Raw genomic sequence first — 55,727 nt, 5'->3', positions numbered from 1 at the left:
CGTAGCCCTTGGTGGCGGCCACCTTCGCGGCCGGCGCGTCGTGCGGCATCACGATGGTCGCGGGAATGCCGAGCAGCTTCGCCGACAGCGCGATGGCCTGCGCATGGTTGCCCGACGAAAAGGCGACGACGCCGGCGCGCTTCTGCTCGGGCGTGAACTGCGACAGCGCGTTGAAGGCGCCGCGGAACTTGAACGCGCCCATGCGCTGCAGGTTCTCGCACTTGAAGAACAGCTGCGCGCCGAGCTGATCGTCGGCGGTGCGCGAGGTCATCACCGGCGTGCGATGCGCGTGGCCTTCGATGCGGCGCGCGGCGGCGGCGACATCGTCGTAGGTGGGCAGGGACAGGTCGGTCATGGCGATGACGGCGGGCGCGGATCGTTGGTCGGGCTTCATTGTCCGGCAAGCCCCCGGCCACTTTCCGGGCTCGCGGATGCAGGTGGGCGGTCGAAGCGCGCGGTGCCGGAGCTCCCTCCCATCCTCCTGGCCCCGCGGCGTCATCGACCGCCCGGAACGGCACTGTGCCGGCGGCCGCCGCCCATCGCCATCGCCCTGAAGAGGGCCCACGCGAGGGGGACGTCCGCCGGCACTGCGTCACACCCCGGACGCTCGCATTCGGGCAGCGCTTCGTGCAGTCGGTCACGGCCGGTCACGGTCCGGCCACCCGTTTTCTGCACGCCGGGTGCGTCCGTCCGGGATGGTCGGTCCGTAGGTGCCGGCGCAACAACCGAACAGGAAGGACTTCCATGACCGCCCGCACCACCGCCACCCTCCCCGCCGCCGTGACCACGAGCGCGCTGTCCGCCGTCGGCGCCCGTTTCTCCAAGGGCCTGCTCGACGTCACCGGCGATGCGCTGGACAACAACCTGGCGGTCTCGCGCAACGCGGCCGGCCAGCTGCTGGTCAACAAGGGCGCCATCGCGATCAGCGGCGGCACGCCCACCGTCGCCAACACCGTGCTCGTGATGCTGACCGGCGATGCCGGCAACGATGTGCTGGCGATCGACGAGTCGCTGGGCGCGCTGCCCGCGGCCGGCATGATCGGCGGTGCAGGCAACGACAGCCTGACCGGCGGCAGCGGCAACGACCGGCTCTCGGGCAACGAGGGCAACGACGTGGTGAACGGCAAGGGCGGCGCCGACCTGCTGTCCGGCGGCGACGGCAACGACACCATCATCGGCGGCGACGCCGACGACACGATGCTCGGTGAAGGCGGCGACGACCGCCTGATCTGGAACCCGGGCGACGACAGCGACCTCGTCGAAGGCGGCGATGGCATCGACACGGCCGAGGTCAATGGCGGCAACGGTGCCGAGCGCTTCACGATCACGACCACCGGCCTGCGCGTGCACATCGACCGGGTCGATCCGGCGCCGTTCAAGGTCGACGCCGGCACGATCGAACGCATCGCGCTGAATGCCAACGGCGGCGACGACGTGATCGATGCCAGCGGCCTGCAGGCCGCCAGCGCGGTGCAGCTGACGGTCGACGGCGGCGCCGGCAACGACAGCATCACCGGCAGCCAGGCCGCCGACGTGATGATCGGTGGCGACGGCAACGACATCCTCGACGGCAAGCGCGGCAACGACACCGCGCTGATGGGCGCCGGCGACGACCGCTTCACCTGGAACCCCGGCGACGGCAGCGACGTGCTCGAAGGCCAGGCCGGCCTCGACACGATGGTCTTCAACGGCGCCGCCGGCAACGAGCAGATGAGCTTCGAGGCCAACGGCGGCCGCGTGCGCTTCTTCCGCGACATCGGCAACATCGTGATGGACAACGACGACGTCGAGGTCGGCGTGGTCGCGGCGCTGGGCGGCACCGACACCATCACCGTCGGCGACATGACCGGCACCGACCAGACGCTGGTGCGCGTGGACCTGGCCGGCACGCTGGGCGGCACGGCCGGCGACGGCGCGGCCGACACGGTGAACGTGCGCGGCACGCAGGGCAAGGACACCGTGAGCATCGCGCCGCAGGCCGGCGGCGGCGTGCAGGTCAGCGGCCTCGCGGCGACGACGGTGGTCACGAACGCCGACGCCGGCGACGTGATCCGCGTGCTGGGCGAAGGCGGCGACGACACGCTCACTTCGAATGAAAGCAGCGGCGCGCTGCCCGCGCTGGCGCTCGACGGCGGCGCCGGCAACGACGCGGTCACCGGCGGCAGCGGTGCCGACCAGATCGACGGCGGCCTCGGCAACGACACGCTGCTGGGCAAGGGCGGCGCCGACGTGATGCGCGGCGGCGACGGCAACGACATCCTGACCGGCGGCGATGCCGACGACCAGATGTTCGGCGAAGGCGGCAACGACCGGCTGATCTGGAACCCGGGCGACGACACCGACCTCGTCGAAGGCGGCGACGGCACCGACACCGCCGAGGTCAACGGCGGCAACGGCGCCGAGCGCTTCACGATCACCACCGTCGGCGCGCGCGTGCACATCGACCGGATCGACCCGGCGCCGTTCAAGGTCGACGCCGGCACGATCGAGAGCATCGCGCTGAACACCAACGGCGGCGACGACGTGATCGATGCCAGCGGGCTGCAGGCCGCGAGCGCCGTGCAGCTGGTGGTCGACGGCGGCGCCGGCAACGACAGCATCACCGGCAGCCAAGCCGCCGACCTCTTCATCGGCGGCGACGGCAACGACAGCATCGACGGCAAGCGCGGCAACGACACCGCGCTGATGGGCGCCGGCGACGACCGCTTCACCTGGAACCCGGGCGACGGCAGCGACGTGCTCGAAGGCCAGGCCGGCCTCGACACGATGGTCTTCAACGGCGCCGCCGCCAGCGAGCAGATGAGCTTCCAGGCCAACGGCGGCCGGGTGATCTTCACCCGCGACATCGGCAACATCCTGATGGACAACGACGACGTCGAGGTCGGCGAGATCGCCGCGCTCGGCGGCTCGGACATCATCACGGTGAACGACCTGTCCGGCACCGACCAGACGCTGGTGCGCATCGACCTCGCGGCCACGCTCGGCGGCACGGTGGGCGACGGCCAGTTCGACCGGGTCAACGTGGTCGGCACCGCCGGCGACGACGTCGCGACCGTCAGCAACGATGCGAGCGGGCTGCATGTCGACGGCCTGGCCGCCTCGGTGGTGGTGACGCGCTTCGAGGACGGCACCGATCGCCTGACCGTCAGCATGCTGGCCGGCGACGACGTGATCGACGCATCGGCCGCGACCGTGGACCTGGTGCTCGAGGGCGGCGCCGGCAACGACATCCTGATCGGCGGCGCCGGCGACGACGTGCTCGATGGCGGCGACGGCGACGACGTGCTGCTGGGCGGCGGCGGCAACGACACCTTCATCGGCGGCGAGGTCACGATCCAGGGCTTCACCGCCGGCGCGGCGAGCAGCGACAAGATCGACCTGCGCGCGTTCGCGAAGACCTTCGATGCCTTCGACGACGTGCTGGCGCACGCGCGGCAGCGCGGCGGCATGGTCGAGCTGGACCTCGGCAACGGCGAACAGATGAACCTCCTCGGCGTGCGCATGGCCGACTTGGTCGCCGACGACTTCGTGTTCGGCCAGGTCACGCTGGTCGGCACCGCGGCGATCGATGCGCACGACGCGGCCTTCGCCGACGGCCTGTTTTGACCTGGGACACACACCCGGCATGCGGATTGCCCGCACCATCGGTTTCCCCCCGACAGCGCAAGGAGAACCGTGATGGACAAGCGACTGCAATGGCTGGACTCGTTCGAGGCCCGCGGCTCCGACGGCCGGACCTACCAGGTGCGCGCCTACGAGCACCTGGTGCGCGACGAATCGCTGCCGACCGGTGTGGACCACTGGGAGCCGACCGGCCTGGCCGAGTACCGGCTGGCCGACGGTGCGCGCGTCGAAGCGCGCCCCGACGGCAAGCTGACGCTGGCCAATGGCGTCGAGCTGGCGCCGCCGGCCTGATCGCCGGGCCGCGCTGCCGCGTTCTTTGCGCGGCAGCACGCGGTGCTTCAAGCAGGCCGCTCAGGCCTGCGAGTTCATGTAGCGCAGCAGCTGCGACATGCCGAAGTCGGTGGTGAAGCCTGCTGCGCTGCCGATGTTCTGCTTGTAGACCATGCTGCCGCGGATCAGGTCGGTGTGGTTGCCCTTGGACTTCGACCACACGATGAAGTCCTTGCCGACGTGCACGTGCGGGTACTTGTTCTCCGACGGCACGAAGATGTCCTTGCCCTGCGCGACGTACGTGGCCACGTCGAAGTAGCTGCTGTACAGGTCGTTGGACGTGACCCACTCGCGCACCATCTTGATCGTCAACGGCATCTCTCGGCTCCCCGGGGGATTGGTGATTGGATGCGCCGCAGCTTAGGGCGCGCGGCCGGTCGTCGTCGATTGACGAAATGCACATCGCCGTCGGCGCGCGGCGCACGACCGACGGCGGCGCGGCACCCTGGACGTCTAGGGATGGGCAGCACGCGGATGCGCGGTTTCAATGCGCGCCGGCCGCGACTGGCGGCCGACCCACCATCCGATCCGGAGACCCCTGCATGAACCGACTGTCCACGGCCCTGTGCCGCTCCCTCCTCGGGCTGGCCGCCGCCACCGCCACGTGCGGCGCCGCGCTCGCCGCCGAGGGTGCCGCCGTCGCCACGTCCACCGCCACCAGCGTCGCGACCCCATCGGTCACCGGCCCCGTGCGCCGCGTGCTGACGGCGCGCCTGCGCGTCACCGAGACCGTGCTCTTCACCGGCCTGCCGCCGTGCTTCGCGTACAGCACCGTGCAAGGCACCGGCACTTCGAACGTGCTGGGCAACCTGCGTGTTAACGCGACGGACTGCGTCAACCCGGAGGGCGGCTTCACGCCGGGCGGGCTCAACCACCTGAGCTTCGCCAGCCTGCCCGGCACGCTGGTCTTCACCACGGCCAACGGCGAGCGCATCCACGCCAGCTACAGCGGCACGGTGGACCCGTGGGGGCGCCTGCGCGGTCACTTCGTGGTCACCGGCGGCACCGGCACCTACTTCGGGGCCACCGGCGGCGGCACCCTCAGCGGCCAGATGGACCTGTCGCAGATCGTCACCGCGCAGGGCCTGATCGATGCCGCCGGCGAGATCACCTATTGATCCGCAGGCAGCGCCCGCCGCAGGGCGTTCTGCACTGCGCGAGGGCCAACAAATGAAACCTCCGTGCACGGTGCGATCGCCCTAGACTGCGGTCCGCCGGTCGCACTCCTTTCCTCCCTCCCAATCCCGCGACCGGATTTCGCGCCACGCAGTTTCCTGCGTGGCGATTTCTTTTCCAGGCCCCCCTCTTCGCGAACCGGCGGGGAAGCGCCGGCCCCGGGATCGACCCGGGTTGCGGGCCCCGGCACGCTCGCTCTATCATCGACCGAACGGTCGGTCGAACATCGGCCGCCCCCTTTTGACCAAGCCTCCCCGCCAGGAGACCGCATGGCCGAGCGCAATCCGCAGCAGACCGCCGAATTCGTGCGCGACCGCATGTATGCCAACGACCGCGTGTCCCAGGGCCTGGGCATGCGCGTGACGCAGATCGGCCCCGGCAACTCGACCGTGACGATGACCGTGCGCGAGGACATGCTCAACGGCCATGCGCTGTGCCATGGCGGCCTGATCGCCACGCTGGCCGACACCGCGTTCGCCTTCGCCTGCAACGCCTACAACGAGCGCACGGTGGCGTCGGGCTTCTCGCTCGACCTCCATGCGCCCGCGCACCTGGGCGACGTGCTGACCGCCCGCTGCTTCGAGCAGGCGAAGACCGGCCGCACCGGCGTCTACGACACCGAGGTGCACAACCAGCGCGGCGAACGCATCGCCCTCTTCCGCGGCCGCTCCTACACCCAGCGCGGCCGCCCCGCGGTGGAAGGCTGAACCGCGCACACCGCCGCTTCGAAAGGCGCCCGATGTACACACAAGCCCTGGATGCCCCCGATCCCGACGCGCTGCGCGCGCCCCCGGCCGATGCCTCCCAGCTCCAGCAGCGCTTCGACGCCCGCATCGACGCCGGCGACTTCATCGAAGCCAAGGACTGGATGCCCGAGCACTACCGCAAGACGCTGGTGCGGCAGATCAGCCAGCATGCGCACTCGGAGATCGTCGGCATGCTGCCCGAGGGCAACTGGATCAGCCGCGCGCCGACGCTCAAGCGCAAGGCCATCCTGCTGGCCAAGGTGCAGGACGAAGGCGGCCACGGGCTCTACCTGTACGCCGCAGCGGAGACGCTGGGCACCTCGCGCGACCAGATGATCGACGCGCTGCATTCGGGCAAGGCCAAGTACAGCTCGATCTTCAACTACCCGACCTTGACCTGGGCCGACGTCGGCACCATCGGCTGGCTGGTCGACGGCGCGGCGATCATGAACCAGGTGCCGCTGTGCCGCTGCTCGTATGCGCCGTATGCGCGCGCGATGATCCGCATCTGCCGCGAAGAGAGCTTCCACCAACGCCAGGGCTTCGAGAGCCTCCTGACGATGATGCAGCACGGCACCGACGCGCAGCGCGCGATGGTGCAGGACGCGGTGGACCGCTGGTGGTGGCCGTCGATCATGATGTTCGGGCCGCCGGACGACCAGTCGCCCAACTCCGCGCAGTCGATGCGCTGGGGCATCAAGCGCATCAGCAACGACGAGCTGCGCCAGAAGTTCATCGACGCCACCGTCGATCAGGCCAAGGTGCTCGGCGTCACGCTGCCCGACCCCGACCTGAAGTGGAACGAGGAACGCGGCCACCACGACCACGGCACGATCGACTGGGACGAGTTCAAGCGCGTGCTGGCCGGCGACGGCCCGTGCAACCGCGAGCGCCTGGCCGCGCGCGTGAAGGCCTGGGACGAGGGGGCATGGGTGCGCGAGGCCGCGCTGGCGCATGCCGCCAAGCACGCCGCAGGAGCGGACGCATGAGCAACGATCAGGGCACCCCGACCACCACCGAATGGCCGCTGTGGGAAGTGTTCGTGCGCAGCAAGGCCGGCCTCGACCACAAGCATTGCGGCAGCCTGCACGCCGCTGATCCGAAGATGGCGCTGCAGATGGCGCGCGAGGTCTATACGCGGCGCCAGGAAGGCGTGAGCCTGTGGGTGGTGCGCTCGGACCAGATCGTCGCCAGCGACCCCGGCGACAAGGAGATGCTGTTCGACCCGATGGAGGACAAGGTCTACCGTCATCCCACCTTCTACAAGCTGCCGCAGGCGGTCGACCACCTCTGACCGACCCATCCGATGCAAGCCTCGATCACCCTCGCCCCGGACGCGACGCAGCAGTACCTGCTGCGCATCGCCGACACCTGCCTGATCCTCGCGCAGCGCACCAGCGAGTGGTGCGGCCACGGGCCGGTGCTGGAAGAAGACATCGCGCTGGCCAACATGGCGCTCGACCTGCTGGGCCAGTCCCGCGCGCTGCTGGCGCATGCCGGCACGCTCGGCGCCACCCGCTACGACGAGGACCAGCTCGCCTTCCTGCGCGACGAGCGGGACTACCGCAACGTCACGCTGGTCGAGCTGCCGCGCGGCGACTTCGCGGTCACCGTGCTGCGCAACCTCTTCGTCGCCGGCTTCCTGAAGGCGCTGTGGGCACGCCTGGCCGAACAATCGAAGGACGCCGAGCTGGCCGCCATCGCCGCGAAGGCGCTGAAGGAAGCGCGCTACCACCAGCAGCATGCGGCGGACTGGCTGCTGCGCCTGGCGGACGGCACGGCCGAATCCCGACGACGCGTCGAATCGGCGTTGGCACTGTTGTGGCCCTACACCGCCGAGCTGTTCGAGGACGACGCGATCGATGCCGCGGCCGATGGTGCCCGGCTCGGCCCGCGCTGGTCCGCGCTGCACGAGCCCTGGCTCGCGGAGCTGGTGCCGCTGTTCGATGCCGCGAACCTGGCCCTGCCCTCGACCGGCGCCTTCCGCTCGACCGGCAAGCAGGGGCGCCACAGCGAGCACATGGGCTTCCTGCTCGCCGAGATGCAGCACCTGCAGCGCGCCTACCCGGGAGGCGCCTGGTGAACGCGGTCGCGGCGCGCATCTCCGCGGCCTGGCGCGTGCTCGACGGCGTGCCCGACCCCGAGGTGCCGGCGCTGTCGGTGCGCGACCTCGGCATCGTGCGCGACGTGGTCGAGCATGCCGACGGCCTCGAGGTGGTGCTGACGCCGACCTACTCCGGCTGCCCGGCCACCGAGGCCATCGCCAGCGACGTCGTGCGCGCGCTCGACGAGGCCGGCCTCGGCCCGGCCCGCACCACGCTGCGCCGCGCGCCGGCCTGGACCACCGACTGGATCAGCGACGCCGGCCGCAGCAAGCTGCAGGCCGCCGGCATCGCGCCGCCGCAGCGCACCGACCCGGCGCCTGCGGCCACCGCGCAACCGATCGTCTTCAGCCCGCGCCGCCCGACGCCCGCGTGCCCCCGCTGCGCGAGCCCGCGCACCGAGCGCCTGTCGGCCTTCGGTTCCACCGCCTGCAAGGCGCTCTACCGCTGCCTCGACTGCCGCGAACCCTTCGAACATTTCAAACCGATTTGAATCCGCGATGAGCGCCCTCTTCCACCCGCTGCGCGTGCGCTCGATCCGCCCCGACACCGCCGAGGCGGTGGTGGTCGCCTTCGACGTGCCGCCCGATCTGCGCGAGGTCTTCGGCTTCACGCAGGGCCAGTACCTGACCCTGCGCACGAAGATCGACGGCCACGAGGTTCGGCGCTCGTACTCGATCTGCGCCGGCGTCGACGACGGCGAGCTGCGCGTCGGCGTGCGCCAGGTCGCCGGCGGCGTCTTCTCGAACTGGATCAACCGCCAGCTGCGCGAGGGCGACGTCATCGACGTGATGGCGCCGCAGGGCCGCTTCTTCGTGCCGCTGGACCCGGCGTCGCATCGCCACCATGTCGGCTTCGCCGGCGGCAGCGGCATCACGCCCATCCTGTCGATCGCCAAGACGGTGCTGGCCCGGGAGCCGCACAGCCGCTTCACGCTGGTCTACGGCAACCGGCGGCTCGCGTCGACGATGTTCAAGGAAGAGCTCGAGGACCTGAAGAACAAGTACATCGCGCGGCTCGCGATCCACCATGTCTTCTCCGACGAGCCGGGCGACGGCTCGCCGCTGCTGAACGGCGTGCTCGAGCGCCACAAGATCGGTGCGCTGCTGGACACGCTGATCCCGCCCGCGACGATCGCCGAGGCCTACGTCTGCGGCCCGTTCGCGATGAACGACGAGGCCGAAGCCGCGCTGCTGGCCGCCGGCGTGCCCGAGCAGCGCATCCACATCGAACGCTTCGGCATCGCGCCGCAGTCGGGCGCCGCCGGTGAGGCCGGCGCCGGCGGCAGCGTCGACGCCATCGTGCATGCCGCCGCGCCGGGCGATGCCGACGAAGCGCGGGTGACGATCATCCGCGACGGCCTGCGCCGCGAGGTGGTCTTCCGCCGCGACCAGCCGAGCATCCTCGACTGCGCGACCGCCGCCGGCCTGGAGATGCCCTACTCCTGCACCTCCGGCGTCTGCGGCACCTGCCGCGCGAAGCTCATCGACGGCCAGGTGCGCATGGAGCGCAACTTCGCGCTCGACAAGCAGGAAGTCGCCGCCGGCTTCGTGCTGACCTGCCAGGCCCATCCGCTGACCGAGCGGGTCACGCTGTCGTTCGACGATCGCTAGCGCGGTAAGCGAGCGTCCGCCCGCTCGACTGCCTCAGTCGATGGCCGCCGCCGCGCGCTCGCAGTCGGCGGCGCGGCGCTCGTCGGATTCCTCCCTCGCCAGCGCCGCCAGCGTGCGCCAGGCGCGCCGGCGTGCGCGCGGCTCCAGCGCCGGGTCCTTCGCCGCCTGTTCCAGCGGCTTGCGCGCCTTGCCCCACAGCTGGCGCTGGAACAGCACCGCGCCGACGGCGCCCTGCACGGCCGATTCGGTGGGATGGTCGCGCTGCGCCGCCTCGACGCGCGGCAGCCAGTCGGCACCGACGCCGGCCACGGCGTCCACCAGCGCCAGCGCCACCTGCGCGCGGCCGTCGACACCCAGCGCGTCGAAGCGGTCCCACAACGGCCGCAGCCAGCCGCAGCCGTCCTCGGGATGGTGCAGCGCCGCGGCGCGACGCGCGGCGCGCGCAGCGACGAAGGGGTCGCGCTGGTCGGCGGCATCGAACTGGTGCCAGGCGCGCCGCAACTGCTCGATGTCGTGGGCCTCGTCGAGCACCTCGAAGGCCAGCGAGCGCAGCAGGCCCTGTGCCGCGGCGCTGGAGAAGGCCTGGTGATTGGCCAGCAGGCGGGCGGTGTGCAGCGCCTCGAGCGGCCGGCGGGCCAGCCGCGATGCCTGCAGCTTCAGCCGCAGCGCCTGCGTCCGGCGCGCGACCCCCGGCGGCAGTTCGGCCAGCCAGGTTTCCGCCGTCGCCGCATCGCGATCGTCCAGCGCCCACTCCGCCGCCAGCAGCCGGGCGCCTTCGTCGATCAGCGCGCCGCCGCGCTGCCCCGGGCGCAGCACCCGCTTGAGCATCTCGTCGCGGCGGCCGCGGTCCTGCAGCTTGTGCAGGCTGCCCGCGGCCAGCAGGTGCGCGAGCACGCGGAACTCGCGCCCGCCGCCGCCCGCGCCGACCGCGCCGTCATCACCCGCGGCCAGCGCACGCTGCGCGGCCTTGTAGGCCCGGGTGTAGCGGCCGCCGTAGTACTCGGCCATCGCCTCGCGCAGCGCCGCCTGCGCGGCGCGCTCGACGCGCAGCGCGCGCCACTCGCGCGCGCGCTCGGGCAGCCCGATCAGCGAGTTGATCGCCTGCACCGCCGAGAAGATCACGAAACCGGCGCCGAGCGCGGCCAGCATGAAGAAGTTCAGCGACATGTCCAGCCGCCACGCGCCCCAGTAGAAGGACGCGACGCCGTCGTTGTCGCCCAGCGTCAGCGCCGCGACCACGGCGACGACGAACAGCAGGACCAGCCAGATGACGCTGCGCATCGCGAGGCGGGCGGGGCTAGCGGCCGGCCTGAGCGGCCGCGATCGCCGCCAGCGTCTCGTCGGGCCGCGGCAGGCTCATCTGGCGCGCCTGGCTGGCCACCTGGCGCACCAGCTCGGTGGCGGTGGCCACGCGGCGCGAGTTGCGGTCGAAGTAGCGGTCGAGCGAGGACTGCACGTCGCGCAGGTCGCTCTGCGCGGTGTCGAACTGGCGGGACAGCAGCGCCAGCCGCGCGTTCAGCAGGCGCAGCTTCAGGTTCTCGCGCAGGAACCAGGTCTGCTCCGGCGCGACGAGCATCGCCTCCGGGTTGTCGATGCGCGTCACGCGCACCAGCGAGCGCACTTCGGACCAGACCCGGCCCGACGCCGCGTTCCACGCGCCGGTCGCCCAGCCCCACCAGTCCTGCTGGGCAGGCGGCGCCGGCTCGCCGTTCTTCAGCACCCGGCCGGCGGGTGCCGACGCGGCGCCGGGGGCGGCCACCCGGCGCTCCGGCTGCGCCAGCAGCGGCAGCTCATCGGCCAGGCGCGCGGCTTCGTCGAGCTTGATCGCCAACGTCGCGATGTCCGTCGTCGCGACGGCCTTGGCGCGGTCGATGTCGCGCGACAGCGCACGCCGCACGCGCTCGGTGCGCGGCTGGTTGATGCGTGCGAGCCGGTCCTCGGCCTGGCGCAGCGCGCTGACCAGGGGTTCGGCGCTGCCGGTGATGGCGCTCTGCTGCACGGCGACGCGGATGGCCGCGTCGACGTCGGCCAGCACGTTCTCGTCGCGTGAGCGCGACAGCTGCTGGATCAACTCCTCGAGCTGGCTGCGCTGCAGCGCGGTCTCGGCGACGCGGGCCTCGAGCAGCGCCACCTTGGCCTCGGCGGCGCGCGAGGTCTCCTGCGCCTGCTTGGCCGCGGCGCGGGCCTCGACCGCCTGGCTCTGGCTGTCGTGCTGGCGGCGCACCAGCTCCTGCTCCAGCGACTTCAGGCGCTGCTGGCTGTAGATCGCCAGCGTCAGGCTGGCCACCGCCAATGCCCCGATCAGCGCGGCGGCCGCGAACCAGGCGCGGCGCGACAGGCCGGTGGCGGCCGGGGCCATCGCGGCAGGCGACGCCGTGGCCGGGGCGGTGGCGGGCGCGGAAGAGGCCGAGGCCGAGGCGGTCACCGTGGGCTCGGCCCCGGCGGGCTCGGCGCCACGGTCGGGGGTCGGGGCGATGGAATTCACGGTCGCGATGAAGGGTCGCGGGATTGTATAGAGCGCCTCACCCGCGCCGCGACCGCCTCGGGCGTCACGTCGACCTGTTCGACATCACCGAAGCCGAGCGACCGTGCGGTGTCCGCGATGCGCTCATGGGTGGCCAGCGCCGAGGCGCGCGACCAGTCGGCCGATGGCGCCAGCGCCGGCAGCTGCCGCACCGCCTCGCTGCTGCTGAGCAGCCAGCAGTGCGCCGTGGGCCGCGACAGCGCGTCGGCCAGCAGCGCCTGCTGCGGTGCATCGAGGCGCGGCGCGGCACGCCGGTAGGCCTCGGCGAAGGCCACTTCGGCCCCTGCGGATCGAAGGGTCTCGGCCAGCCAGTCGCGCCCGCCTTCGCCGCGCACGATCAGCACGCGGCGGCCGCGCCAGCCGATTGCCATCGACTGCAACCGCTGCCAAAGCGCTTCGGAATCGAAGCGGCCGCCCTCGGGCGACGGGGTGACGATCGCAGCCTCCGGCACGCCGGCGCGGCGCAGGGCCGCATGCGTGCCCGGACCGGTGCCGCCGGCGATCGGTGCGTCCGGTGCCGAGAACGCGGCAACCAGGGCCGGCTCGGCACCGTCGAAGAAACGCTCGACCGCGCTCGGGCTGACGAACATCACCAGCGCCATGCGGCCGACCGCTTCGCGCGCACGGCACAGCGCCGCCGGATCGGGCGCCTCGTCGATCGCCAGCAGCGGCAGCGCGACGGCATCGACGCCCAGCGCCTGCAGCATCGCAACCCATTCGTCGGCCTGCGGCTGCGGCCGGGTCACCAGCACGCGCATCGCGTCGATCAGGCTGCGAGGTAGTCGGCCGCCCCGGCGTCGCGCAGCTGCGCGGCGGCGGTCTCGCCGAGCAGCGTCGCCTGGCCGGCATCCGCCACCAGGCCTTCGACCCGCGTTCGCAGCAGCGGCCGTTCCGGATGCTCGGGATGGCCGAGCGCCGCGGTCAGCACCAGCTGGTCGCCCTCGCACATCGCGTGGGCGGCCAGCGGCATGCTGCAGCTGCCGCCGAGCGCGCGCGACACGGCGCGTTCGGCATGCGCGGCCAGCCAGGTCGGGCGGTGGATCAGGCCGGAGACCTGGGCGATCAACTCGGTCGGCGCGGTCGCCGGCATCTCGATGCCCAGTGCGCCCTGGCCGGCCGCGGGAATCATCTGCTCGGGCTCGAAGCGCGCGCGGATGCGGTCGCCAAGCCCCAGGCGCATCAGCCCGGCGGCGGCCAGCACGATGGCGTCGTAGCCGCCCTCGTCGAGCTTGCGCAGCCGCGTATCGAGGTTGCCGCGCAGCGGCTCGATGCGCAAATCGGGCCGCAGGTTCATCAGCTGCACCACGCGGCGCAGGCTCGAGGTGCCGACCACCGCGCCCGGCGGCAGCGCCGCGAGCTCGTCGAAGCGGTTCGAGACGAAGGCGTCGCGCGGGTCCTCGCGCTCCAGGATCGCCGCCAGCACGAAGCCGGGCGGCAACTCCATCGGCACGTCTTTCAGCGAGTGCACCGCGATCTGGGCGCGGCCTTCCTCGAGCGCCACCTCGAGCTCCTTGACGAACAGGCCCTTGCCACCGACCTTGGACAGCGTGCGGTCGAGGATCTGGTCGCCGCGGGTGGTCATGCCGAGCAGCTCGACGGCGAGGCCGAAACGATCGGCGAGCAGCGCGCGCACATGCTCGGCCTGCCACAGCGCGAGGCGGCTTTCGCGGGTGGCGATGCGGATGGGATGCGACATGCGGCGAATTATCGGCCGCGGGTCGGCAAGCCCGCTGATACCATCGGCACCGTTGCCGTTTGGTAATCCGGTTACACCGCCAGGAGCTTTCCGATGCCTCGTCCTGCTCGCCCCGCACGCCGTTCGACCGTGCCCCGTTCCAGTGCGCCGACACTCGACGCGCAGGACGCCGCCGCGAAGAACAAGCCGCTGGTCGACGATATCCGGTTACTCGGCCGCATCCTGGGCGACGTGATCCGCGAGCAGGAAGGCAAGGAGGCCTTCGAGCTGATCGAGCGCGTGCGCCAGCTGTCGGTGGGCTACCGGCTGAAGAAGGACGCCTCGGCCGGCCGCGTGCTCGACCGCCTGCTGAAGAACCTGTCCGGCGACCAGACGGTCAGCGTGATCCGCGCCTTCAGCTACTTCTCGCACCTGGCCAACATCGCCGAGGACCGCCACCACGTGCGCCGCCGGCTGCACCACGAGCGCCAGGGCCACCTGCAGGAAGGCTCGCTGGCGCTGACCTTCGAGCGCCTGCACAAGGCCGACATTCGTGCGGCCGACGTCGCGCAGACGCTGCAGCACGCCTACATCTCGCCGGTGCTGACCGCGCACCCGACCGAGGTGCAGCGCAGGAGCATCCTCGACGCCGAGCGCGCGATCGCCGAGCTGGTGGGCCAGCGCGACGAGCTGCACACCGAGCGCGAGCTGCGCGACAACGAAGACGCGATCCGCGCCCGCGTGACGCAGCTGTGGCAGACGCGCATGCTGCGCTACACCAAGCTGACCGTCGCCGACGAGATCGAGAACGCGCTGAGCTACTACCCCAGCACCTTCCTGCGCCAGATCCCGCGGCTGTACCGCGAATTGGAGCAGCAGCTCGCCGGCCACCCGGTGCCGAGCTTCCTGCGCATGGGCCACTGGATCGGCGGCGACCGCGACGGCAACCCGAACGTCACCGCCGACACGCTGCGCCAGGCGCTGGCGCGGCAGGCCGAGGTGGCGCTGCGCTTCTACCTGACCGAGGTGCACGAGCTCGGCGCCGAGCTGTCGATCAGCAACATGCTGGCCGGCGTGACGCCCGAGATGCACGCACTGGCCGAACGCTCTGGCGACCGCAACGCGCACCGCATGGACGAGCCGTACCGCCGCGCGCTGATCGGCATGTACTCGCGCCTGGCCGCGACGCTGCATGCGCTGACCGGCACCGAGGCGCTGCGCCACGCGGTCGCGCCGCAGGCCCCCTACCGCACGCCGGCCGAGTTCCTGGCCGACCTGCAGGTCATCGAGGCGTCGCTGCGCTCGCACCACGCGCAGGCGCTGATCGGCCCGCGCCTCGCGCCGCTGCAACGCGCGGTGCAGGTCTTCGGCTTCCACCTGGCCACCGTGGACCTGCGCCAGAGCTCGGACAAGCACGAGGCCGTGATCGCCGAGCTGCTGCAGCAGGCGCGCATCGAGCCCGACTACGCGGCGCTCGACGAGGCCGCGCGCCAGGCGCTGCTGATGCAACTGCTCAACGATGCACGGCCGCTGCGCGTGCGCGGCGGCACGTACTCGGAGCTGGCCGTCAGCGAGCTGGCGATCTTTGAAACGGCGGTCGACATGCTCGATCGCTTCGGCCGCGAGGCGCTGCGCCACTACATCATCTCGCACACCGAGACGGTCAGCGACCTGCTGGAAGTGCTGCTGCTGCAGAAGGAGTGCGGCCTGCTCACCGGCACGCTGGACGACGGCGCGACCAACGCGCTGATCGTCGTGCCGCTGTTCGAGACCATCGGCGACCTGCGCCAGGCCTCGGCCGTCATGCGCGGGTTCTATGCGCTGCCCGGCATCACCGAGCTGGTGAAACGTTCCGGCGGCGAGCAGGACATCATGCTGGGCTACAGCGACAGCAACAAGGACGGCGGCTTCTTCACCAGCAACTGGGAGCTGTACCGCGCGGAGATCGCGCTGGTGTCGCTGTTCGATCCGCTGGAGGCCGAGCACGGCATCACGCTGCGGCTGTTCCACGGCCGAGGCGGCACGGTCGGCCGCGGCGGCGGCCCGAGCTACCAGGCCATCCTGGCGCAGCCGCCCGGCACGGTGAAGGGCCAGATCCGGCTGACCGAACAAGGCGAGGTGATCGGCTCGAAGTACGCGCACCCGGAGATCGGCCGGCGCAACCTCGAGACGCTGGTCGCCGCGACGCTGGAAGCGACGCTGCTGCACCGCGGCGGCGGCGCCTCGCCCGCCTCGTCTTCACGCGCCGGCGCGCCCAAGGCCTTCCTCGACGCCGCCGCGCAGATCAGCGACGCCAGCTTCGCGGCCTACCGCAAGCTGGTCTACGAGACCCCGGGCTTCACCGACTACTTCTTCGCCGCGACGCCGATCCGCGAGATCGCCGAGCTGAACATCGGCTCGCGCCCGGCCTCGCGCAAGGCGACACGCGCGATCGAGGACCTGCGCGCGATCCCCTGGGGCTTCTCGTGGGGCCAGTGCCGCGTCGCGCTGCCGGGCTGGTGCGGCTTCGGCTCGGCGATCGAAAGCTTCCTGGGCGATGCCAGGCAGCGCAAGGCGCGGCTGGAGCTGCTGCAGCGCATGTACAAACAATGGCCGTTCTTCCGCACGCTGCTGTCCAACCTGGACATGGTGCTGGCCAAGAGCGACCTGCGCATCGCCGCACGCTATGTCGAGCTGGTCGAGGATCCGCGCATCGCCAAGCGCATCTTCACCGCGGTGAAGGCCGAGTGGGAGCGCACGCAGGAGGCGCTGTCATTGATCACCGGCGATGCCCAACGGCTGCAGAGCAACCCGGCGCTGGCGCGCTCGATCGAGCACCGCTTCCCCTACCTCGACCCGCTGAACCACCTGCAGGTCGAGCTGATGCGCCGCTACCGGCAGCGCAAGGACAACGATCCGTCGATGGAGCGGGTGCAGCGCGGCATCCACATCTCGATCAACGGCATCGCGGCGGGCCTGCGCAACACCGGCTGAACCACCTGTTCAGGGGGGCCGACCGCGGCGGCCCAGTGCAAAAGTGTGAATGACGTTGCCTGGCGCGCGCACTAAGCTGTGCGCGCCACCGATGGCAAGAGTCCATCGGCCTTTCACCAACGCCGCCGCTGGGACGCTCGACATGAACCCTCTTCTCGAAGCGCATCGCCACACGTCGAAGAACCGCGAAGAGCTGGAGGGCAGCAAGCTCTGCGGCTGCTGCTGCTGCATCGGCATCTTCAAGACGACGGAGATCGTCGCCTGGACCGGCCTCGACATCGACCAGCTCGACAACCCCGAGACGGCCGGCGGCGAGACCGCGCTGTGCCCACGCTGCGGCAGCGAAGCGCTGATCGGCGACCGCGCCGGTTATGCGCTGACGCCCGACTTCCTGAACAAGATGAACCAGGCCTGGTACCAGACGACGCGGCGCATCAAGCTGCCGGACCGGCAGGCCTAGTTCAAGGCGCGGGAAGTTCCACCGCGGGTGTCAGCCCGCGGCGCTTCGCTCTGCGAACGAATCGTCGATCGTCGAAGCTGATCAATCGCTCGCAACCGGCGCTGAGCGCCCAATGCAAGGCATCGGCAAAGTCGAAGCCTTCGCGGTGAAGTTCGGCCGCATCCTTCGCGGCTTGCCAGCGATCGACGGTCACGTGCGGCATGCCCAGCAGGTGAGCGAGGGCATCGCAGAAGGCTGCGGGCTCGGCCTCATAGAAGCCGCGCATGACCCACTCGAACTCGAGGACGACCGTCAGCGGCACGAACACCGGCGCCGGCCCCACCATCACCTTGTAGGCGGCCGGCCGTTGACGCTTGGCCTCCGGATCCGAGGGATCGTCGCAGTAGAAGCGCGCGAGGATGTTGGTGTCGACCGCGATCACTTGCGCCGTCCGGTGCCCTTGATCACGAGGCTGGCGGGATCAAATTCCGACAGGCGGCGCTGCACGCCTGCCTTGCGCGTGACCTTGATCATCCCGAATCCGGCGGCCGGTTCCGAGGGGGCGATGCGACGCCGCACGATCAGCCGCAGCACGCCACCTTCGTCGACGAATTCGACCTGTGTACCGGGCGTCAGACCGAAGCGCTCCCGGATGCGTGCCGGGATGACGATCTGGCCCTTCTCTGTCAACGTGGCGCTGGCCATGACGGCCCTCCGTGCGAGTGTCGCGAGGCCCGAGTCTACGCCGCTTACCCAGTAAGCGGATTCAGCGCAGCGCCGCGATCACGTCCGCCGGCGCCTGCACCAACTCGATCAGCACACCCTCGCCGCCGATCGGGAACTCGTCGTTCGCCTTCGGGTGGATGAAGCAGATGTCGTGGCCCGCGGCGCCGGGGCGGATGCCGCCGGGCGCGAAGCGCACGCCGTGGGCGGTCATCCAGTCGACCGCCGCGCGCAGGTCATCGACCCACAGGCCGACGTGGTTCAGCGGCGTCGTGTGGACCGCCGGCTTCTTGTCGGGATCGAGCGGCTGCATCAGGTCGACCTCGACCGCATGCACGCCTTCGCCGAGCGCGCAGATGTCCTCGTCGACGTTCTCGCGCTCGCTGACGAAGGTGCTCTTGACCGACAGCCCGAACATGTCCACCCACAGCGACTTCAGCCGCTGCTTGTCGGGCCCGCCGATGGCGATCTGCTGGATGCCGAGGATGCGGAAGGGCTTGTCCATCGTCACAGCTCCGAGCTGACGGCCAAGTCCAGCCGCTGCAGCAGCGCGCGGTCGTCGGCGACCTCGGGATTGCCGGTGACCAGCAGCTTGTCGCCGTAGAAGATCGAGTTCGCGCCGGCCAGGAAGCACAGCGCCTGGATGCCGTCACCGAGCTCGCGGCGGCCGGCCGACAGGCGCACGCGGGCGCGCGGCATCGTGATGCGCGCCGCGGCGATCACGCGCACGACCTCGAAGGGGTCCACCGGCTCCTGGTTCTCGAGCGGCGTGCCGCCGACGCGCACGAGGTTGTTGATGGGCACCGATTCCGGCGCCGGATCGAGGTTCGCCAGCTGCGCGATCAGCCCGGCGCGCTGCGCCCGCGTCTCGCCCATGCCGAGGATGCCGCCGCAGCAGACCTTGATGCCGGCCTCGCGCACGTGCTGCAGCGTGTCCAGGCGGTCCTGGTAGTCGCGCGTGTGGATCACCTGGTCGTAGAAGTCCGGCGACGAGTCGAGGTTGTGGTTGTAGAAGTCGAGGCCGGCGTCCTTCAGGGTCGCCGCCTGCGCGGGCTTCAGCATGCCCAGCGTCGCGCAGGTCTCGAGGCCCAGGCCGCGTACTTCGCGCACCAGCACCGCCACCTTCTCGATGTCGCGGTCGTTCGGGCTGCGCCAGGCCGCACCCATGCAGAAGCGCGAGGCGCCGGCGGCCTGCGCCGCGCGTGCCGCCTCGAGCACCGCATCGGGCTCCATCATCTTCGTCGCCTCGACGCCGGTGTCGTAGTGCACCGACTGCGGGCAATAGCCGCAGTCCTCCGGGCAGCCGCCGGTCTTCACCGACAGCAGCGACGCCAGCTCGACGTCGCGCTGCGGGAAGTGCTCGCGGTGCACGGTCTGCGCCCGGTACACCAGTTCCATGAAGGGCAGCGCCAGCAGCGCCTCGATGCGCTCGGGCGTCCAGGCGGCGGTGGCCGGAATCGGCGCGACGGGCGTCGGCTTGCGCTGGATCTGGATCGGCTGGGATTCGACGACGGAAGAAGTGCTCAAGAAACTGCTCCAGGAAGAGTGCTCACGTCAGGCGAAGCGCAGGATGGGCTGGTCGACCGCCAGGCTCTCGCCCTGCTTGGCCAGCACCTCGCTCACGGTGCCGTCCTGCGATGCGGTGAGGATGTTCTCCATTTTCATCGCTTCGATGACCGCCAGCCGTTCACCCGCCTGCACCGGCTGGCCGGGCTGCACGGCGATGTTCACCAGCAGGCCCGGCATCGGCGACAGCAGGAACTTGCTCATGTCCGCCGGCGCCTTGAACGGCATCACGCGCAGCAGTTCGGCCGCACGCGGGGCCAGCACCTGCGCGTCGATCTGGCGGCCGTTGTGCGCAACGCGCAACCACAGCCCGTGGCGCTCGATCTGCGCGACGAAGGCTTCGCCGTTGCAGCGGCCGCTGGCGCGGATCGCGCGGAAGCGCCAGTCCTTGGCCAGCGCGTAGCGCCGTTCGCCGACGGTGACGACCAGCTCGCCGTTCTGCTGCACGCGCACCGGCCGGTGCTCGAACTGCCCGCCCTGGCCCCGGATGACGACGACGAACTGCTCGCCGATCTGCACGCCATGCCCCGGCAACTGGCCGGTGATGCCGGCGGCCCGTTCCAGGTAACGCCGGTTCGCAGCGGCCGCCAGCGCGACCAGGAAGTCCGGATCGTCGTGCGGCACGTCCTCGGCGCGGAAGCCCTTCGGGTAGTGTTCGGCGATGAAGCCGGTGTTGAAGTCGCCGGTCGCGAACTTCGGGTGCGCCAGCAGCGCGGCCTGGAACGGGATGTTGCTCGAGATGCCGCGGATCACGAAGCCGTTCAAGGCCTCGCGCATCTTGGCGATCGCGTCGGCGCGGTCGCGCCCGTGCACGATCAGCTTGGCGATCATCGAGTCGTAGAACATCGGGATCTCGCCGCCTTCGTAGACGCCGGTGTCCACGCGAACGCCGCCGAAGCGATCGCCTTCATAAGCCGCGCCCTGCAGCGTGGTGACGCCCTGCACCAGGTCCGCAGCCGGCGGCTGGTAGCGCACCAGGCGCCCGGTCGACGGCAGGAAGTTGCGGAACGGGTCCTCGGCGTTGATGCGGCACTCGATCGCCCAGCCGCGGCGCGGGATGTCGGCTTGCGCGAACGCCAGCTTCTCGCCGGCCGCGACGCGGATCATCTGCTCGACGAGGTCCAGCCCGGTGATGCACTCGGTGACCGGGTGCTCGACCTGCAGCCGCGTATTCATCTCGAGGAAGTAGAACGACTGGTCCTTGCCGACGACGAACTCGACTGTGCCCGCGCTCTGGTACCTCACGGCCTTCGCCAGCGCCACCGCCTGCTCGCCCATCGCGCGGCGCGTGGCGTCGCTGATGAAGGGCGACGGCGCCTCCTCGATCACCTTCTGGTGGCGGCGCTGGATCGAGCACTCGCGCTCCCACAGGTAGACGCAATTGCCGTGCGCGTCGCCCAGCACCTGGATCTCGATGTGCCGCGGCTGCTCGACGAACTTCTCGATGAAGATGCGGTCGTCGCCGAAGCTCGCCTTGGCCTCGTTGCGGCAGGAGGTGAAGCCGTCCAGCGCTTCCTTGTCGTTGAAGGCGACGCGCAGGCCCTTGCCCCCGCCCCCGGCACTGGCCTTGATCATCACCGGATAGCCGATGTCGCGCGCGATCTCCACCGCCCGCTCGGGCGACTCGATCGCGTCGTTCCAGCCGGGAATGGTGTTGACCTTGGCCTCGTTGGCCAGCTTCTTTGACGCGATCTTGTCGCCCATCGCGGCGATCGAGTAGTGCTTCGGACCGATGAAGACCAGGCCCTCCTCCTCGACGCGCCTGGCGAAGTCCTCGTTCTCGGACAGGAAGCCGTAGCCGGGATGGATGGCCTGCGCACCGGTGGATTTCGCGGCGGCGATGATCTTGTCGGCGACGAGGTAGGACTCGCGCGAGGGCGCCGGCCCCAGCAGCACGGCTTCGTCGGCCAGCTCGACGTGGCGCGCGTCCTTGTCGGCCTCGGAATGCACCGCGACGGTGGCGATGCCCATCTTGCGGGCGGTCTGGATGACGCGGCAGGCGATCTCGCCCCGGTTGGCAATCAGAATCTTCGTGAACATGGCGCGGCGTCCTCTTACAGCGGGATATTTCCGTGCTTGCGCCACGGGTTGTCGAGCTTCTTGTCCTTCAGCATCGCCAGCGAGCGGCAGATGCGCTTGCGGGTCTCGTGCGGCTGGATCACGTCGTCGATGAAGCCGCGCGCGCCGGCGACGAAGGGGTTCGCGAAGCGGGCCTTGTACTCGGCCTCCTTGGCGGCCAGCTTGGCCGGATCGCCCTTGTCCTCGCGGAAGATGATCTCCACCGCGCCCTTGGCGCCCATCACCGCGATCTCGGCATTCGGCCAGGCGAAGTTGACGTCGCCGCGCAGGTGCTTGGAGCTCATCACGTCATAGGCGCCGCCGTAGGCCTTGCGGGTGATCACCGTCACCTTCGGCACGGTGCATTCGGCATAGGCGTAGAGCAGCTTCGCGCCGTGCTTGATGATGCCGCCGTACTCCTGCGCGGTGCCGGGCATGAAGCCGGGCACGTCGACGAAGGTGACCACCGGGATGTTGAAGGCATCGCAGAAGCGCACGAAACGCGCCGCCTTGATGCTGGACTTGATGTCCAGGCAGCCGGCCAGCACCAGCGGGTTGTTGGCGACGATGCCCACCGCCTGCCCGTCCATGCGCGCCATGCCGACGACGATGTTCTTCGCATGGTCGGGCTGGATCTCGAAGAAGTCGCCGTCGTCGACGACCTTGTGGATCAGTTCCTTGATGTCGTAGGGCTTGTTCGGGTTGTCCGGCACCAGCGTATCGAGCGAATCGTCGCGGCGGTCGGCCGGGTCGCCGCTCTTGCGCACCGGCGGCTTCTCGCGGTTGTTCAGCGGCAGGTAGTTGTAGAAGCGCCGCAGCATCAGGATCGCCTCGACGTCGTTCTCGAACGCCAGGTCGGCGACGCCGCTCTTGGTGGTGTGCGCGCTGGCGCCGCCGAGCTCCTCGGCGGTGACTTCCTCGTGCGTCACGGTCTTCACCACCTCGGGGCCGGTGACGAACATGTACGAGCTGTCCTTCACCATGAAGATGAAGTCGGTCATCGCGGGGGAATACACCGCGCCGCCCGCGCAGGGGCCCATGATCAGGCTGATCTGCGGGATCACGCCGGAGGCCATCACGTTGCGCTGGAACACCTCGGCATAACCGCCGAGTGACGCGACACCTTCCTGGATGCGCGCGCCGCCGGAATCGTTGAGGCCGATCACCGGCGCGCCGACCTTCATCGCCTGGTCCATGATCTTGCAGATCTTCTCGGCGTGCGCTTCCGACAGCGCGCCGCCGAAGACGGTGAAGTCCTGGCTGAAGACGAAGACGAGGCGGCCGTTGATCATGCCGTAGCCGGTGACGACACCGTCGCCCGGAACCTTCTGCTCGGCCATGCCGAAGTCGGCGCAGCGGTGCTCGACGAACATGTCCCATTCCTCGAAGCTGCCCTCGTCGAGCAGCAGCTCCAGCCGTTCGCGCGCGGTCAGCTTGCCCTTCTTGTGCTGCGCGGCGATGCGCTTCTCCCCGCCGCCCTGGCGCGCCTTCGCGCGCTTGTCCTCGAGCATCTGCTGGATGTCGTGCATGAAATGGTCCTTCTTCGACAAATCAATGGAACAGGTCGAGCAGCCGCCGCGCGGCCACCGAGGCGGCCACGGTGCCGCCGCGTACTTCGGCCGCCAGCGCCGGCAGCGCCGCGCGCACGTCGGGGTGGTGGCGGAAGCGGTCCTTGAGCCCCGCGTCGATGCGTTCCCACATCCACGCATGGTCCTGCGCATGGCGGCGCGCGGCAAGGCGGCCGTTGGCGGTCTGCAGCTCGCGAAAGCGCGACACCGCGGACCAGAAGTCATCGAGGCCGCTGGCCTTTAGCGCGCTCAGCTGCAGCACCTGCGGTTGCCACAGGCGGGCATCGTGGTGCTCGTGCTCCGGGTTGCCGTGCTGGCCGATCAGCCGCAGCGCCGACGTGATCTGCGCGCGGGCGCGCGTCGCGGCCGCCTCGTCCAGGTCGGCCTTGTTGATGACGACGAGGTCCGCCAGCTCCATCACGCCCTTCTTGATCGCTTGCAGGTCGTCGCCGGCGTTGGGCAGCTGAAGCAGCACAAAGCAGTCCGTCATGCCGGCGACCGCGGTCTCGCTCTGGCCGACGCCGACGGTCTCGACGATCACGATGTCGTGGCCCGCGGCCTCGCACACCAGCAGCGACTCGCGCGTCTTCTCCGCGACGCCGCCGAGCGTGCCGCTGGCGGGGCTGGGGCGGATGTAGGCGCGCTCGTGCATCGACAGCCGTTCCATGCGCGTCTTGTCGCCGAGGATCGAGCCGCCCGAGACGCTGGAAGACGGGTCGACCGCCAGCACCGCGACGCGGTGGCCGCGCTCGATCAGGTAGAGGCCCAGCGCCTCGATGAAGGTGCTTTTCCCCACGCCCGGCACGCCCGAGATGCCGAGCCGGAACGAGCGCCCCGAGGCCGGCAGCAGCGCGTTCAGCAACTCGTCGGCACGCGCGCGGTGGTCGGCGCGCGTCGACTCGAGCAGCGTGATCGTCTTGGCGATCGCGCGGCGCTGGCGCGGGCCGGGCTCGCCGGTCACCGCGTCATGCAGCGCCTGGTCGTCGGGGCTCATCTACAGGATCTCGAAGGTGCGGCCGTCCGGCAGGCGGTAGCGCGAAAAGTCTCTTCGATCGAGCGTCATGACCTGCGTGACGCCGGTGTCCGCCGCCAGCCAGACGAGCGAGGCGTCGGCGAGGTCCATCTCGGTACGAGGCGATTCGGTGTAGCGGCGCATCAGCTCAACCATCGGATCCAGCGCATCCTGCGCGAACGGGTAGACGGACACGCCGCCATCGGCCACCCAGCGCAGCATGGCGAAACGGCGCGGCGGCATCAGCAGGTGGCTGGCTTCGACGACGCACGGCCAGGTGGTCGCGAGCGGCCAGCCCTCTTCGGCCGCGCGCGCGAACAAGGCCTGGTAGTGCGCGGTGTCGCGCTGCCGCTCGCCGAAGGCCGCCACGATGGCGCTGGCGTCAACGATCGCCGCCAACACCGTGCTTCGCCTTCAACTTCTTCGTCAACGCCGCGCGCGACTTGACGGTGTCGTACGGCAGCTCCTGGCCCTCGTAGGCCTGCTTGAGCTTGTAGCCCGCACGCTCCTCTTCCGCGATCAGGCGCTGCATCAATTCGAACGGGTTTTTCTTGCCCAGGGCCCGTTCGACCGCCTGGATGATGAACTGAGACTTCGTGATGCCCTGACGCTGGGCTGCGGCTTCGAGTTCCCGCTCCAGCAACGGGTCCATGCGCACGGATACGGCCATGATCGACTCCCGGGTGAACTACCGTATTACAGTATCACACCCGGACCGCTGCCGCCTTGATCTGCTCCAGCACATCCTTCGCACTGACCGGGATCGGCGTGCCCGGCCCGTAGATGCCCTTGACGCCGGCGTCGTAGAGGAAGCCGTAGTCCTGCTGCGGGATCACGCCACCGACGAAGACGATGATGTCGTCGGCGCCCTGCTTCTTCAGCTCGTCGATGATCGCCGGCACCAGCGTCTTGTGGCCCGCCGCGAGCGTCGAGATGCCCACGGCATGCACGTCGTTCTCGATCGCCTGGCGCGCGCATTCCTCGGGCGTCTGGAACAGCGGGCCCATGTCGACGTCGTAGCCGAGGTCGGCGAACGCGGTGGCGACGACCTTCGCGCCGCGATCGTGGCCGTCCTGGCCGAGCTTGGCGATCATCACGCGCGGGCGGCGGCCGGCTTCGTCGGCGAAGGCGGCGATCTCGGCCTTCAACTTCTCCCAGCCTTCGGCCGAGTCGTAGGCCGCCGCGTAGACGCCGGTGACCTTCTGGATGTCGGCGCGGTGGCGGCCGAACACGGTCTCGAGCGCGTCGCTGACCTCGCCGACGGTGGCGCGCACGCGCATCGCCTGGATGCTCAGGTCCAACAGATTGCCCTGGCCGGTCTGGGCCGCCTCGGTCAGTGCCCGCAGCGCGGCGCGCACGGCATCGGCATCCCGCGTCGACTTGATCGACTGCAGCCGCGCGATCTGCTGCTCGCGTACCCGGACGTTGTCGACCTCGAGGATGTCGACCGGATCTTCCTTCTGCAGCCGGTACTTGTTGACGCCGACGATCACGTCCTTGCCGGAATCGATGCGGGCCTGCTTCTCGGCGGCGCTGGCCTCGATCTTCAGCTTGGCCCAGCCGGAGTCGACGGCGCGGGTCATGCCGCCCATCGCCTGCACTTCCTCGATGATGGCCCAGGCCTGGTCGGCCATCTGCTGGGTGAGCGTCTCCATCATGTAGCTGCCGGCCCAGGGATCGACGACGCTGGTGATGTGCGTCTCTTCCTGGATGATCAGCTGGGTGTTGCGCGCGATGCGCGCGGAGAACTCGGTGGGCAGCGCGATCGCCTCGTCGAAGGAGTTGGTGTGCAGGCTCTGCGTACCGCCAAAGACAGCGGCCATCGCCTCGATCGTCGTGCGCACGACGTTGTTGTACGGGTCCTGCTCGGTCAGGCTCCAGCCCGAGGTCTGGCAGTGCGTGCGCAGCATCAGGCTCTTCGGGTTCTTCGCGCCGACACCCTTCATGATCCGGCACCACAAGAGGCGCGCGGCGCGCATCTTGGCGATCTCCAGATAGAAGTTCATGCCGATCGCCCAGAAGAACGACAGGCGGCCGGCGAACTCGTCGACGTCCAGGCCCTTGGCCATCGCCGTCTTCACGTACTCCTGGCCGTCGGCCAGCGTGAACGCGAGCTCGAGCGCCTGGTTCGCGCCGGCTTCCTGCATGTGGTAGCCGGAGATCGAGATCGAGTTGAACTTCGGCATCTTCTGCGCCGTGTACTCGATGATGTCCGCGATGATGCGCATCGAGGGTTCGGGCGGGAAGATGTAGGTGTTGCGGACCATGAACTCCTTGAGGATGTCGTTCTGGATGGTCCCCGACAGCTGCGCCTGCGGCACGCCCTGCTCCTCGGCCGCGACGACGTAGCCCGCCAGCACCGGCAGCACCGCGCCGTTCATCGTCATCGACACTGACACCTTGTCGAGCGGGATGCCGTCGAACAGGATCTTCATGTCCTCGACCGAGTCGATCGCCACGCCGGCCTTGCCGACGTCGCCGGTGACGCGCGGGTGGTCCGAGTCGTAGCCGCGGTGCGTCGCGAGGTCGAAGGCCACGCTGACGCCCTGTGCCCCGGCGGCCAGCGCCTTGCGGTAGAAGGCGTTCGATTCCTCGGCGGTCGAGAAGCCGGCGTACTGGCGGATGGTCCACGGCCGCACCGCGTACATCGTGGCCTGCGGGCCGCGGATGAAGGGCTCGAAGCCGGGCAGCGTGTCGGCGTGCGGCAGGTTCGCGGTGTCGGCCGCGGTGTACAGGGGCTTGACCGTCAGCCCTTCGGGCGTCACCCAGTTCAGCGCGCTCACGTCGCCGCCGGGCGCCGACTTGGCCGCCGCCTTCGCCCATTGGTCGAGGGTGGCGCGGTTGAATTCAGGGGCGTTGGACATGAACGGGCTCCGGCGAGATCTCTTGCAACCAACCGGTCCAGTAGCCGGCTTGCCGCGCATGATACATGATGCATAATTATGAATCACGAATACCCGAGACGGAAGCCCCGATGCTCGCGAACCCGCCACTGACCCCGCGCGCGCTGTACCAGGACGTCGCCGAAAGGCTGCGCCAGCAGATCTTCGCGCGCGAGCTGGAGCCCGGCAGCTGGATCGACGAGCAGAAGATCGCGGCCGACTACGGCATCAGCCGCACGCCGCTGCGCGAGGCGCTGAAGGTGCTGGCAGTCGAGGGCCTGGTGACGATGAAGGTGCGCCGCGGTGCCTACGTCACCGAGATGTCGGCCGACGACGTGACGCAGATCTACCACCTGCTCGGCCTGCTCGAGGCCGATGCCGCGGCGGTGGTGGCACGCGAGGGCGGCGGCGAGCAGATCAAGCGCCTGCGCACGCTGCACGACAAGCTCGAGAAGCACACACGGCAGCGCGACGTGTTCTTCGCCGCCAACGAGCAGTTCCACCTCGCGCTGCTCGAGATGTCAGGCAACCGCTGGCTGCAGCACACGGTGCAGGACCTGCGCAAGATGATGAAGCTCAACCGCCACCACTCGTTGTTCCGCCAGGGCCGCATCGCCGAGTCGCTCGACGAGCACCGCGCGCTGATGGAAGCCATCGAGGCGCGCGACCCGGTCGCGGCCGAGCGCTTGATGCGGCAGCATTTCGAGAACGGTCTGGCAGCCGCCGTGCCCCGCTGACGCGGCAAAGCCGCTAAGCTCGCCGGATGAATCCTGCGGACTTCGCCAAGCGCAGCGGTGCCGATCGCCGCGAGGCGGTGCGCCGCCCGCTGCGCTCGCCGGCCCTGGTGCTGCTGCCCGGCCAGCCGGGCCGCGTCGGCAAGACGCTGGACGTCTCCGAGACCGGCGTCTGCGTGATGCTGACCGAGATGCTGCCCGGTGGCACGCAATGCCTGGTCGGCTTCGAACTGCCCGACCGCACGGGCGCACGCAAGCGCGTGCAGTCGAAGGCCCGCGTCGTGCACAGCGTGCTGTCGACGCAGGGCGACGGCTTCAAGGTCGGCATGCAGTTCGTCGAGCCGCCGGCCGAGACCTGCCGCGCACTCGAGTCCTTCATCCGCGAATGACCAGCGCGGGGGTCTGCCCGCTGCCCGGCTCGCGCTCGACCACCTCGCCGATCTCGGCCGCGTCGGCAAAGCCCTGAGCGCGGAACACCGCGAGCACCTGATCGACGGCATCCGGCCGGCACGACACCAGCAGCCCGCCGCTGGTCTGCGGATCGGTCAGCAGCGCCCGGTCCGCCGCCGCGAAATCCGGCGGCAGCACGATCTGGTCGCCGTACGAGCTCCAGTTGCGCCCCGACGCCCCGGTGACCTGCCCGCCCGCCGCGCGCTCGCGCACGCCGGCCAGCAGCGGCACGCGCGGCCAATCGATGCGCAGTGTGCAACCCGCGCCGCGCGCGAGCTCCAGCGCATGGCCCGCGAGGCCGAAGCCGGTGACGTCGGTCAGCGCATGCACGCCATCCAGCCCGGCCAGCGCCGGGCCCGGCGTGTTCAGCCGCGTCGTGCAGTCGATCATCTGCGCGTAGCCGGCCGCATCGAGCTGCTCCTTCTTCAGGGCCGCCGACAGGATGCCCACGCCCAGCGGCTTGCCGAGCACCAGCCGGTCACCGGCGCGCGCATCGGCATTGCGCTTGACCTTGTCCGGATGCACCAGGCCGAGCACGACGAGGCCGTAGATGGGCTCCACCGAGTCGATCGTGTGGCCGCCGGCGATCGGGATGCCGGCGGCGGCGCAGACGGACTGCCCGCCTTCGAGGATGCGGGCGATCGTCTCCAGCGGCAGCACGTTGATCGGCATGCCGACGATGGCCAGCGCGAAGATCGGCTGGCCGCCCATCGCGTAGACGTCGCTGATCGCGTTGGTGGCCGCGATGCGGCCGAAGTCGAAGGGGTCGTCGACGATCGGCATGAAGAAGTCGGTCGTCGCGATGAGCGCCTGGCTCTCGTTGAGCCGGTACACCGCCGCGTCGTCGGCGGTCTCGATGCCGACCAGCAGTTCCTTCGGCACCGGCAGCGCCGGCGACTGCCGCAGGATCTGCGACAACACGCCCGGCGCGATCTTGCAGCCGCAGCCGCCGCCGTGCGACAGGCTGGTCAGGCGGGGGACGGTTTCGGGAGCATTCATGGTTTTGCGTGAGTCGCTGGGTCGGTCGTGAATGATGTCACGCACGCACGGCTCAAGCCGGGCGCCGGCGCGCCGAAGAGCGCAGGAAGCGCGAAAGGAGAAGTGCCATGTCGAACACGCCAGAAGAACCCATCCATCTCACGTTCGACGGTGCCGGTGCGCCGCAGCAGCCGCGCCCGGCCGAAGCCGCGGCGATCGCGCTGGAGCTGGCGCGCCGCAGCAGCGCCGAGGAAGCCGCCGCCGCGGCCGAAGCCGAGCGCCGCGCCTTCGCCGATACCGAGCCCGCGTTCCTGGACACGGTGACGCCGGACTCCGACTGACGCTGTCATCCCGCTGGTAGAAAGTACAACGGCCGCCAGGGCTCGAGCCCTGGCGGCCGTCGGTGCTCGAGCCCCGTCACCCGCCGCGAATGCAGCGGGCGCCGGACCCGCCGGTCAGCGCTCGCCGATCGGCTTGACGTCGCGCTTGGGCGATCCGACGAAGAGCTGGCGCGGGCGGCCGATCTTGTACTCGGGGTCGCCGATCATCTCGTTGAGCTGGGCGATCCAGCCGACCGTGCGGGCCAGCGCGAAGATCGCGGTGAACAGCGACACCGGGATGCCGATCGCGCGCTGCACGATGCCGGAGTAGAAGTCGACGTTCGGGTAGAGCTTGCGGGCGACGAAGTACTCGTCTTCCAGCGCGATCTTCTCCAGCGCCATCGCCAGCTTGAACAGCGGGTCGTTCTCCAGGCCCAGGGCCTGGAGCACCTCGTGGCAGGTCTCGCGCATCAGCTTCGCGCGCGGGTCGTAGTTCTTGTAGACGCGGTGGCCGAAGCCCATCAGCTTGACCTGCGAGTTCTTGTCCTTCACCTGCCGGATGAACTCGCCGATCTTCTCGACGCCGCCCTGCTTCTGGATGTCCTCCAGCATGTTCAGCGCCGCTTCGTTCGCGCCGCCGTGCGCCGGGCCCCACAGGCAGGCCACGCCGGCCGCGATGGCTGCGAACGGGTTGGTGCCCGACGAGCCGCACAGGCGCACCGTCGAGGTCGACGCGTTCTGCTCGTGGTCGGCGTGCAGGATGAAGATGCGGTCGATCGCGCGCGTCAGCACGTCGTTCGACTTGTATTCCTCGCACGGCGTCGCGAACATCATGCGCATGAAGTTCGCCGAGTACGACAGGTCGTTGCGCGGGTACATGTAGGGCTGGCCGACGCCGTACTTGTAGGCCATCGCCACCAGCGTCGGCATCTTCGCGATCAGGCGGATCGCCGCGATCTCACGATGTTGCGCGTTATTGATGTCGGTGCTGTCGTGGTAGAAGGCCGACAGCGCGCCGACCAGGCCGGTCATCACCGCCATCGGGTGCGCGTCGCGGCGGAAGCCGCGCAGGAAGAACTGCATCTGCTCGTTGACCATCGTGTGGTTGGTCACGAGCTTGACGAAGTCCGCCTTCTGCTGCGGGTTGGGCAGGTCGCCCTTGAGCAGCAGGTAGCAGGTCTCGAGGAAGTCGCACTGCGTCGCCAGCTGCTCGATCGGGTAGCCGCGGTACAGCAGCTCGCCCTTGTCGCCGTCGATGTAGGTGATCGTCGAGTTGCAGGACGCGGTCGACAGGAAGCCCGGGTCGTAGGTGAACTTGCCGGTCTGACCGTAGAGCTTGCGGATGTCGATCACGTCCGGGCCGATGCTGCCCTTGTAGATCGGCAATTCCATGCTGGGGCTGCCATCGGAGAAGGACAGCGTGGCTTTCACGTCGGACGGGGTCATGGCATTCCTTTCGGAGCTCTTTCAGAAAACGGTCAGTGCGGGGCGTCGTCCCGGGCACGCAGCATGCCGAGCACTTCGGTCACCTCCGGGCGCGCGAGCTCGCCCTCGGGTTCGCGCCGCGCCAGCAGCAGGTCGAGCAGGTCGTTGTCGGCCAGGTCCATCAGGGCCTGCAATCCGGTGGCATGGCGCACCGTCAACTGCGCCTCATGGCGGCGGAAGAAGCGCTCGATGAAGAGATCGTTCTCCAGCAGCCCGCGCCGGCAGCGCCACTTCAGGCGATTCAGCTCGGCGAGTTGCAGCGCAGCGGTGTCCATGCGTCGGATCAGATGGCTCGACGAACCATCAGCTCCTTGATCTTGCCGATCGCCTTCGTCGGGTTCAGGCCCTTCGGGCAGACGTCGACGCAGTTCATGATCGTGTGGCAGCGGAACAGGCGGTACGGGTCCTCGAGGTTGTCGAGGCGTTCCGCGGTGCCCTGGTCGCGGCTGTCGGCGATGAAACGGTAGGCCTGCAGCAGCCCGGCCGGGCCGACGAACTTGTCCGGATTCCACCAGAAGCTCGGGCAGCTGGTCGAGCAGCTCGCGCACAGGATGCACTCGTACAGGCCGTTGAGCTCCTCGCGCTCCTCGGGCGACTGCAGGCGCTCCTTCTCGGGCGGCACCTCGTCGTTCACCAGGTACGGCTTGATCGAGTTGTACTGCTTGAAGAACTGCGTCATGTCGACGATCAGGTCGCGGATGACGGGCAGGCCGGGCAGCGGCTTCAGCACGATCGGATCCTTCAGATCGCGCATGTTGGTCAGGCAGGCGAGGCCGTTCTTGCCGTTGATGTTCATCGCGTCCGAACCGCAGACGCCTTCGCGGCACGAGCGCCGGTAGCTGATCGCCGGATCGAGCGACTTCAGCTTGATCAGCGCATCGAGCAGCATGCGCTCGGAGCCGTCGAGCTCGACCTCGATGGTCTGCATGTAGGGCTTGGCGTCCTTGTCGGGGTCGTAGCGGTAGATCTTGAACGTGCGCTTCATGTGTTATCTCGATCCCAACATCAGAACGTGCGGACCTTCGGCGGAACGCTGTCCACCGTCAGCGGCTTCAGCTGCACCGGCTTGTACTCCAGGCGGTTGCCTTCGCTGTACCAGAGCGTGTGCTTCATCCACTCGGCGTCGTTGCGGCCCAGCGGGTGCTGCGGGTCGTCGGCGCCGCGCTCGTAGTCCTTCACCGTGTGCGCACCGCGGCATTCACGGCGGGCGGCGGCCGATTCGATGGTGGCCTGTGCCGACTCGATCAGGTTCTCGACTTCCAGCGCCTCGATGCGCGCGGTGTTGAAGACCTTGCTCTTGTCCTTCAGCGTGATGCCGGCGACACGTTCGCGGATCGCCGCGACCTTCTTCGTGCCTTCGTCCATCGCCGCCTGCGTGCGGAACACGCCGGCATGCTGCTGCATCGTGTTGCGCAGGTCGTTCGCGACGTCCTGCGCGTACTCGCCGCCGGTGGAGCTGTCGAGCTTGGCGATGCGCGCCAGCGAATAGTCGGCCGCGTCCTTCGGCAGCGGCTTGTGCGCGATGGCGCCCTTGGCCAGCTGCGCGACGATGTGGTCGCCGGCGGCCTTGCCGAACACCAGCAGGTCGAGCAGCGAATTCGTGCCGAGCCGGTTCGCGCCGTGCACGCTGACGCAGGAGCATTCGCCGACCGCGTAGAAGCCGTTGACGACGCGCTTGTAGTCGCCGTCCTTGGGCACCACCACCTGGCCATGGATGTTGGTCGGGATGCCGCCCATCTGGTAGTGGATGGTCGGCACCACCGGGATCGGTTCCTTCGTGATGTCGACGTTGGCGAAGTTGTGGCCGATCTCGAGCACGCTGGGCAGGCGCTTGGCGATGGTCTCGGCGCCCAGGTGCGTCATGTCGAGCTGGATGTAGTCCTTGTTCGGACCGCAGCCGCGACCTTCCTTGATCTCCTGGTCCATGCAGCGCGAGACGAAGTCGCGCGGCGCCAGGTCCTTCAGCGTCGGTGCGTAGCGCTCCATGAAGCGCTCGCCGTTGATGTTGCGCAGGATCGCACCTTCGCCGCGGCAGCCTTCGGTCAGCAGCACGCCGGCGCCGGCGACGCCGGTCGGGTGGAACTGCCAGAACTCCATGTCCTCGAGCGGGATGCCCGCGCGCGCGGCCATGCCCAGGCCGTCGCCGGTGTTGATGAAGGCGTTGGTCGACGCGGCGTAGATGCGGCCGGCGCCACCGGTGGCGAACAGCGTGACCTTGCCCTCGAGGATGTGCACGTCGCCGGTTTCCATCTCCAGCGCGGTGACGCCCAGCACGTCGCCATCGGCGTCGCGGATGATGTCCAGCGCCATCCACTCGACGAAGAACTGCGTGCGCGCCTTGACGTTCTGCTGGTACAGCGTGTGCAGCATCGCGTGGCCGGTGCGGTCGGCGGCCGCGCACGCGCGCTGCACCGGCTTCTCGCCGTAGTTCGCGGTGTGGCCGCCGAAGGGCCGCTGGTAGATCGTGCCGTCCGGGTTGCGGTCGAACGGCATGCCGAAGTGCTCGAGCTCGTAGACCACCTTCGGCGCTTCGCGGCACATGAACTCGATCGCGTCCTGGTCGCCCAGCCAGTCGGAGCCCTTGACGGTGTCGTAGAAGTGGAAGTGCCAGTTGTCCTCGCTCATGTTGCCCAGCGAGGCCCCGATGCCGCCCTGCGCGGCGACGGTGTGCGAGCGCGTCGGGAAGACCTTGCTCAGCACGGCGACATTGAGGCCCGCGCGGGCCAGTTGCAGCGACGCGCGCATGCCGGAGCCACCGGCCCCGACGATCACCACATCGAACTTGCGCTTTGCGACTGCCATCAGAGTCTCCACAACACTTGCACGGCCCAGCCGGTGCAGCCGACCAGCCAGGCGATCGTCGCGACCTGCGCGACGAGCTTCACGCTCACCGACTGGATGTAGTCCATCCACACGTCGCGCATGCCGACCCAGGCGTGGTACGCGAGCGAGACGATGACGATGAAGGTCAGGAACTTCATCCACTGCTGGGCGAAGATGCCGGCCCAGCGCTCGTAGCCGAGCGGGCCGGGCAGCAGCACCTGCACCAGCAGCACGAGGGTGAACAGCGCCATCAGCGCCGCGGTGACGCGCTGGCTCAGCCAGTCGCGGAAGCCGTAGTGCGCGCCTACGACGAGGCGCTTCGAACCGTAGTTGGTGGCCATGCTGCCGTGCTCCTTCAGTACAGGCCGAACAGCTTGGCGCCCAGCGCCACGGTGAGGATCGTGCTCAGCGCGACCGTGACGATCGCCGACGAGCTGCCCTGCTGCTTGCTGACGCTGTGCGTCGCATCCATCCACAGGTGGCGCAGGCCGGCGATCGCGTGGAACAGGTAGGCCCAGATCAGCGCCAGCACGACCAGCTTGATCACCACGCCCGGCACGCCGCCGATGCCGGCGACGAAGGCGCTGGCGAAGGTGTCGTAGGAGATCTCGGAGGTGACGCTCTTGTCGAAGAGCCAGATCACGAAGGGCAGCAGGAAGAACATCAGCATGCCGCTGCCGCGGTGCAGGATCGACACCACCCCGGCGATCGGCAGCCGGTATTGCAGCGCTTCGATCAGGCGCATGTTCGCGCCGGGCCTTGTTCTCGAGATCTCTGGCATGGGGCTTGTCTCTTCGTAATCCGGGTGAAACCCTAGAAGTTTATTGCAACGCACAAGGCTTACCGGAAGCTTGGATGCGCGCGAACAACGCCGGTCAGCTCAATTCATTGCGATAGAAGTGGTGCTCGGTGTTGTACAGGCCGCGGCGCAGCTCGACCGGCTTGTCGCCGTAGGTGAAGGACAGGCGCTCGACGCTCAGCAGCGGCGTGCCTTCGGCCACCGCCAGCACGTCGGCCGTCGCGGCATCGGCGGCGACGGCGCGGATGCGCTCCTCGGCGCGGATCATGCGCACGCCGAACTCCGTCTCGAACATGCCGTACATCGGGCCCTTGTAGTCGGCCAGGCGCTCGGCCGTCAGGCCCTTGAACAGGGTGCCGGGCAGCCAGATCTCGTCGAAGACCACCGGCTTGGTATTGGCCAGCAGCAGCCGGCGCAGCAGCACCACCGCGTCGCCGCTCTTGACGTCGAGCGCCCGCGCCACCGGCGCCGGCGCGCGCAGCCGGCTGCAGTCGATCAGCCGGCGCTCCATGTCGGGCGTCACGCCGTCGTCGGCGGTCAGGCGCAGGAAGCGGTACTGCACCTGCTGCTCGGCATGCGTGGCGACGAAGGTGCCCTTGCCCTGGCGGCGCACCAGCAGGTTCTCGGCCGCCAGCTCGTCGATGGCCTTGCGCACCGTGCCCTGGCTGACCTTGAAGCGCGCGGCGAGGTCGAGCTCGCTCGGGATCGCCTCGCCCGGCTTCCACACGCCGGCCTGCAGCTCGCGCATGATCAGGCCCTTGATCTGCTGGTACAGCGGGCTGAACGCGGGCGCACCGTCGCCGGCCGGTTCGGCGGCGGGCGGCAGCACGGGGGCGTTCGGTGAGGGCATCGCCGGATTGCATCACAGCGCCGCGCCGGGTGTCCACCAAATGCTGACAGTTGTCTTATAGAAGACATAAGACCTATGGACAGGCCCCGTGAGAACCCCTAGAGTGGCCTACACTCGCTGTCTCGGTCCGGCCCTGCCCGTCAGCGCCCTCCCTGCAACGATGCTGCATCGATGTCGCATCGGTGCCCGGGGCACGCGCCGCAGCCGCCGCCCGCTCAGGTTTTCGCTCTCTCTTCACCCACCCATCCGCTGGAGTTTTCCATGAGCAAGAAGCCCGTCCGCGTGGCCGTCACCGGCGCCGCCGGCCAGATCGGTTATGCCCTGCTGTTCCGCATCGCCTCGGGCGAGATGCTGGGCAAGGACCAGCCGGTGATCCTGCAGTTGCTGGAGATCCCGGACGAGAAGGCGCAGAAGGCGCTCAAGGGCGTGATGATGGAGCTGGAGGACTGCGCCTTCCCGCTGCTGGCCGGCATGGAAGCGCACGGCGACGCCAACACCGCGTTCAAGGACACCGACTACGCGCTGCTCGTCGGCGCCCGCCCGCGCGGCCCCGGCATGGAGCGTGCCGACCTGCTAGCCGCCAACGCGCAGATCTTCACCGCGCAGGGCAAGGCGCTGAACTCGGTCGCGTCGCGCAACGTCAAGGTGCTGGTCGTCGGCAACCCGGCGAACACCAATGCCTACATCGCGATGAAGTCCGCCCCGGACCTCAAGCGCGAGAACTTCACCGCGATGCTGCGCCTGGACCACAACCGCGCGCTGAGCCAGGTCGCCGCCAAGACCGGCAAGCCGGTCGCGTCGATCAAGAAGCTGGCCGTGTGGGGCAACCACTCGCCGACGATGTACGCCGACTACCGCTTCGCGACGATCGACGGCGCCAGCGTCAAGGACATGATCAACGACCAGGTGTGGAACAAGGACACGTTCCTGCCCACCGTCGGCAAGCGCGGCGCGGCGATCATCGAAGCCCGCGGCCTGTCGTCGGCGGCCTCGGCGGCCAACGCGGCCATCGACCACATGCGCGACTGGGCGCTGGGTTCCAAGGGCGAGTGGGTCACGATGGGCGTGCCCTCCAACGGCGAGTACGGCATCCCGAAGGACGTGATGTTCGGCTTCCCGGTGACCACCGAGAACGGCGAGTACAAGATCGTCGAGGGCCTGACGATCGACGCGTTCTCGCAGGAATGCATCAACAAGACCCTGGCCGAGCTGCAGGGCGAGCAGGACGGCGTCAAGCACCTGCTGTGACGCATCTGCCGTGATCGCCGGGCGACCGCCCGGCGTAAGCTGCGAAGGGCTGGTCGGCATGATGCCGCCGGCCCTTTTTCATTGGCCCCCATCGAAGCCGCGCGAGACCGACGATGAGCTCCCCCACCCTGCCCCACGACGTGCTGTTCGACGAGGGCGACGCCGCGCCCGACTTGGCCGTCTGCGACCACTACTGCGGCGTCGAGGCCCGCATGCACAAGAGCCTCGCGCTGCAGGCGACGCTGGGGCCGGTGTTCGACGTCACGCTCGATTGCGAGGACGGCGCGCCGGTCGGCGCCGAGGCCCGGCACGCGGAGATGGTCGCCGAGCTGGTGATGTCGACCGAGAACAACTTCGGCCGCGTCGGCGCCCGCGCGCACCCGGTGGACCACCCGGCCTTCGAAGGCGACCTCGAGACGCTGATCGGCCGCGCCGGCGACCGCCTGGCCTACCTGATGATCCCGAAGCCGCGCCACCTGGCCGACGCGCAGGCGGCGATCGCCGCGGTCGAGCGGGTCATCGCACGCACCGGCCGCGGCGCGCAGCTGCCGCTGCACATGCTGATCGAGACCCACGGCGCGCTGCGCGACGTGATGGCCATCGCGGCGCTGCCGCGCCTCGAGTCGCTGTCCTTCGGGCTGATGGACTTCGTCTCGGCGCACCGCGGGGCGATCCCGCAGTCGGCGATGACGGTCAGGGGGCAGTTCGAGCATCCGCTGGTGGTGCGCGCGAAGCTCGAGATCGCGGCCGCCTGCCATGCCGCGGCCATCGTGCCCTCGCACTGCGTGGTCACCGAGTTCAAGGACCAGAAGGCGCTGGGCGCGGCAGCCTCGCGCGCCGCCCGCGAGTTCGGCTACACGCGCATGTGGAGCATCCACCCGGACCAGATCGAGCCGATCGTCGAGGCCTTCGCGCCCAGCGTCGCCGAGATCGACGAGGCGATCGAGATCCTCGGCGCGGCTCAAGGCGCGAGCTGGGCGCCGATCCGCCACCGCCACCGCGGCGGCGCCGACACGCTGCACGACCGCGCCAGCTACCGCTACTACTGGCAGCTGCTGCAGCGCGCGCGCCGCACCGGACAGCCGCTGCCGGCCGAAGCTGAACAGGCCTTCTTCGGCGCCACAAGGAACTAAGTCGGTTTTTGCGGGTCCCTTGCCGGCCGTTGCAGTGCTGGCTTTCACTGACACCGGCGTGGGCCCCTCGCGCCGCAAAATGCGGCACCCCGTCGTCCCGTTCCGGGTCCATCGGACCTGCACGCGGCTTGGGCTTTCTTCACGAAAGTGAGCGCTGTACCGATGATCCGCTTCGCCCCCCGCCTGCCGCGAGCCGCCCTGGCCCTGTCCACCCTGTCCATCCTGCTGACCGGCGCGGCGCAGGCGGCCGGCGAGTCGCCGGCCGCCGCCAAGTCCGCGGCGAAGAAGCCCGCGGCGGTGGCCGCCAAACCCGCCCCCGAGGTGGCCGAGCCCGCCACCGAAGCGCAGCTGGCCGTCGCCTCGCGCGTGCTGACGGGCGATGCCGCCTGCGAGTTCAAGCAGACCATCGCGGTGGAGCCGGTCGCGAACCACGCCGGCCACTTCAACCTGACCTTCAAGAAGGTCACCTACCGCATGGTTCCGCAGGAAACGACGACCGGCGCGGTGCGGTTGGAGGACAAGAAGAACGGCATGGTCTGGATCCAGATCCCGTCGAAGTCCATGCTGATGAACTCCAAGATCGGCCAGCGTGTCGTCGACGACTGCACCCACGCCGAACAGCGCGCCGCGGTCGAGGCGTCCACTGCCGCCGGCAAGGCGCAATCGAGCGACACGTCGATCGGCATCTCGCCGGTCAGCAGCGCGCCGCGCAACTGACGGGCCACTGACGGGCAACTGAGGGGCCGCCGCCGGCGGCCATCGCGCCTCGCGCCTACCAGTCGCGCAGCGCGGCGCGCGTCTCGTCGACCGCGATGCGCCACAGCTGATCGCTCACCTCCGCCGGGACCTCGTAGCGCCCGCCATAACAGCCGTCGCCGAGGTAGGCACGCTTGTCCACCGGGTCCATCAGCGCCATGCGGGCGTAGTCGACCAGCGGCTTCGGCGCGGTCGGCGGCACGACGCCCGCCAGCCGGGTGCTGGCGAAGTTCTCCATCCACGACGCGTGCGAGGCCTCGCGGTCCTGCGCCTGCACGAAGGCCCACGTCTTCGGCGCCGACCACCAGTTGTGCCAGCGCAGCTTCAGCCCCGGCAGCCGCGCCATCAGCTCCTGCGCGAGCGATGCCCCGGCCGAGTTGCCGCCATGACCGTTGACGACCAGCACGCGGCGGAAGCCGTGGTGATGCAGCGACTCGACGATGTCGCCCAGCACCGCCAGCAAGGTGGCCAGCTTCAGCGTCACCGTGCCCGGAAAGGCCATGTAGGTCGGCGTGTAGCCATAGGGCTGCGCCGCGAACACCGGCACGCCGAGCGGCTCGGCCGCGTCCACCGCCACCGCTTCGGCCAGCAGCGCGTCGACCGCCAGCGACAGCCAGGCATGCTGCTCGATGCTGCCCAGCGGCAGCACCACCCGGTCCTCGCCGGTCTTCAGCAGGGCCTCGACCTGCATCCAGTTCATGTCGCGTATCCGCATGGGTGGTGTCTCCGTGGGAAAGCTGTCGGCGGGAACGCCGGATGCTAGCGGCGACGCATCGCCCGCCCACAATGGCCGCATGGCACTCGCGCTCAGCCACCTCGTCGAGACCTCGTCGGCCGCCGCATCGACGCGCAGCCGGATCGCGAAGCGCGACGCGATCGCCGGCCTGCTGCGCGACGCGCGCGAGGACGAGATCGACATCGCCGTCGCCTTCCTGTCCGGCGAGATCCGCCAGGGCCGCATCGGCCTCGGCTGGACGACGCTCGCCGCGCAGCGCGGCACGCCGGCGACCGACTCCTCGCTGAGCCTGCTGGACGTCGATGCCGCGCTGACGCGCATCGCGGCAACCAGCGGCAAGGGCTCGGCCGCGGCGCGCGCCGCAGTGCTGCACGACCTGTTCGCCCGCGCCACCGCGGCCGAGCAGGACTTCCTGCTGCGCCTGCTGGTCGGCGAGCTGCGCCAGGGGGCGCTCGAAGGCGTGATGGTCGATGCGATCGCCACCGCGGCCGACGTGCCGGTGGCGGACGTGCGGCGCGCATCGATGTTCTCCGGCTCGCTGGTCGTGACCGCCCGCACCGCGCTCGCCGAGGGCGCCGCCGGTCTTGCGCGCTTCGGCCTTGCGCTGCACCGCCCGCTGCAGCCGATGCTCGCGAGCCCGGCCGAGGACATCGCCGACGCGATGGCCCAGCTCGGCACCGCGGCCATCGAATGGAAGCTCGACGGTGCCCGCGTGCAGGTGCACAAGTCGATGGACGACGCGGGCGAGCGCATCGCCGTCTACACCCGCAACCTCAACGACGTCACCGCGTCGGTGCCGGAGGTGTTCGAGGCCGTGCGGGCGCTGCCGGCGCGCGAGCTGGTGCTCGACGGCGAGGCGATCGCGCTCGATGCCGCCGGCGCCCCGCTGCCCTTCCAGCAGACGATGCGCCGCTTCGGCCGCAAGCTCGATGTCGAGCGGCTGCGGGCCGAGCTGCCGCTGGCGGTGATCTTCTTCGACTGCCTGCACCTCGACGGCACGCCGCTGATCGACCGCCCGGGCCGCGAGCGCTTCGATGCGCTGACCCGCGCGCTGCCCGCGGCGCTGGTGATCCCGCGCCTCGTCACCGCCGACGTCGCGGCCGCGGAGGACTTCTACGCCGATGCGCTCGCGCGCGGACACGAGGGCGTGATGGCCAAGGCGCTCGACGCGGCCTATGAAGCCGGCAGCCGCGGCGCAAGCTGGCTGAAGGTCAAGCGCACGCACACGCTGGACCTCGTCGTGCTGGCCGCCGAATGGGGCCACGGCCGGCGCAAGGGCTGGCTGTCGAACCTGCACCTGGGCGCGCGCGATCCGGATACCGGCGGCTGGGTGATGCTGGGCAAGACCTTCAAGGGCATGACCGACGCGCTGCTGGCATGGCAGACCGCCGAGCTGCTGGCGCGCGAGACGCACCGCGACGGCATCACCGTGCACGTGCGGCCCGAGCTGGTCGTCGAGATCGCGTTCAACGACCTGCAGAAGAGCCCGCAGTATCCCGGCGGCCTCGCGCTGCGCTTCGCGCGAGTGAAGGGCTACCGGCCGGACAAGCGGCCCGACGACGCCGATGCGATCGCGACGGTGCGCGCGATCTTCGAGGCGCAGGCCGCGCGCGAGGGCGCGCCGGGCTGAGCCGAGGCGTTCAGCGGCCTTCGTTCAGCGCATCCAGCCACAGCAGCGCATCGACGTAGCCGACGAAGCGGCTCAGGTACTCGGGCGACTGCTCGCGCATCAGCGTCAGCGCGCGGTGCACCAGGTGGTGGGAATTGAGCGGACCGGCGTTCTCCGGCAGCCTGGCCAGCGATTGCGTCAGCCGCTGCTCCGCCTGCAGCGTCGACCAGGTGCGGCGCAGCGTGCGCAGCACCTCGGGCTCGGCGGCCGGCATAGGCGACGGCGCGCCGTCCAGCGCCACGCGGGTCCGCCCGCGCGTGGCGGCATGGGCATCGAGCCGGTCGATCAGTGCGCGCAACGGCCCGGGGGCGGCGCCATCGGCGGCGGTGCCGGCGGCATCCATCGCGGCAGCGGTAGGGGCATCGGCAGGCGCGGCGGCCGGCGCCGCGTCATAACTCTCTATGAGAGCGGCCAGGCGCCGCTTGAGCACGTGCCGCACCGCGTCGTCCTGCAGCGCGGCGCGCCGCTCGATCGCCTCGATCAGCCGCTCGCGCAGGGAGGCCGGCTCATTCACGCGGCTTCGCTCCGTCACGGGTCGGCCGCGCGGTCGGCGCCATCTCGACGCGGCGGTTCTTCGAGCGGCCTTCGGCATCGCCGTTCGACGCCACCGGCTGCTCCGAGCCGAAGGCCGCGGCGAACACTGTCGACGAGGGCACGCCTTCCTCGATCAGCGAGCGCACCACCGTCAGCGCGCGCTGCGCCGAGAGCTCCCAGTTGTCGGCGAAGCGGTCGCTGCCGCCGCGCACCTGGCGGTCGTCGGTGAAGCCGCTGACCATCAGGATCTCGTCGCGCGACTTCAGGTACGTCGACAGCGGCACGGCCAGGCTGCGCAGCAGTTGCCGGCCTTCGGGCGCCAGCTCGGCCGAGCCGAAGGCGAACAGCACGCTGCCGCTGATGCCGATGCGGCCGTCGGCCAGCGTCACCCGGCCGGCGGCCAGCGGGCCGGCTAGCGCCTTCTCCAGTGCCTCGCGCCGCTGGGCTTCGGCCCGCGCGCGCTGCATCTCGGCCTCGAGCTTCGTCGTCAGCTCGAGCTGCAGGCCGATCACGCAGGCCAGCACCAGCACGATCGCGCCGAGCAGGCCGGCCATCAGGTCGCCGAAGGCGGCCCAGACCGGCACCGCCGCGTCGTCGCCTTCGCCGTGTTCCGCGTCGACCATGCGCGTCAGGCCTCGCTCGGCACCGCCGCACCCCGCTGCGCGGCCACGCGCTGCAGGTCCTCGACGATCTGCTGCTGCGACAGGATGCTGAGGTCGACGACCTCGCGCGCCTGCGCGACGTAGTAGGCGAGTTGCTCGTCGCTGCGCGCGATCGACTTCGACAGCGTGCCCTCGATGCGCTGCAGCTGCGCGACGAGCTTGTCGTTGGCGTGGCCGAACAGCTGCACCGACTGCCCGAACACTTCGCCCAGGCTCGCCACCTCGACCGCGCTGCCCGTGATCTGCGCGGCGATGCCGGCGATGCGGCCGGCCTCGGCGTCCACCTGTTCCGCGAAGCGGTCGCCGGCGCGCTGCAGCAGCTCGGCGGCGGTGGCCACCAGCGCGTCGATCGCGGCGCGCTGCTCGCCGGACGCATGGTTCACCGCATCGAGCAACTGCGCCAGCGTGTCGAGCAGGCGGCCACGTTCCTCGAGCATCGTGTTGTCGCGCGCCATGCTGTCGCTCAACTTCTGGCGCAGCTCGGCGATCACTTCGGCGGCGATGCGCGGCGCCTCGGATGCCGCCTGCACCAGGCGCGACAGCTCGGCGATCGTGGCCTGCGCATGGGCCTCGGCCTGCGCCGACAGGGCCTGCGCCGTCTGCTGCAGCGTCGAGAGGATCTGCTGCTCGCGCTGCGCGGCGCGCTCGCCGGCGGCCTGCGCATCCTGCTGCAGCGATCCGGCGATCGCCTGCAGCGAGCCGGTCCAGGCGGCGAGGCGCTGTTCGTCCGCCACGGCAGCCTGCGCCTGCAACGCCGACTGCGCGTCGGCGATGCCGCGCAGCAGGGCCGCGGCATGCTGCTCGAAGGCCGCGGCCGTCTGTTCGATCGCCGTGCGGGCGTCACGCGCCTGCGCCGCCTGCCGGTCGCGCTGCTCGTCGAGCAGGCGCTGCCAGCGTTCGCTCTGCGCCTGCAGCGTCGCATCGAAACGCGACGACAACGCATCGAGCTGCGCCTGCGCGCCCTGCGCCAGGCCGGCCTGCAGCGCCCGCGTCTCGCGCGCGATGCCGGCCAGCGCGGATTCGGCGATCGGTGCCATCGCCTCGCCGGCGAGCCGAGCGCTGTCCGCGAGGCTCGTCTTCAGCGACCGGTCGACCGAGGCCGCCAGCGCACCGTAGGCCGCTTCGGCCTGGCCGTGGAAGCGCTCCTGGCCGGCCACCAGCTGCTCGCCCAGCCGGCCCTGCTGCTGCTCGATCGTGGCCATCATCGCCTGCAGCCGGTCGACCAGCGCCGGCATCGCCTCCGCCTGGCGCTGCAGCAGCGCGGACACTTGCACGAAGGCCTGTTCGCGCCGAAACGCCGGTGTGAAGCCGCGCAAGGTGGTGGCGATGGCGGCGTCGAGGCGGTGCGCGACGAGGCCCCGCTCGCGGCGGCCGAGCGCGAGCATCAGGCCCAGCATTGCCGAGGCCATGACGCCGGCGATCGACGTGCCGAAGGCCAGCCCCAGGCCCTGCACCGGCGCCGACAGCGACGCGCGGATCGCCGCCAGGTCGGTCGCGCCCTGCAGCGCGAGGCCGGTGCCGTTCAGGGTCACCACCATGCCGAGGAAGGTGCCCAGCATGCCCAGCAGCACCAGCAGGCCGGTGAGCGACGGGGCGAGCGCCGGCCCGGGCAGCGCGGCGCGTTCGCCGTCGATGCGCATCCGCACCGCCTGGCGCAGCGGTGCCGGCAGTGTCGCCAGCCAGGCCGGCAGGTCGGCGGGCGGCGCCTGCAGTGCGTCGACCGCGGTGGCCAGCTGGGCCGTCACCCGCTGGAAGCGCAGCAGCTCGAGCCCGCCGGCGACGAAGAAGGCGCCCACGACCGCGGTCACGGCCAGCGCCAGCGCGTTCGTGCCGACATAGGCGGCGCCGACCCAGCCGATCAGCGCGAGCCCGGCGGCGAAGGCGGCGAGTTGCAGGGTTCTCATCATCGGGCGGTCCCACTCATCACGTTCTTGCACCGGTGGACGCCAGGGCGTCGATCAGCCCCTCCACCGGTTGCAGTCGAAGGTCCAGTTCGGCCTGCAGCAGCTCGTGCAGGTCCTTGCGAAAGCGGGCCAGCCAGGCGCCGGACAGCGTGGCCGCGGGTGCCGCCGCATCGGGAGGCTCCGGCGCGGCCGCGGCCGAGCCGTCGTCCGGCGGCGCAGCGTCGTGCGCGCCCTGGGCCGCCCGCGCCGCCAGCTCGTCCTGGCGCAGCCGCTCGAAGCGCTGCGCCAGCACCACCGGCACCAGCGACAGCAGCTCGCGCTCGCGCTCGCCGAGCACCTGTTCCATCACCGCGTCCACCGCGGCCAGCTTTGCCAGGTCCGGCGACCGCGCCGCCAGCGCGGCGCGCAGGCCCTCGCGCAGCGCGGCGACGCCGGCTTCCATCGCCTGCTGCTTCGCGAGGTAGCGGCGGCGGTGGCTGCTGAAGTCGGCCACCGTCTCCGCGGGCTCGGCGCGGGCCGGCACGCCGCGTGGTGCGCGCGCACGATCGCCCGGGCGCGGCTCCGGCGGCGCGTCGTCGCGCATCGCCCGCACCAGCGCATCGCGCTGGCGGGCGAACGCCCCGTCGACAACCCGGGTGCGCATCGGCGTCGCGGCCGTCGGCGCACCGAGCGCCGACGACAAGGCGATCGCATCGGTCCAGCTCAGCCATTGGCTCAAGCGGTCGGCGAAGGCCTGGCGGGGCTCGGCGATGTCGGCCTCGGCCAGCCGGGCGAGCAGGCGCACGAGCGGCGCACCCCCGGCGCGGGCAGGACAGGCAGCAAGGGCCCCCACACTGGCGGAGCCCGCAGTCAGGGCGCGCCCTTCAGCGGAACGCGCGGCGAAAGACCCGCGCATCATGGCGTCGGCAGTCCCGAAACGAAAAACCCGGCAGTTTACTGCCCCGGTCCCGGCTCGCCCGGCGCCCCCCAGTGCAGCGAGGTCGCGGACAGCGCCGCCATGCGCAGCACCAGCGCGCCACCGGCTGCCGAATCCAGCTCGACGCGGTTGTGCCCGGGCGTGCCAGCGCTCAGCGTCAGTTCGAAGGTCCGTCCGTCCAGCGCGCCGCGCAGCACACCGTCGCCCAGCCGCAGCCGGCCCTCGATACGGGTGCGCGCCAGCAGGCCCTGCGCGTGGCTCGCCGCCTCGCCGATCGTCGCGCCGCCGGCGATGGCCTCTGCCAGCGGCTGCAGCGCGAGCACACCGCGGTCGGCGACCAGCGCGCCGAGCAGCCCGCGGCGTTCGAAGCGCGCGCCGGGCACGTGCGTGGTGTCGAACAGGTAGAGGTAGTGCCGGCCGTTGGGCGCGTCGACGTACAGCCCCATCGGGCTCAGGCCCATCGACGAGTCCGGGCCGGCATGTTCGACCGTCACCCGGTTGAAGTCGATCACGCCCTGGCGGATCGGCAGGGTCACGTCGGCATCCAGCTGCCACACCGCATCGTCGATGTGGATGAGGAGTTCGCCGTCGAGGCCGGCCAGCGTGTCGAACTGCCAGGCGGCGCGCGCGGCCGTGGCGGGTGCAGCGGGCGCGGCGAAGCTCCGCAGCTCGAGCCGCAGGTTCTCGACGTGCGCCGCTGCCGCGCTCGCCGGCGGCGACGTCCCCGCATCGTCGGACCCGATGGCCAGCTTCACGCCGGACAGCACCGCGCGCGCCGCCTCCAGCGTCACGCCGCCAAGCGCGATGCGCAGGTCGCGCAGCTCGATCGTCGATTGCAGGGATGCGGGCACCGCCATGCCGGCGATGCTGCCACCACCGGGTCGCGGGCACGGTTGCACGATGTTCCCGACGCAGCAGTCCCGGGGCTCGGCGTAGGATGGCCCGCGTCGGTCACCGCCGGCCTCCTTTCATCGCGGTCACGAGGATTGCACACGATGCAGCACGCACCCGATGCCTTGTCGCCCCCTCAGGGTGACCTGCGCGACTACCGGCTCGCCGACAACCTCGCGGCGCGCACCGGACAGGTCTTCCTGACCGGCACGCAGGCGCTGGTCAAGCTGCTGTTGATGCAGCGGGTGCTCGATGCCGAACAGGGCCTGCGCACGGCCGGCTTCGTCTCCGGCTACCGCGGCAGCCCGTTGGGCATGGTCGACCTGCAGCTGTGGAAGGCGAAGCCGCTGCTCGAAGCGGCACGCATCGACTTCCTGCCGGCCATCAACGAGGACCTCGCCGCCACTGCCTGCCTGGGCACGCAGCGCGTGGCCTTCGACCCGCAGCGCACCGTCGATGGCGTGACGGCGATGTGGTACGGCAAGGGTCCCGGCGTCGACCGCTCCGGCGATGCGCTGAAGCACGGCAACGCCTACGGCTCGAGCGCGCTCGGCGGCGTGCTGGTGGTCGCCGGCGACGACCACGGCTGCGTGTCCTCGTCGATGCCGCACCAGTCGGACCTGGCGATGATGGCCTGGAGCATGCCGGTGCTGCACCCGGCCAACGTCGCCGAGTACCTGGAGTTCGGGCTCTACGGCTGGGCGCTGTCGCGCTTCTGCGGCGCCTGGGTCGGCTTCAAGGCGATCAGCGAGGTCGTCGAGTCCGGCATGACGGTGGACCTCGATGCCGTGCCCTTCGACTTCGAGCTGCCGGTCAGCCATGCGCCCGCTGTCCCGCTGCACGTGCGCAGCGTCGACCTGCCCTCCCTGGAGCTCGAGACGCGGCTGGCGCTGAAGCTCGACGCAGTGCGCGCCTTCGCGAAGCTGAACTCGGTCGACAAGCACATCGTCGCCAGCCCGAGCGCGACGCTGGGCATCGTCACCGTCGGCAAGGCGCATTTCGACTTCATGGAAGTGTTGCGCCGGCTCGACCTCGACCCCAACGCGCTGGCCGCGGCCGGCGTGCGCGTCTACAAGGTCGGCCTCGTCTTCCCGCTGGAGCCGACGCGGCTGCGCGAATTCGCGCAGGGCCTGGACGAGCTGCTGGTGATCGAGGAGAAGGCGCCGGTCGTCGAGCGCCAGATCAAGGAACTGCTCTACGACCTGCCCGACGCGCAGCGCCCGCGCATCGCCGGCAAGAACGATCCGCGCGGCGCGCCGCTGCTGTCGGCCTTCGGCGAGCTGCGGCCCTCGCGCATCATGCCGGTGGTGGCCGAGTGGCTCGCGCGCCTCAATCCGGCGCTGGACCGCCGCCACCTCGTCGTCGACTTCACGATGCCGGCGCTGAAGTCGAATGCCGCCGACGGCGTGCGCCGCCAGCCCTACTTCTGCTCCGGCTGCCCGCACAACACCAGCACCCGCGTGCCCGACGGCTCGCGCGCTTTGGCCGGCATCGGCTGCCACTTCATGGCCAGCTGGATGGAGCGCCGCACCTCGGGGCTGATCCAGATGGGCGCCGAAGGGGTGGACTGGGTCGCGCAGTCGCGCTTCACGAACGACCCCCACGTCTTCCAGAACCTCGGCGACGGCACTTACTACCACTCGGGTTACCTCGCCATCCGCCAGGCGGTGGCCGCCGGCACGACGATCACCTACAAGATCCTCTACAACGACGCGGTGGCGATGACCGGCGGGCAGCCGGTCGACGGCCGCCTCGGCGTGCCGGAGATCGCGCGCCAGGTCGAGGCCGAAGGCGCGGTGCGTGTCGTCGTGGTGTCCGACGACATCACGAAGTACCGCGGCCACGAAGGCGAGTTCCCGCGCGGCACCACCTTCCACGACCGCGCCGAGATGGACGCGGTGCAGCGCGAGCTGCGCACGGTGCGCGGCGTCAGCATCCTGATCTACGAGCAGACCTGCGCGGCGGAGAAACGCCGCCGGCGCAAGAAGGGCGAGCTCGACGATCCGCCGCGGCGCATCTTCATCAACGAGCAGGTCTGCGAAGGCTGCGGCGACTGCGGCCAGGCCTCGAACTGCCTGTCGGTGATCCCGGTCGAGACCGACTGGGGCCGCAAGCGCCAGATCGAGCAGAGCTCGTGCAACAAGGACTATTCCTGCGTCAACGGCTTCTGCCCCAGCTTCGTGTCGCTGCACGGCGCGGTGCCGAAGAAGCGGGTCGGCGCAGGCTTCCATGCCGACCAGCTCGGGCGCGAGCTCGCGGCCCTCCCCGCGCCGCCGCCGTGGACCTGGACCGGCCCTTTCGACCTGCTGATCACCGGCGTCGGCGGCACGGGCGTGGTGACCATCGGCATGCTGGTGACGATGGCCGCTCACCTGGAGCGCAAGCAGGCCTCGATCCTCGATTTCATGGGCTTCGCGCAGAAAGGCGGCGCGGTGCTGAGCTACGTGCGCCTGGCGCCGACCGCCGACCAGCTGAACCAAGTGCGCATCGACACCCAGCAGGCCGACGCGATCCTGGCCTGCGACCTGGTCGTCGGCGCGTCGGCCGAGGCGCTGGGCACGGTGAAGCACGGCCGCACGATCGTGCTGGCGAACGCGCACGAGCTGGCCACCGCCGCGGCGGTGCGCGATCCCAACGCCGACCTGCACGCCGGCGCGCTGCTCGACAAGCTGCGCTTCGCCGCCGGCGACGATCGGGTGTTCACGATCGACGCCCAGGCCATCGCGCTGAAGCTGCTGGGCAATACGATGCCGTCGAACATGGTGATGCTGGGCGCGTGCTGGCAGCGCGGGCTGGTGCCGGTGAGTGAAGCGGCGCTGATGCGCGCGCTGGCGCTCAACGCGGTGGCGGTGGACGACAACCGCACGGCCTTCGCGCTGGGGCGGCTGGCGGTCGCGGCGCCGCAGGCGCTGCAGCGCCTGGCCGGCGAGGTCGCGGCCGCGCCCTCCGCCGCCGATCCGCTGGACACGCTGATCGAACGGCGCGCCGCCTTCCTCGCCGCCTACCAGGATGCCGCCTACGCGCAGCGCTATCGCACGCTGGTCGAGCGCGTGCGCAACGCCGAGCGGGCCCTGTCGGCCGGGCTGCGACTGACCGACGCGGTGGCCCGCAACTACGCGAAGCTGCTGGCGATCAAGGACGAGTACGAGGTGGCGCGGCTCTACACCGACGGCCGGTTCGAGGCGACGCTGAAGGAGCACTTCGAACGCTGGGACCGGGTCGAATTCCACATGGCACCACCGCTGCTGGCCCGGCCGGGGCCTGACGGCCGCGTGCGCAAGCTGACCTTCGGCCCCTGGCTGATGCGCGCGATGAAGCTGCTGGCGCGGGGTCGGCGCCTGCGCGGCACGGCGCTCGACCCGTTCGGCCACACCGCCGAGCGCCGCCTCGAGCGCCAGCTGATCGCCGACTACGAGGCGCTGGTCGACGAACTGCTGCCCGAGCTGAATGCGCAGACCCTGCCGCTGGCGCTGCGGCTGGCGCGCTTGCCCGAGGGCATCCGCGGCTACGGCCACGTCAAGCTGGCAAACGCCGCGAGCGTGAAGGCGCAGTGGACCGACCTGCTGCAGCGCCTGCGCAACGGCGAACCGGCGCCCGCGAAGGCCGATCCGATCGCCGTGCCGGTCGTGCTGCGCTGACGCGGACGCCGGGCGCTAGCGCAAATCCGGCGGCCGGCCAACCCGGCCGCCGGGTTCTCCGCCGCGGTGCCGGGTCATTGCCTCGGGTTGACCCTGATCAAGGTATGCTGCGCCGCAGCATCATCCGATGCGCCCCTTCTTCACCCCTTCTTGTCACTCATGATCAGCACCGTTCTCGCCCTTGTGCCGCTCGTCTTCGCGACCGGCTGTCTCGTCTGGACCATGATCGGCGGCGCGCAAGCGCAAGCGCGCTCGGATGCCTGGGCCGCCAAGTGGATGAACGACAACGCCTGATCGGCGGATTCACCGCAAGAAGCCCGAAAGCCCGCTCGAAGCGGGCTTTTTCTTTGTCCGCGCGGCCCTTCGCCGCCTCGCGAGCCGCGCGCGGGCATCCAGGCGTCCGCGGGCAGCGCCAAAATGCCCGGTTCCGCTCGGCCATCGGGATTTCGCCTTGGCTAAGTCTTATATAAGACATAAAATAGCGGACTGAAACCCCACTAGCGGACTGAAACCCTCAAGGAGCCTTCGAGATGCTGACCGCCTATCGCCAACACGTCGCCGAACGCGCCGCGCTCGGCATTCCGCCGCTGCCGCTGTCGGCGCAGCAGACCGCCGAGCTGATCGAGCTGATCAAGGCCCCGCCGGCGGGCGAAGGCGAGTTCCTCGTCGACCTGCTGACGCACCGCGTGCCGCCGGGTGTCGACGATGCCGCGAAGGTCAAGGCCAGCTTCCTGTCGGCCGTCGCCCACGGCGACCTCGCGGTGGCGCTGATCAGCCGCGCCAAGGCCACCGAGCTGCTCGGCACGATGGTCGGCGGCTACAACGTCAAGCCGCTGATCGACCTGCTCGATGATGCCGAAGTCGCCGAGGTCGCCGCCGCGGGCCTGAAGAAGACGCTGCTGATGTTCGACTTCTTCCACGACGTCGCCGAGAAGGCCAAGGCCGGCAACGGCCAGGCGAAGCAGGTCATCGCCAGCTGGGCCGACGCCGAGTGGTTCACCTCGCGCCCCGAGGTGCCGAAGTCGATCACCGTCACGGTGTTCAAGGTGCCCGGCGAAACCAACACCGACGACCTGTCGCCGGCGCCCGACGCCTGGAGCCGCCCCGACATCCCGCTGCATTACCTGGCGATGCTGAAGAACACGCGCGAAGGCGCGGCCTTCAAGCCCGAGGAAGACGGCAAGCGCGGCCCGATGGCCTTCATCGACGAGCTGAAGAAGAAGGGCCATGTCGTCGCCTACGTCGGCGACGTCGTCGGCACCGGCTCGTCGCGCAAGAGCGCGACCAACAGCGTGATCTGGGCCACCGGCCAGGACATCCCGTTCGTGCCGAACAAGCGCTTCGGGGGCGTCACGCTGGGCGGCAAGATCGCGCCGATCTTCTTCAATACGCAGGAAGACTCGGGCTCGCTGCCGATCGAGGTCGACGTCTCGAAGCTCGAGATGGGCGACGTCATCGACGTGCTGCCCTACGACGGCAAGATCCTGAAGAACGGCGCCACCGTCGCCGAGTTCGCGCTCAAGAGCGACGTGCTGCTGGACGAAGTGCGCGCCGGCGGCCGCATCAACCTGATCATCGGCCGCTCGCTGACCGCCAAGGCGCGCGACTTCCTGGGCCTGCCGGCCTCCACCACCTTCCGCCTGCCGAAGGCGCCGGTGGACAGCGGCAAGGGCTTCACGCTCGCGCAGAAGATGGTCGGCCGCGCCTGCGGCCTGCCCACCGTCAACGGCCAGCAGCAGGGCATCCGCCCCGGCACCTACTGCGAGCCGAAGATGACCACCGTCGGCAGCCAGGACACCACCGGCCCGATGACGCGCGACGAGCTGAAGGACCTGGCCTGCCTGGGCTTCAGCGCCGATCTCGTGATGCAGAGCTTCTGCCACACCGCGGCGTACCCGAAGCCGGTCGACGTCAAGACGCACCGCGAGCTGCCGACCTTCATCTCCAGCCGCGGCGGCGTCTCGCTGCGTCCGGGCGACGGCGTGATCCACAGCTGGCTGAACCGCCTGCTGCTGCCCGACACCGTGGGCACCGGCGGCGATTCGCACACCCGCTTCCCGATCGGCATCTCGTTCCCGGCCGGCTCCGGCCTCGTCGCCTTCGGCGCGGCCACCGGCGTGATGCCGCTGGACATGCCCGAATCGGTGCTGGTGCGCTTCAAGGGCCAGATGCAGCCCGGCATCACGCTGCGCGACCTGGTGCACGCGATTCCGTACGCCGCGATCCAGCAGGGCCTGCTGACCGTCGCCAAGCAAGGCAAGAAGAACATCTTCTCCGGCCGCATCCTCGAGATCGAGGGCCTGCCGGACCTGAAGGTGGAACAGGCCTTCGAGCTCAGCGACGCGTCGGCCGAACGCTCTGCCGCCGGCTGCACGGTCAAGCTCAACAAGGAACCGATCATCGAGTACCTCACCAGCAACGTCGTGCTGATGAAGAACATGATCGTCGACGGCTACGCCGACCGCCGCACGCTGGAGCGCCGCATCAAGGCCGTCGAGGCCTGGATCGCCAATCCGAACCTGCTGGAAGCCGATGCCGACGCCGAATACGCCGCGGTGATCGAGATCGACCTGAACCAGCTGAAGGAGCCGGTGCTCTGCTGCCCGAACGACCCGGACGACGCGAAGCTGCTGTCCCAGGTGCAAGGCGCGAAGATCGACGAGGTCTTCATCGGCTCCTGCATGACCAACATCGGCCACTTCCGCGCGGCGTCGAAGCTGCTCGAGGGCAAGCGCGACATCCCGGTGAAGCTGTGGGTCGCGCCGCCGACGAAGATGGACGCCAGCGAGCTGACCAAGGAAGGCCACTACGGCGTCTTCGGCACCGCCGGCGCACGCACCGAGATGCCCGGCTGCAGCCTGTGCATGGGCAACCAGGCCCAGGTGCGCGAAGGCGCGACCGTCGTCTCCACCAGCACCCGCAACTTCCCGAACCGCCTCGGCAAGAACACCAACGTGTACCTGGCCTCGGCGGAGCTCGCGGCGATCGCCTCCAAGCTCGGCCGCATCCCGACCGTCGAGGAGTACCACGTCGACATGGGCGTCATCAACAAGGACGCCGCGCAGGTCTACCGCTACATGAACTTCGACAAGATCGAGGAGTACGCGGAAGCGGCGAAGAGCGTGGCGGTCTGAGCGCACCGCGCGACGCGCTGACGCGCCGGACGACGAAGGGCCCGCGCTGCGGGCCCTTTTCCATTTCTTGCCTGGGCAGCGCTGGCGGATGAGAATCGCGCGATGGAACGAGTGATCCAACGCAGCACGCTCTCGAGCCAGACCGCGGCCGACCTGGCCTATTGGCGGCGGCGCTCGATGGCAGAGCGCATAGCGGCGGTGGAGTTGCTGCGGCGCGATTGGGAAGCCGCGACGATGACAACGGCCACCGATGCTGAACCGCGACTTCAAAGAGTTTGCCGAGTTGCTCAACGCCGAGGGCGTTGAGTACCTCGTGGTCGGGGGCTACGCGCTGGCTGCGCACGGGCACCCGCGCTACACCGGCGACATCGACTTCTGGATCCGGCCGACCGCCGACAACATCGATCGGCTTCTGACCGTGCTGCACCGCTTCGGCTTCGAGTCACTCGGCTTGAAGGCGGTGGATTTCAGCGCGGACGCGGTCGTCCAGCTCGGCCAGCCTCCGCGTCGCATCGATCTGCTGACGGCCATTGACGGCGTGCAGTTCGACGATTGCTGGACGCGACGCGAAGAGGTCGGCGTCGATGGCGTCCAGCTCGCGATCATCGGCCTCGACGATTTCGCTAGGAACAAGCGGGCGAGCGGACGCTTGAAGGACTTGGCCGATCTGGAAAGTCTCGGGCTCACCGGACCGGCCCCGGGAAGCAGCGACCGCGTGGACTGATCCCCGCTCCGCCTCGCACGCTCACATCACGCGATAGACCTTCCCGGTCTGCGCGCCTTCCACGCTGCGCTGGTACGCCAGCGCCACGCGTTCCGCCGGAACGGTCTCGAAGCCGGGGAAGAAGGGGCCGTAGGTGGCCAGCGATTCGGTCAGCAGCGTCGGGCTGATGACGTTGATCCGGATGCCGCGCGGCAGCTCGATGGCGGCGGCCGCGGCAAAACCTTCCAGCGCGGCATTCACCGCGGTGGCGTTGGCGCCGGCGGCGATCGGCTCTACCGACAGGACGCCGGACGTCAGCGTGATGGAGCCGCCGTCGTTCAGCCAGCGCTGACCCTGCAGCGCGACGCGCACCTGGCCGAGCAGCTTGTCCTGCAGGCCGATGTCGAACTGCGCGGCGGTCATCTCGGCGAGCGGCCCGAAGTGCAGGTTGCCGGCCGTGACCACGATCGCATCGACCTTGCCGACGGTCTCCAGCAGCGCGGCGACGCCCTGGTCGCTGGTCAGGTCGACGCGGTGGTCGCCGCTGCTGCGACCGGCGGTGATCAGCTGGTGGCGTGCGCCGAGGTTCTTCGCGACCGCCTGGCCGATGGTGCCGCTGGCGCCGATGAGCAGGATCTTCTTCATGGTGGGTTCGTCGTGGGTGGTGAATCGATGGACGCCATTGTTTTGAGAACCATCGCTGCAATAAAGTAGCGCCTGGTTCCACCACTCCGAACCATTGGTTCGCAATCAAGCCGCATGGACAAGCTGCGCAGCATGGAAGTGATGGTCGCGGTCGTCGAAGCCGGCAGCTTCGCCGCGGCGGCGGACCGGCTGGAGATCTCCTCGGTGATGGTCGGCAAGCACATCCGCCAGCTCGAGCAGCACCTGGGCGCGCGCCTGCTCGCGCGCAGCACGCGGCGGCAGAGCCTGACCGAGGTCGGCCAGGCCTTCGTCGACGACTGCAAGCGCGTGCTCGAGCAGGTGCGCTGGGCGGAATCGGCGGTCGAACGCAGCCGGGCCGCGCCGCAGGGCCTGTTGCGCCTCAGCGCACCGGTCACGCTGGGCAGCCAGGTGATCGCGCCGCTGGTCGCGCAGTTCCTGCAGCAGCATGCCGAGGTGCGTGTCGACCTGCAGCTCAGCGACAGCGTCGCCGACCTGACCGGCGAGGGCCTCGACTGCGCGATCCGCATCGGCCGCGTGGTCGACGAAAGCCTCGTCGCACGACCGCTGCAGCCCTACCGCATGGTGATCGCCGCCGCGCCGGCCTACCTGCGCAAGCACGGCAAGCCGAAGCGGCCGGCCGAGCTGGAACGCCACGTCTGCCTCAGCCACTCGGTGTGGCAGCGCCGTGTCGAGTGGACGCTGAACGACGGCGGCGAAGGGATGCAGTGGCCGGCCAACGCGCGCTTCGTCTGCAACCACGGCGACGGCCTGCGCCGGGCGGCGCTGGCCGGCCTGGGCCTGGTGATGCAGCCGCAGGTGCTGCTGGCCGACGACCTCGCCCGCGGCCTGCTGATGCCGGTGCTGCAGGACTGCCTGCCGCCGCCGCGGCCGGTGCACCTGATCTACCCGCCGGACCGCCGGCCGCTGCCGAAGCTGGCCCGCTTCGTCGAGCACATCGTCAAGGCGATCGGCGACGCGCCCACCCCACCGGCGGCGCTGACACCGCTGCAGCCGGCGGCCGGCCGCCGCATGCGGGTCGCCCCCGGCCGGAGCACCACGCGACCGCGGGTATAACCGCCGCCATGCACACCACCCTGCACTGGCGCCGCCCCGCGGTCGCGGCCGCCGCGTTGCTGACGATGCTCACCAGCGGCCTGTCGGCCGCCGAGCTGAAGCTGCGCATCCTCGAGACCACCGACCTGCACATGAACCTGCTGTCCTGGGACTACTACCAGGACAAGGCGACGACCGAATACGGCCTGGCCCGCACCGTCACGCTGATCAAGGCCGCGCGCGCCGAAGCGAAGAACGCGCTGCTGTTCGACAACGGCGACCTGATCCAGGGCAGCCCGCTCGGCGACTACGTCGCAAAGGTCAAGCCGCTCGCCGCCGGGCAGGTGCACCCGGCCTACAAGGTGCTCAACACCATCGGCGTCGACGCCGCGAACATCGGCAACCACGAGTTCAACTACGGCCTGCCCTTCCTGCGCCAGGCGATCGCCGGCGCGGCCTTCCCGTATGTCAACTCGAACGTCTACCTCGCCGACGGCGACAACGACCCGGCCAACGACAAGCAGGCCTTCACGCCCTACGTGATCCTCGAGCGCACCTTCACCGACGAGGCCGGCGTGAAGCACCCGCTGAAGATCGGCGTCATCGGTTTCGTGCCGCCGCAGATCATGACCTG

At 70.1% G+C, this 55,727-nt stretch carries 55 protein-coding genes (2 of these 55 only partly in view); 24 read left to right on the top strand and 31 right to left on the bottom strand.

Annotated elements, in window-relative coordinates:
• On the bottom strand, positions 1–355 hold the 5' end (the start) of the coding sequence (locus P1K89_RS03355) for a threo-3-hydroxy-L-aspartate ammonia-lyase (protein WP_284614943.1). Its footprint begins 614 nt before the window's first position; the window shows 355 of its 969 coding nt (coding positions 1–355); the start codon lies at positions 353–355; the stop codon falls past the left edge of the window.
• A gap of 389 nt (positions 356–744) precedes the next feature.
• On the opposite strand from P1K89_RS03355, the gene P1K89_RS03350 reads away from it, so the two are divergent.
• Both P1K89_RS03350 and P1K89_RS03345 read left to right on the top strand, forming a co-directional pair.
• Positions 745–3,606, top strand: coding sequence for a beta strand repeat-containing protein (locus tag P1K89_RS03350; RefSeq protein ID WP_284614942.1), 2,862 nt, complete (start codon positions 745–747; stop codon positions 3,604–3,606).
• 72 nt (positions 3,607–3,678) lie between these two features.
• Positions 3,679–3,915, top strand: a complete 237-nt coding sequence (locus P1K89_RS03345; protein WP_284614941.1) for a hypothetical protein — start codon at positions 3,679–3,681, stop codon at positions 3,913–3,915.
• 60 nt (positions 3,916–3,975) lie between these two features.
• On the opposite strand, the gene P1K89_RS03340 is transcribed toward P1K89_RS03345, so the two are convergent.
• Positions 3,976–4,272: a hypothetical protein gene (locus P1K89_RS03340; RefSeq protein WP_284614940.1), complete on the bottom strand. Its 297-nt coding sequence runs from the start codon at positions 4,270–4,272 to the stop codon at positions 3,976–3,978.
• 224 nt (positions 4,273–4,496) lie between these two features.
• Between P1K89_RS03340 and P1K89_RS03335 the strand changes: the two genes are divergently transcribed.
• From P1K89_RS03335 to paaE, 7 genes are all read left to right on the top strand, one after another.
• Positions 4,497–5,072: a hypothetical protein gene (locus P1K89_RS03335; protein ID WP_284614939.1), complete on the top strand. Its 576-nt coding sequence runs from the start codon at positions 4,497–4,499 to the stop codon at positions 5,070–5,072.
• Between the two features lie 327 nt (positions 5,073–5,399).
• Positions 5,400–5,837 (top strand): hydroxyphenylacetyl-CoA thioesterase PaaI, encoded by a 438-nt coding sequence (gene paaI, locus P1K89_RS03330; RefSeq protein ID WP_284614938.1) that lies wholly within the window; start codon positions 5,400–5,402, stop codon positions 5,835–5,837.
• 32 nt (positions 5,838–5,869) lie between these two features.
• The gene (paaA, locus tag P1K89_RS03325; RefSeq protein WP_284614937.1) at positions 5,870–6,865 is read left to right on the top strand and encodes a 1,2-phenylacetyl-CoA epoxidase subunit PaaA; all 996 of its coding nucleotides are present in this window, start codon (positions 5,870–5,872) and stop codon (positions 6,863–6,865) included.
• Positions 6,862–7,170, top strand: a complete 309-nt coding sequence (gene paaB / locus P1K89_RS03320) for a 1,2-phenylacetyl-CoA epoxidase subunit PaaB (RefSeq protein ID WP_284614936.1) — start codon at positions 6,862–6,864, stop codon at positions 7,168–7,170. The genes paaA and paaB overlap by 4 nt, the downstream gene beginning before the upstream one ends.
• A 12-nt stretch (positions 7,171–7,182) precedes the next feature.
• On the top strand, positions 7,183–7,959 hold the full coding sequence (gene paaC / locus P1K89_RS03315) for a 1,2-phenylacetyl-CoA epoxidase subunit PaaC (RefSeq protein WP_284614935.1): 777 nt from the start codon (positions 7,183–7,185) through the stop codon (positions 7,957–7,959).
• The gene (gene paaD, locus P1K89_RS03310) at positions 7,956–8,471 is read left to right on the top strand and encodes a 1,2-phenylacetyl-CoA epoxidase subunit PaaD (RefSeq protein ID WP_439897948.1); all 516 of its coding nucleotides are present in this window, start codon (positions 7,956–7,958) and stop codon (positions 8,469–8,471) included. Before paaC ends, paaD begins: the two co-directional genes overlap by 4 nt.
• Positions 8,472–8,478: 7 nt before the next feature.
• Positions 8,479–9,591 carry a 1,2-phenylacetyl-CoA epoxidase subunit PaaE gene (gene paaE, locus P1K89_RS03305; protein WP_284614934.1) on the top strand — a complete coding sequence of 371 codons (1,113 nt, stop codon included), beginning with the start codon at positions 8,479–8,481 and terminating at the stop codon, positions 9,589–9,591.
• 33 nt (positions 9,592–9,624) lie between these two features.
• On the opposite strand, the gene P1K89_RS03300 is transcribed toward paaE, so the two are convergent.
• Genes P1K89_RS03300 through hemC form a run of 4 tightly spaced genes read right to left on the bottom strand, consistent with a single transcriptional unit; the run spans position 9,625 to position 13,811 of the window.
• Positions 9,625–10,872 carry a heme biosynthesis HemY N-terminal domain-containing protein gene (locus P1K89_RS03300; RefSeq protein WP_284614933.1) on the bottom strand — a complete coding sequence of 416 codons (1,248 nt, stop codon included), beginning with the start codon at positions 10,870–10,872 and terminating at the stop codon, positions 9,625–9,627.
• A 16-nt stretch (positions 10,873–10,888) separates the two neighbouring features.
• A complete protein-coding gene (locus P1K89_RS03295; protein WP_284614932.1) occupies positions 10,889–12,076 on the bottom strand; it encodes a uroporphyrinogen-III C-methyltransferase in 1,188 nt (395 codons plus the stop codon).
• A complete protein-coding gene (locus P1K89_RS03290) occupies positions 12,073–12,873 on the bottom strand; it encodes a uroporphyrinogen-III synthase (RefSeq protein WP_284614931.1) in 801 nt (266 codons plus the stop codon). Before P1K89_RS03290 ends, P1K89_RS03295 begins: the two co-directional genes overlap by 4 nt.
• A gap of 8 nt (positions 12,874–12,881) precedes the next feature.
• Complete coding sequence (gene hemC / locus P1K89_RS03285) at positions 12,882–13,811, bottom strand: hydroxymethylbilane synthase (RefSeq protein WP_284614930.1); 930 nt, start codon at positions 13,809–13,811, stop codon at positions 12,882–12,884.
• 93 nt (positions 13,812–13,904) lie between these two features.
• On the opposite strand from hemC, the gene ppc reads away from it, so the two are divergent.
• The gene (gene ppc, locus P1K89_RS03280) at positions 13,905–16,763 is read left to right on the top strand and encodes a phosphoenolpyruvate carboxylase (RefSeq protein ID WP_284614929.1); all 2,859 of its coding nucleotides are present in this window, start codon (positions 13,905–13,907) and stop codon (positions 16,761–16,763) included.
• A 142-nt stretch (positions 16,764–16,905) separates the two neighbouring features.
• Positions 16,906–17,223 carry a hypothetical protein gene (locus P1K89_RS03275; RefSeq protein WP_284614928.1) on the top strand — a complete coding sequence of 106 codons (318 nt, stop codon included), beginning with the start codon at positions 16,906–16,908 and terminating at the stop codon, positions 17,221–17,223.
• A gap of 1 nt (position 17,224) precedes the next feature.
• On the opposite strand, the gene P1K89_RS03270 is transcribed toward P1K89_RS03275, so the two are convergent.
• The 10 genes from P1K89_RS03270 to scpA form a co-directional block, all read right to left on the bottom strand.
• Positions 17,225–17,644, bottom strand: coding sequence for a type II toxin-antitoxin system VapC family toxin (locus tag P1K89_RS03270; protein WP_284614927.1), 420 nt, complete (start codon positions 17,642–17,644; stop codon positions 17,225–17,227).
• Positions 17,641–17,907, bottom strand: a complete 267-nt coding sequence (locus P1K89_RS03265; RefSeq protein ID WP_284614926.1) for an AbrB/MazE/SpoVT family DNA-binding domain-containing protein — start codon at positions 17,905–17,907, stop codon at positions 17,641–17,643. Before P1K89_RS03265 ends, P1K89_RS03270 begins: the two co-directional genes overlap by 4 nt.
• 61 nt (positions 17,908–17,968) lie before the next feature.
• A complete protein-coding gene (locus tag P1K89_RS03260; RefSeq protein ID WP_284614925.1) occupies positions 17,969–18,430 on the bottom strand; it encodes a VOC family protein in 462 nt (153 codons plus the stop codon).
• A 2-nt stretch (positions 18,431–18,432) separates the two neighbouring features.
• Complete coding sequence (bioB, locus tag P1K89_RS03255; protein WP_439897965.1) at positions 18,433–19,413, bottom strand: biotin synthase BioB; 981 nt, start codon at positions 19,411–19,413, stop codon at positions 18,433–18,435.
• A 66-nt stretch (positions 19,414–19,479) separates the two neighbouring features.
• A complete protein-coding gene (locus tag P1K89_RS03250) occupies positions 19,480–21,531 on the bottom strand; it encodes an acetyl-CoA carboxylase biotin carboxylase subunit (RefSeq protein ID WP_284614924.1) in 2,052 nt (683 codons plus the stop codon).
• A 14-nt stretch (positions 21,532–21,545) separates the two neighbouring features.
• Positions 21,546–23,078: an acyl-CoA carboxylase subunit beta gene (locus P1K89_RS03245; RefSeq protein WP_284614923.1), complete on the bottom strand. Its 1,533-nt coding sequence runs from the start codon at positions 23,076–23,078 to the stop codon at positions 21,546–21,548.
• A gap of 22 nt (positions 23,079–23,100) precedes the next feature.
• A complete protein-coding gene (meaB, locus tag P1K89_RS03240) occupies positions 23,101–24,111 on the bottom strand; it encodes a methylmalonyl Co-A mutase-associated GTPase MeaB (protein ID WP_284614922.1) in 1,011 nt (336 codons plus the stop codon).
• Positions 24,112–24,498 (bottom strand): PIN domain-containing protein, encoded by a 387-nt coding sequence (locus P1K89_RS03235; protein ID WP_284614921.1) that lies wholly within the window; start codon positions 24,496–24,498, stop codon positions 24,112–24,114.
• A 13-nt stretch (positions 24,499–24,511) separates the two neighbouring features.
• Entirely contained in the window at positions 24,512–24,799 is a 288-nt protein-coding gene (locus P1K89_RS03230; protein ID WP_284614920.1) for a toxin-antitoxin system HicB family antitoxin, read from the bottom strand.
• Positions 24,800–24,833: 34 nt separating this feature from the next.
• Entirely contained in the window at positions 24,834–26,993 is a 2,160-nt protein-coding gene (gene scpA, locus P1K89_RS03225) for a methylmalonyl-CoA mutase (protein WP_284614919.1), read from the bottom strand.
• A gap of 110 nt (positions 26,994–27,103) precedes the next feature.
• On the opposite strand from scpA, the gene P1K89_RS03220 reads away from it, so the two are divergent.
• Together P1K89_RS03220 and P1K89_RS03215 are read left to right on the top strand one after the other, a co-directional pair.
• Positions 27,104–27,748 (top strand): GntR family transcriptional regulator, encoded by a 645-nt coding sequence (locus P1K89_RS03220; protein ID WP_284614918.1) that lies wholly within the window; start codon positions 27,104–27,106, stop codon positions 27,746–27,748.
• A gap of 26 nt (positions 27,749–27,774) precedes the next feature.
• Entirely contained in the window at positions 27,775–28,134 is a 360-nt protein-coding gene (locus P1K89_RS03215; protein ID WP_284614917.1) for a PilZ domain-containing protein, read from the top strand.
• Here the strand turns inward: P1K89_RS03215 and selD are convergent.
• Positions 28,121–29,194, bottom strand: a complete 1,074-nt coding sequence (gene selD, locus P1K89_RS03210; RefSeq protein WP_284614916.1) for a selenide, water dikinase SelD — start codon at positions 29,192–29,194, stop codon at positions 28,121–28,123. The genes P1K89_RS03215 and selD overlap by 14 nt on opposite strands.
• A gap of 107 nt (positions 29,195–29,301) precedes the next feature.
• Here selD and P1K89_RS03205 point away from each other — a divergent pair, with 107 nt between their 5' ends.
• Positions 29,302–29,514 (top strand): hypothetical protein, encoded by a 213-nt coding sequence (locus P1K89_RS03205; protein ID WP_284614915.1) that lies wholly within the window; start codon positions 29,302–29,304, stop codon positions 29,512–29,514.
• Positions 29,515–29,628: 114 nt separating this feature from the next.
• On the opposite strand, the gene gltA is transcribed toward P1K89_RS03205, so the two are convergent.
• The 7 genes from gltA to P1K89_RS03170 form a co-directional block, all read right to left on the bottom strand.
• Positions 29,629–30,939: a citrate synthase gene (gene gltA, locus P1K89_RS03200; RefSeq protein ID WP_284614914.1), complete on the bottom strand. Its 1,311-nt coding sequence runs from the start codon at positions 30,937–30,939 to the stop codon at positions 29,629–29,631.
• 32 nt (positions 30,940–30,971) lie between these two features.
• Positions 30,972–31,253, bottom strand: coding sequence for an FAD assembly factor SdhE (locus P1K89_RS03195; protein ID WP_284614913.1), 282 nt, complete (start codon positions 31,251–31,253; stop codon positions 30,972–30,974).
• 8 nt (positions 31,254–31,261) lie between these two features.
• Entirely contained in the window at positions 31,262–31,963 is a 702-nt protein-coding gene (locus P1K89_RS03190) for a succinate dehydrogenase iron-sulfur subunit (protein WP_284614912.1), read from the bottom strand.
• Between the two features lie 20 nt (positions 31,964–31,983).
• Positions 31,984–33,780 (bottom strand): succinate dehydrogenase flavoprotein subunit, encoded by a 1,797-nt coding sequence (sdhA, locus tag P1K89_RS03185; RefSeq protein WP_284614911.1) that lies wholly within the window; start codon positions 33,778–33,780, stop codon positions 31,984–31,986.
• Entirely contained in the window at positions 33,780–34,142 is a 363-nt protein-coding gene (gene sdhD, locus P1K89_RS03180) for a succinate dehydrogenase, hydrophobic membrane anchor protein (RefSeq protein WP_284614910.1), read from the bottom strand. The genes sdhA and sdhD overlap by 1 nt, the downstream gene beginning before the upstream one ends.
• Positions 34,143–34,156: 14 nt before the next feature.
• A complete protein-coding gene (gene sdhC / locus P1K89_RS03175; RefSeq protein WP_284614909.1) occupies positions 34,157–34,582 on the bottom strand; it encodes a succinate dehydrogenase, cytochrome b556 subunit in 426 nt (141 codons plus the stop codon).
• Positions 34,583–34,676: 94 nt separating this feature from the next.
• The gene (locus tag P1K89_RS03170; RefSeq protein ID WP_284614908.1) at positions 34,677–35,450 is read right to left on the bottom strand and encodes a GntR family transcriptional regulator; all 774 of its coding nucleotides are present in this window, start codon (positions 35,448–35,450) and stop codon (positions 34,677–34,679) included.
• Between the two features lie 261 nt (positions 35,451–35,711).
• On the opposite strand from P1K89_RS03170, the gene P1K89_RS03165 reads away from it, so the two are divergent.
• From P1K89_RS03165 to P1K89_RS03155, 3 genes are all read left to right on the top strand, one after another.
• On the top strand, positions 35,712–36,698 hold the full coding sequence (locus tag P1K89_RS03165) for a malate dehydrogenase (RefSeq protein WP_284614907.1): 987 nt from the start codon (positions 35,712–35,714) through the stop codon (positions 36,696–36,698).
• Between the two features lie 113 nt (positions 36,699–36,811).
• The gene (locus tag P1K89_RS03160; RefSeq protein ID WP_284614906.1) at positions 36,812–37,831 is read left to right on the top strand and encodes an HpcH/HpaI aldolase/citrate lyase family protein; all 1,020 of its coding nucleotides are present in this window, start codon (positions 36,812–36,814) and stop codon (positions 37,829–37,831) included.
• A 162-nt stretch (positions 37,832–37,993) separates the two neighbouring features.
• Positions 37,994–38,548: a hypothetical protein gene (locus P1K89_RS03155; RefSeq protein WP_284614905.1), complete on the top strand. Its 555-nt coding sequence runs from the start codon at positions 37,994–37,996 to the stop codon at positions 38,546–38,548.
• Positions 38,549–38,603: 55 nt separating this feature from the next.
• Here the strand turns inward: P1K89_RS03155 and P1K89_RS03150 are convergent, their stop codons facing one another.
• Positions 38,604–39,302 (bottom strand): creatininase family protein, encoded by a 699-nt coding sequence (locus P1K89_RS03150; protein WP_284614904.1) that lies wholly within the window; start codon positions 39,300–39,302, stop codon positions 38,604–38,606.
• Positions 39,303–39,381: 79 nt separating this feature from the next.
• Here P1K89_RS03150 and P1K89_RS03145 point away from each other — a divergent pair, with 79 nt between their 5' ends.
• Complete coding sequence (locus P1K89_RS03145) at positions 39,382–40,953, top strand: ATP-dependent DNA ligase (RefSeq protein ID WP_284614903.1); 1,572 nt, start codon at positions 39,382–39,384, stop codon at positions 40,951–40,953.
• Between the two features lie 10 nt (positions 40,954–40,963).
• Here P1K89_RS03145 and P1K89_RS03140 read toward each other — a convergent pair whose 3' ends face one another.
• The 5 genes from P1K89_RS03140 to P1K89_RS03120 all read right to left on the bottom strand — a co-directional run bounded on the left by P1K89_RS03140 (position 40,964) and on the right by P1K89_RS03120 (position 45,865).
• Positions 40,964–41,506, bottom strand: coding sequence for a DUF2894 domain-containing protein (locus P1K89_RS03140; RefSeq protein WP_284614902.1), 543 nt, complete (start codon positions 41,504–41,506; stop codon positions 40,964–40,966).
• Entirely contained in the window at positions 41,499–42,149 is a 651-nt protein-coding gene (locus P1K89_RS03135; protein WP_284614901.1) for an OmpA family protein, read from the bottom strand. The genes P1K89_RS03140 and P1K89_RS03135 overlap by 8 nt, the downstream gene beginning before the upstream one ends.
• Positions 42,150–42,154: 5 nt before the next feature.
• Entirely contained in the window at positions 42,155–44,095 is a 1,941-nt protein-coding gene (locus P1K89_RS03130) for a DUF802 domain-containing protein (protein ID WP_284614900.1), read from the bottom strand.
• A 16-nt stretch (positions 44,096–44,111) separates the two neighbouring features.
• The gene (locus P1K89_RS03125) at positions 44,112–44,876 is read right to left on the bottom strand and encodes a DUF3348 domain-containing protein (RefSeq protein ID WP_439897947.1); all 765 of its coding nucleotides are present in this window, start codon (positions 44,874–44,876) and stop codon (positions 44,112–44,114) included.
• 149 nt (positions 44,877–45,025) lie between these two features.
• Entirely contained in the window at positions 45,026–45,865 is an 840-nt protein-coding gene (locus P1K89_RS03120) for a hypothetical protein (protein WP_284614898.1), read from the bottom strand.
• A gap of 138 nt (positions 45,866–46,003) precedes the next feature.
• Here P1K89_RS03120 and P1K89_RS03115 point away from each other — a divergent pair, with 138 nt between their 5' ends.
• From P1K89_RS03115 to P1K89_RS03100, 4 genes are all read left to right on the top strand, one after another.
• Positions 46,004–49,537, top strand: coding sequence for an indolepyruvate ferredoxin oxidoreductase family protein (locus P1K89_RS03115; RefSeq protein WP_284614897.1), 3,534 nt, complete (start codon positions 46,004–46,006; stop codon positions 49,535–49,537).
• A 159-nt stretch (positions 49,538–49,696) separates the two neighbouring features.
• Complete coding sequence (locus P1K89_RS03110; RefSeq protein WP_284614896.1) at positions 49,697–49,831, top strand: hypothetical protein; 135 nt, start codon at positions 49,697–49,699, stop codon at positions 49,829–49,831.
• A gap of 236 nt (positions 49,832–50,067) precedes the next feature.
• A complete protein-coding gene (gene acnB / locus P1K89_RS03105; protein WP_284614895.1) occupies positions 50,068–52,671 on the top strand; it encodes a bifunctional aconitate hydratase 2/2-methylisocitrate dehydratase in 2,604 nt (867 codons plus the stop codon).
• Positions 52,672–52,921: 250 nt separating this feature from the next.
• Positions 52,922–53,395: a nucleotidyltransferase gene (locus P1K89_RS03100; protein ID WP_284614894.1), complete on the top strand. Its 474-nt coding sequence runs from the start codon at positions 52,922–52,924 to the stop codon at positions 53,393–53,395.
• A 21-nt stretch (positions 53,396–53,416) separates the two neighbouring features.
• On the opposite strand, the gene P1K89_RS03095 is transcribed toward P1K89_RS03100, so the two are convergent.
• Entirely contained in the window at positions 53,417–54,019 is a 603-nt protein-coding gene (locus P1K89_RS03095) for a short chain dehydrogenase (RefSeq protein ID WP_284614893.1), read from the bottom strand.
• 114 nt (positions 54,020–54,133) lie between these two features.
• Between P1K89_RS03095 and P1K89_RS03090 the strand changes: the two genes are divergently transcribed.
• A complete protein-coding gene (locus tag P1K89_RS03090; RefSeq protein ID WP_284614892.1) occupies positions 54,134–55,114 on the top strand; it encodes a LysR family transcriptional regulator in 981 nt (326 codons plus the stop codon).
• Positions 55,115–55,122: 8 nt separating this feature from the next.
• A protein-coding gene (locus tag P1K89_RS03085; RefSeq protein ID WP_284614891.1) for a bifunctional 2',3'-cyclic-nucleotide 2'-phosphodiesterase/3'-nucleotidase crosses the window boundary here: on the top strand, positions 55,123–55,727 show its start. It continues 1,339 nt past the right edge of the window; only the first 605 of its 1,944 coding nucleotides appear in the window; its start codon is at positions 55,123–55,125; the stop codon falls past the right edge of the window.

The organism is Aquabacterium humicola (assembly GCF_030167915.1).
GTDB classification, from domain to species: Bacteria; Pseudomonadota; Gammaproteobacteria; order Burkholderiales; family Burkholderiaceae_C; genus Pseudaquabacterium; species Pseudaquabacterium humicola.
This window is presented reverse-complemented; position numbering and strand designations above follow the sequence as displayed.

Bases quoted from the DNA above. Each gene is read 5' to 3' on its own strand.
- P1K89_RS03100 (WP_284614894.1), top strand. From the start codon at position 52,922: ATGCTGAACCGCGACTTCAAAGAGTTTGCCGAGTTGCTCAACGCCGAG.
- P1K89_RS03150 (WP_284614904.1), bottom strand. From the start codon at position 39,302: ATGCGGATACGCGACATGAACTGGATGCAGGTCGAGGCCCTGCTGAAG.
- P1K89_RS03155 (WP_284614905.1), top strand. From the start codon at position 37,994: ATGATCCGCTTCGCCCCCCGCCTGCCGCGAGCCGCCCTGGCCCTGTCC.
- P1K89_RS03215 (WP_284614917.1), top strand. From the start codon at position 27,775: ATGAATCCTGCGGACTTCGCCAAGCGCAGCGGTGCCGATCGCCGCGAG.
- P1K89_RS03145 (WP_284614903.1), top strand. From the start codon at position 39,382: ATGGCACTCGCGCTCAGCCACCTCGTCGAGACCTCGTCGGCCGCCGCA.
- P1K89_RS03110 (WP_284614896.1), top strand. From the start codon at position 49,697: ATGATCAGCACCGTTCTCGCCCTTGTGCCGCTCGTCTTCGCGACCGGC.
- acnB (WP_284614895.1), top strand. From the start codon at position 50,068: ATGCTGACCGCCTATCGCCAACACGTCGCCGAACGCGCCGCGCTCGGC.
- paaA (WP_284614937.1), top strand. From the start codon at position 5,870: ATGTACACACAAGCCCTGGATGCCCCCGATCCCGACGCGCTGCGCGCG.
- paaE (WP_284614934.1), top strand. From the start codon at position 8,479: ATGAGCGCCCTCTTCCACCCGCTGCGCGTGCGCTCGATCCGCCCCGAC.
- P1K89_RS03220 (WP_284614918.1), top strand. From the start codon at position 27,104: ATGCTCGCGAACCCGCCACTGACCCCGCGCGCGCTGTACCAGGACGTC.
- meaB (WP_284614922.1), bottom strand. From the start codon at position 24,111: ATGAGCCCCGACGACCAGGCGCTGCATGACGCGGTGACCGGCGAGCCC.
- P1K89_RS03335 (WP_284614939.1), top strand. From the start codon at position 4,497: ATGAACCGACTGTCCACGGCCCTGTGCCGCTCCCTCCTCGGGCTGGCC.
- gltA (WP_284614914.1), bottom strand. From the start codon at position 30,939: ATGACCCCGTCCGACGTGAAAGCCACGCTGTCCTTCTCCGATGGCAGC.
- paaI (WP_284614938.1), top strand. From the start codon at position 5,400: ATGGCCGAGCGCAATCCGCAGCAGACCGCCGAATTCGTGCGCGACCGC.
- P1K89_RS03170 (WP_284614908.1), bottom strand. From the start codon at position 35,450: ATGCCCTCACCGAACGCCCCCGTGCTGCCGCCCGCCGCCGAACCGGCC.
- paaC (WP_284614935.1), top strand. From the start codon at position 7,183: ATGCAAGCCTCGATCACCCTCGCCCCGGACGCGACGCAGCAGTACCTG.
- P1K89_RS03290 (WP_284614931.1), bottom strand. From the start codon at position 12,873: ATGCGCGTGCTGGTGACCCGGCCGCAGCCGCAGGCCGACGAATGGGTT.
- P1K89_RS03090 (WP_284614892.1), top strand. From the start codon at position 54,134: ATGGACAAGCTGCGCAGCATGGAAGTGATGGTCGCGGTCGTCGAAGCC.
- P1K89_RS03260 (WP_284614925.1), bottom strand. From the start codon at position 18,430: ATGGACAAGCCCTTCCGCATCCTCGGCATCCAGCAGATCGCCATCGGC.
- P1K89_RS03130 (WP_284614900.1), bottom strand. From the start codon at position 44,095: ATGATGAGAACCCTGCAACTCGCCGCCTTCGCCGCCGGGCTCGCGCTG.
- P1K89_RS03265 (WP_284614926.1), bottom strand. From the start codon at position 17,907: ATGGCCAGCGCCACGTTGACAGAGAAGGGCCAGATCGTCATCCCGGCA.
- scpA (WP_284614919.1), bottom strand. From the start codon at position 26,993: ATGTCCAACGCCCCTGAATTCAACCGCGCCACCCTCGACCAATGGGCG.
- P1K89_RS03165 (WP_284614907.1), top strand. From the start codon at position 35,712: ATGAGCAAGAAGCCCGTCCGCGTGGCCGTCACCGGCGCCGCCGGCCAG.
- P1K89_RS03160 (WP_284614906.1), top strand. From the start codon at position 36,812: ATGAGCTCCCCCACCCTGCCCCACGACGTGCTGTTCGACGAGGGCGAC.
- P1K89_RS03345 (WP_284614941.1), top strand. From the start codon at position 3,679: ATGGACAAGCGACTGCAATGGCTGGACTCGTTCGAGGCCCGCGGCTCC.
- P1K89_RS03245 (WP_284614923.1), bottom strand. From the start codon at position 23,078: ATGCACGACATCCAGCAGATGCTCGAGGACAAGCGCGCGAAGGCGCGC.
- sdhC (WP_284614909.1), bottom strand. From the start codon at position 34,582: ATGCCAGAGATCTCGAGAACAAGGCCCGGCGCGAACATGCGCCTGATC.
- P1K89_RS03340 (WP_284614940.1), bottom strand. From the start codon at position 4,272: ATGCCGTTGACGATCAAGATGGTGCGCGAGTGGGTCACGTCCAACGAC.
- P1K89_RS03350 (WP_284614942.1), top strand. From the start codon at position 745: ATGACCGCCCGCACCACCGCCACCCTCCCCGCCGCCGTGACCACGAGC.
- paaB (WP_284614936.1), top strand. From the start codon at position 6,862: ATGAGCAACGATCAGGGCACCCCGACCACCACCGAATGGCCGCTGTGG.
- P1K89_RS03190 (WP_284614912.1), bottom strand. From the start codon at position 31,963: ATGAAGCGCACGTTCAAGATCTACCGCTACGACCCCGACAAGGACGCC.
- P1K89_RS03205 (WP_284614915.1), top strand. From the start codon at position 29,302: ATGTCGAACACGCCAGAAGAACCCATCCATCTCACGTTCGACGGTGCC.
- P1K89_RS03095 (WP_284614893.1), bottom strand. From the start codon at position 54,019: ATGAAGAAGATCCTGCTCATCGGCGCCAGCGGCACCATCGGCCAGGCG.
- P1K89_RS03120 (WP_284614898.1), bottom strand. From the start codon at position 45,865: ATGGCGGTGCCCGCATCCCTGCAATCGACGATCGAGCTGCGCGACCTG.
- sdhA (WP_284614911.1), bottom strand. From the start codon at position 33,780: ATGGCAGTCGCAAAGCGCAAGTTCGATGTGGTGATCGTCGGGGCCGGT.
- selD (WP_284614916.1), bottom strand. From the start codon at position 29,194: ATGAATGCTCCCGAAACCGTCCCCCGCCTGACCAGCCTGTCGCACGGC.
- sdhD (WP_284614910.1), bottom strand. From the start codon at position 34,142: ATGGCCACCAACTACGGTTCGAAGCGCCTCGTCGTAGGCGCGCACTAC.
- P1K89_RS03230 (WP_284614920.1), bottom strand. From the start codon at position 24,799: ATGGCCGTATCCGTGCGCATGGACCCGTTGCTGGAGCGGGAACTCGAA.
- P1K89_RS03135 (WP_284614901.1), bottom strand. From the start codon at position 42,149: ATGGTCGACGCGGAACACGGCGAAGGCGACGACGCGGCGGTGCCGGTC.
- P1K89_RS03250 (WP_284614924.1), bottom strand. From the start codon at position 21,531: ATGTTCACGAAGATTCTGATTGCCAACCGGGGCGAGATCGCCTGCCGC.
- P1K89_RS03195 (WP_284614913.1), bottom strand. From the start codon at position 31,253: ATGGACACCGCTGCGCTGCAACTCGCCGAGCTGAATCGCCTGAAGTGG.
- P1K89_RS03115 (WP_284614897.1), top strand. From the start codon at position 46,004: ATGCAGCACGCACCCGATGCCTTGTCGCCCCCTCAGGGTGACCTGCGC.
- P1K89_RS03275 (WP_284614928.1), top strand. From the start codon at position 16,906: ATGAACCCTCTTCTCGAAGCGCATCGCCACACGTCGAAGAACCGCGAA.
- hemC (WP_284614930.1), bottom strand. From the start codon at position 13,811: ATGTCGCATCCCATCCGCATCGCCACCCGCGAAAGCCGCCTCGCGCTG.
- ppc (WP_284614929.1), top strand. From the start codon at position 13,905: ATGCCTCGTCCTGCTCGCCCCGCACGCCGTTCGACCGTGCCCCGTTCC.
- P1K89_RS03300 (WP_284614933.1), bottom strand. From the start codon at position 10,872: ATGCGCAGCGTCATCTGGCTGGTCCTGCTGTTCGTCGTCGCCGTGGTC.